Here is a 56,206-nt window from a genome sequence, read left to right as displayed (position 1 = left end):
GTTCGATCCAGCTTTACCCAAAATGAAGGTACGAGCGTAAAGGAGGAAGCGGTCATGGAGCAAGGCGTGGTCGTTCGCGGCATCGCGTTTGACAAAAATGTAGCTAGAATCAGCATTATCGGCGTTGAGGATATTCCTGGCGTGCTTGCTGGTGTATTCGGAGCGTTGGCGGGCAACGGCATCGACGTTGACATTATCGTTCAAAGCGGCGTGCAGGACGGCAAAGCAGACTTCTCCTTCACGGTATCGCGTGACGACAAGGACAAAGCGATTAACGTAATCGAGAGCATTCGCTCCTCTTTCCCTTATCGCGAAGCAAGCTCCGAGGAAGATTTAGTCAAAGTGTCGATCGTTGGCGCAGGCATGGTCAGCAATCCAGGCGTAGCTGCGAAAATGTTCGCGGCGATCTCTTCTCTCGGCGTAAGCATCAAAATGGTAAGCACGTCCGAAATCAAATGCTCCTGCGTTATTTCAGCAGAGCCGCTGAACGAAGTTGTACGTGCGCTTCATACCGCATACGACCTCGACACGGCAGAGCAAGTATTCGTAGGCGGACCGCAGGACCGTCGCTAATCGCAATCATAAGTTAAGCAAGCCCGCGTCGGTATCAGCCGAGCGGGCTTTTTTTCATTATTCGGAAATCATGCAGCTACCCGCCCATAAGCTTAAACAGCTTGTACAATATAGCTGTAATACCGGCAGCCATAAGCGGCCCGACAGGGATGCCGCGCATGAAGACGATGCCGACGATGGAGCCTAGCACAAGCCCGACAATGATCTGAGGGTCGACCTTCAACAGTTCGAGCCCTTTGCCGTTAATATAAGTGGCGGCAGCGCCGCCAAGCAGGGCGAGCCAGCCTGGCCAGGAGCTTAGCGCCGCTAACAATTCTTTCGACTGGATCCGTCCCGATGCGAAAGGGACGAGTACGCTGAAGGTTAGAAATAATAAGCCAATCTCCAAACCTCGCCTTTCAATCGCAGGTAGAAAACGTTCCAAATGAACGAGCTTAACTGCGAGTAGCAGGCAAGCGGCGGTGGCGATGATCGGAGATCGGCCAACTAAACCAATTATAATCAAGCCTACTAATATAATTTCACCGACCATCCCCAACGACTCCTCGAACAATGATATGTCCAGCAAACCACCTGATAAGCGGCCTTTGAACAGTTCATTATATGGACAAGCGGTCGTCAATATGTCACTCTAGCTTCTCGTCAACAAATCCCCGTTCAGCCTTGGAACGGTCTGATAGACGTCGACAGCCGCACAGGCTTCGACATCTTTTTTGAAGCCAAGCTTGCATAACCGTTTACCCGACATGCCACTCAACAAGGTTTCGACAATGTGGTTTGCCCGATTGCGATAAAGCGCGAGCATAGCGATTCCGAAGTCGTCCGTCTCTACTGGCCCTCCGCCAAGCTCTTGCAGCTTGTTCAGTACAAGTCCGGCGCATAAACCATCCTCGATAGCGAATTCATCATGGCTGCCCGCGCATAACAGCACGACATCTCGGCGCAGGTCAAGCGCTGCTTTGGCGCTTGCTTCGGCATTCAGCAACGAGGCGGTAAGTACATAATCCGCTCTCATCGATTTGTGAATGGCCCTCGTTCCGTTTGTCGTCGTTAAGATGACGCGTTTGCCAGCTACATTTTGCTCGGAATATTCATCAGGCGAGTTGCCTAGATCAAATCCTGCTATTTTACGGCAAAATCGTTCACCTCCTAGCAGGTCGCCCGGTTTCTGGAGCGCGCGCGCCTCCATAACCGTTTCCGCAGGGAGGACACAGGAAGCGCCAGCCTCTATTGCGGAAATGATCGTGCTCGTAGCACGCAGAACATCGATTATAATTGCCGTTTTATGATGGAACTTGGCCGAACTGGCCTCATTAACGCTTGAAATGACTTGCACTTGCATCGTCTCGTCTCCGCCTCTCCTTCGGCTATTGTTATAGACCTCGCAGTCATAGCCAAAGCATCAAATCATATAAAAGAACGTATCCGACTGTCCGAACTCGAAGGTGTCGGAGCGCAAGCCCCGCCTCATAGCCTCCAGCGCCAGTACGTCTGAAGGCGCAATGTTCCCGAGATGCACGTCAGCGCCGAAATAGCGAAGCAAATGAACCTGCTGCTGCTTCTGCGGCGCTTCCCACATGAGCCGCTTATGCTCCGCAACCCGGCTAATGACTTCTTCCAGCATGCTGTCCCTGCATTTGCCGGATTCATCGAATAAGCCGACATCTACGCCGGATTCTCTAGCTTCAACGGTTACAAGCATAGCTCCTGCATCCCAGTCACATTCCGCGGTGAAGGCTAGCTCCTCGGGATCGATTAATGAGCCCGCTGCCTTTTTGCCATATTCCGTAATGACGTGGAGTCCTCTGGAAATGCCTTCTTTAATAAGGCCGGTTCTTCGTTTGCGGTCCAGCTCGATCGTGCCGTCTGACACTTCAATGCCGTTGAAGCCCATCTGACATACCGTATCCATGAAAGAACCGATTTCTTGCTGAGCAACTGCAGCCTCCAGAAGCGTGCCTCCAGGCATAACGATAAGTCCTTGCTCTCTAGCCAGCGTGAGCTTCTGCTGAAGCAGCTCGGGCGTATAGAGAACGGAAGTGCCGAATGCTAGCTTAACGATGTCGACATGCGGACCGGCTAGCTGCACGAAATCAGCGAACTGATGGAAGCCCATCCCTTTGTCGATCACCATCGTTTGTCCGAATCGGTTCATTCGGCTAGCAGCCCGTTTGCCGCTAGGATCTTGCAATAGTCGATTCCAGCCCGTGGCTGATGCAATAGTCATGACGATCGTCTCCTTGCCCGCGCTTTGCTTGGGACAGTATTGTAATCCAATGGTTTACTATATGCGTCATTTGTTAGGCATGTGCCCTGCATGAAATAGAGACAAGCAAGCATAAGCATAGGTAATAGCATCTTATTGGAAAGGAGGCTGATTTCACGTGTTGAACAAAATCGTATTGTCGATGGCGTCGCTTCGGTTAATGTCCGGTACGATCGAGATTTGCGCCGCCCTGCTCATGTTGAAGCTGAACCAAATCGACAAGGCGCTAATCATCAATTCATCGCTCGCTTTTGTCGGGCCCGTCATCCTGCTCGCCACGACGACAATCGGACTAATCGGTATGGCAGACAAGCTCTCGCCGGCGAAGTTCACCTGGGTTGCGATTGGTATCATCTGCCTAATGATCGGTATTTTGAAAAAATAATAGATTCTAGCAATTGCGTGGGCGAGTCATATTTTCGCCCTATCTGCATACAATTGGAACTACGAGAGGACAAACATCCAGGAGTGATGAGCATGCTGTCGCGAGTCATACATTTGCTGCCGCTTGAATTAAAGTCGTTGCTAGAGCGTCTTCCCGCTCAGGTTAAAGAGCAGCTAGAGGAAATACGAATCCGGGAGGGACGTCCGCTCGAAGTTGGTTTTCGCGGTCAATCCCGCTTTGTTGCAAACGACGGATCGCTCCGGCAATCGACTACGGACGATACGTATAAGTCGAGCAGCGATCTATGCCGTAAGCTGCTTGAGAGAATTACGAACTATTCCWTGTATGCAATGGAAGAAGAGCTGCGAAGAGGTTTTATTACCGTTACGGGCGGCCATCGAATTGGACTTGCTGGCAGAACGATTTTGGACGGCGGGACGGTAAGAGGAATTCGGGATATCGGGGCATTCAACATCCGAATCGCAAGAGAAGTACTCGGAGCTTCGACACACTTGCTGCCTAAGTTGCTGGATAAGTCGCGCAAGACGCTGCTATCGACGCTCATCCTAGCACCGCCGCAGCAAGGCAAGACAACGCTCATCCGCGATATTGCGAGATCGGTCAGCTACGGTTATTGGCAGCAAAGCGATCTGGAGGGCTGGCAAGGGCGCAAGGTTGGCATCGTTGATGAACGTTCAGAGATTGCTGCATGCATGAGGGGCATTCCGACGTTCGACATTGGGCCTCGCACCGACGTCATGGATGCTTGCCCGAAAGCAGAGGGAATGATGATGCTTCTTCGCTCGATGTCTCCTGAGGTTATCATCGCCGATGAGATTGGTCGTCCGGAGGATGGCGAAGCGATTCGGGAGGCGAGTCATGCGGGTGTTAGTGTCGTAGCGACCGCGCACGCGTACGATTTGCAGGATGCGCGGGGAAGGCCGGTGCTTCAGAAGCTCCTTGACGAAGGGACCTTCGCTAACGTCGTTGAACTGAAGCGAACGGCAGATGGAATTATGCATCGCGTTGTAGCTTCGGGCGGCAAGCGGTATGACACCTTTGACCCGGTCGTTGCTTCATCTCGGCGCGAGGCAAGCACTAGCAGCCGGTTCAGAGCTGGTGAGCCGTGATTAAGCTGCTTGGAGCAGTTCTCATCCTGATCGCGGGCACGATGATCGGTTTCCAGCAGGCCGCTAGATTTGCGGATCGGCCGAAGCAGCTTAGGCAGCTCGCTCATGCGCTGCAACGGTTGGAGACGGAGATAGGCTACGGACATACGCCGCTTCCTGAGGCGCTCGAACGAACGGCGGAAGCCTCGCCCGCACCGTTGTCCGAGCTGTTCCGCAGTGCAGCGGGCGGGGTGTGGCAAGGCGATGAGAAATCATTCCGCGAAAGCTGGGAGCAAGCCGTTAACGAGCAATGGCCATACACCTCGATGCGTTCAGGCGAGCAAGCCGTTATGCTGCGTCTTGGCTCAACGCTGGGTATAAGCGACAAAGAGGATCAGATGAAGCATTTGCGGCTAGCTTTATTGCAATTGAAATCGGAAGAGGATGCAGCCAGAGACGATCAAGGTCGCTATGAGAAAATGTGGAAAAGCCTTGGCGTATTGATCGCAGCGCTGATCGTCATATTGATGGTGTAATGGGGTGCCGTACGGATGAACATGGATGTGAGCGCGATTTTCCAAATTGCCGGCATCGGGATCGTCATTGCAATGATCCATTCGGTTCTGAAGCAAATGGGAAAGGAAGATATGGCGCAATGGGTAACGCTCATCGGGTTTGTTGTCGTCTTACTGATGGTTGTAAGACTGTTGAACGACCTTTTTCAAGAAATTAAGACGATATTTCTGTTCCAGTAGACGTCTGCAGCTAGACGCATTCGAGTAGGTGAACGAAGTGGAAATCATTCAAGTCGTCGGCCTCGGCCTGATGTCAACCGTCCTCATTCTTGTCGTACGGGAGCAGAAGCCGATGTTCGCCTTCCTGCTTACGGCATTTACGGGATTGTTCATCTTCCTGTATCTGATCGGCAAGATCGACATCGTCATCACGGTGCTTGAGGATCTGGCCAATCGGTCGGGCATTCCGTCCATTTACCTGAAGACGATTTTGAAAATAATCGGGATTGCCTATATCGCCGAGTTCGGAGCGCAGATTGTGAGAGATGCAGGGCAGGAAAGCATCGCGTCAAAAATAGAATTCGCCGGCAAGGTGTTCATCCTTGTCATGGCCGTACCGATCATAAGCGTCATCGTCGAGACAGTGATCGGCTTACTGCCGGCAGGGAGCTGATGCCTATGCTGACTATATCCAGCACCTTAGATCGGGCCAAGCTGCTGCTCGCCGTGATGGCGGCCGTACTGCTATTCTCATTCGTGCCTTCGGTGTCGGGAGAAGCCGGCATCTATGCAGAAGAGCCTGCTGCAGCCGGGACGAGCCAGTCGGAGCAGTTGACGAACGAACTGGCCGCTGATCAGATCGGCGGGCTCGATACAGACGCGGTAGAGAGCTATTGGAATAAGCTCCGCAGCGAATATGGCGGTTACTTTCCCGAACAGCGTGTGCCGAGCTTCATGGAAATGATTATGCCTGGCGGCGGAGGGCTTAAGCTAACCGATGTGCTGAAGGGCATCATGAAGTACTTCTTGCATGAAGTGCTCTATAATGGGCGGCTGCTCGTCACGATTGTGCTTTTGACGGTGTTCAGCATGGTTCTCGAAACGTTGCAGAACGCTTTCGAACGAAATGCCGTCAGTAAGGTCGCTTACTCCATTACGTACATGGTCATGATTATTATTGCGGTCAACAGCTTTCACGTCGCAATCGGCTATGCAAGGGAAGCGATCGAGAGCATGATTCAATTCATGCTTGCGATGGTGCCGCTGCTCTTGACGCTGCTGGCTTCGATGGGCAATGTCGTGTCGGTGTCGGTGCTTCATCCGCTTATTATTTTCATGATACACGCAGTCGGCACGCTGATCTATACGGTCGTATTTCCGCTGCTGTTCTTCTCGGCCGTGCTCCATATTACGAGCGCCTTAACCGACAAGTTCAAGGTGACGCAGCTCGCGAACTTGCTTCGCAACGTAAGCGTTGGCGTACTTGGAGCGATGCTCACCATCTTCCTTGGCGTCATATCCGTACAGGGCGCAACCGGGGCGGTGACGGACGGTGTTACGCTCAGGACTGCCAAATTCGTAGCCGGCAACTTTGTTCCCGTCGTTGGTCCAATGTTCTCGGGTGCTGCAGATACCGTCATATCGGCTTCAATGCTGGCGAAGAATGCAATCGGATTAGCCGGGGTTATTATCCTGTTATTCATCAGCTCATTCCCAGCGATCAAAATAATGACGCTTGCGCTCATCTACAATTTGGCAGGAGCGATCATGCAGCCGCTTGGCGATTCGCCCATCGTAACCTGCCTGCAGACGATTGGGAAAACGATGATATATGTGTTCGCAGCGCTTGCGGCCGTGAGTCTGATGTTTTTCCTGGCGGTGACGATTATCCTGACAGCCGGCAACGCCGCAATGATGGTCAGATAGGAGGGAGCGAGTAGGCGATGGTTGCTTGGCTTAGCGATTGGCTTAGAGACATCATAGCGGTCATCCTAATCGCCGTTTTCGTTGAACTGCTGTTGCCAAACAAAGCGATGCTGCGGTATGTGCGGCTCGTTGTCGGACTTTTTATTTTGCTGACGATTATGTCTCCGATTATGAAGTTGCTGCAGACCGATATGAACTCGATGCTGGACGAAGGGCTCTCTGCTTGGACGCAATCAGCAGCCGAACAAAGCTTGAAGATGCAGGGGATGAACGAGATTAATCAGAATGCGCAGAAGCTTACCGAGAAACGTGATCAAGAAGCTGCCAAGCTGACCGAAATCACGTTGGAAAAAACGATTAAAAGTGAACTGGTGAAGCAGTTGAATGCCCCCGTATCAGAAGTTGACGCGGAACTGAGTTGGGTCTCGGATGCAGGTGTTCGGACGCCTCGTCTGGACAAAGTAACAGTTTCCTTAGAGGCTGCAACAAAAGAGAAAGACGCCGCGAAGGCAGGAGATGAGGATTCGAACTCTGTCAAGGAGGTGCAGGCGATTGCGATAGACATCCATATAGAGAACGAAATTGGAGCTGACGGGGAGAAGGACGATCACTCGGCACCGGCCTCGGATTCTTCGGAGGACGAAGGCTGGAAATCGGCTGCTCCCGCTGAGGAGCAAGCGATACGAGGCTTGATGGCGGAAGGCTGGGGAATAGCGGCTAAAGCTATTGTCGTAAGACAACAAGTTAATGAGCAATAATATTGACCCCTTGGACATAGAAGCGAATGAGGAGGAACAGCGCGGTGGCCAAATGGCTGGAAGGCATAGAATCGGCGGTCGGCGGCGGCCCAAGCGGCCCGAAGCGAGTGAAGACGCTGCGAATATTGCTTATCGTCGGCGGAATTGGAGCGGCGCTGATGATCTTGAATTCATTTCTGACGTTTAACAGGGTCGATCCGCAAACGCCGGATGAGAATCCGCCGCCTCAAGAAGAAGCAGCTTGGAGCAACGGAGCCTCGTCGTTCGATTCCAAATTTGGCGCTATCGAGCAGCCGCTTGAGATGCGGCTCAAAGATATTTTGGAGAAAATCGTCGGGGTGGGTACGGTTAATGTGCTCGTAACGGTCGATGCAACCGAAGAGATTGTCGTCGAACAAAACGAGCAGGAATCGCAGCAAATCCAAGATGAGAACGATAAGAACGGCGGACGAAGACATATTACTTCCATCAATAAGGAAGGGCAAGTCGTTCTCTACGAGGTATCCGGCGACCAGAAGCCGATTATTACGAAGACGATTAACCCGCGCATTCGCGGCATTCTCATCGTAGCTGAGGGTGCGGAGAATGAGACGGTGAGGAAGCTCATCATTCATGCCGTAGAAAAAGGCGTGAGCGTGTCCGTTAACCGCATATCTGTAGTGCCTAGCAAGCGTTAAAAAATTGATCAGTTGGGGAGGGTGTTCTCATGAACACAAAAAGACAAACGGTGTGGCTCGTTTCGATGTTAAGCTTAATGGTGGTATTGTCGGCGTATTATTTATTCACACAGGACGTTGAATCGCCTGATCTCGTAACGGACAACACGCAAACGGAGCAAGGCGGCAAAAACGCAACTGAGGTATCGACTGACGGAAACGAACTGGTCATTGACGATGTGCAGCAGCCTTCAGATGACTCGCTGTTAACGGATGCGGAGAAGGCAGCTCTTGAGCAAGTGGAGGCGCAAGGCTATACGGACGGCGGTATCTTCAGTGAGCTGACTGCCAAACAAGATCAACAGAAGGTAGAGGAGACAGACAAGGCGCTTGCCGCAGTAGGCAACGTGCTCACGAACCCGGACGAAGGTCAAGAAGCTGCGGGCCAGCTGGAGAGCGTGGAGGCGAAATACGCGAAGATTTCCGAGCTGCAGGAAGAACTGCAGAAACAATACGAAATGGTCGTCATCGATGAGGAGAACGATAAGTATAACGTTGTCGTATCGAGCGAGAAGCTGGAGCGCAGCGAAGCGGCTGCCATCATGGAGCTTGTCATGACGAAGCTGGAACTGAAGGCCGACCAAATCTCGGTACAATACGAGCCGCAGGCATAACTGCATAAGCGCTTGAAATGATGTTAGCCCCGCGCTTCGTACGGCCAATGTGCCGTCGGAGAACGGGGCTTTTCTCGTTTGCAGGATCGCAAGGTGAAGGCTTGTCAGAAAAAATGATTCGTGTTCAGGACGGTTTATGATATAATGTTTAACGTTATGTGAACATTGGGAACGTGTGGCAACAATAAGCCGTAGTGGCTGGCGAAATCTCGCTGCTTGCTACCCGCAAACTTAAGGAGTGAATCTATTCATGTTCAAATTGAGCGAGATTAAAGAATTGATCAAACTGGTTGATCAAACTTCCGTTCATGAGCTGGAAATTGAAAACGAAGGGGCGCGCCTGCTTATCCGCAAGCCTGGCAAAACAGAAGTGGTGAATGTGCAAGCGGCTCCAAGCACGTATACATATGCGCAATTGCCGCCTCAAGGCATTCAGCAGTCTGCTGTTCAAGCCGCAGCTCCGGCAGCTGTTCCAGCACAGGAAGCAGCGCCTAGCAAACCGCAAACAGACAACCTGCACAAAATCGTGTCGCCAATGGTTGGTACGTTCTACAGCTCCCCGTCACCGGATGCAGCCGCATTCGTGAGCGTTGGAGACCGCGTACAGGATAAGAGCATCGTCTGCATCATCGAAGCAATGAAGCTTATGAATGAGCTTGAAGCCGAAGTGAAGGGCGAGATCGTAGAAGTACTCGTAACGAACGGTCAGCTTGTCGAGTACGGACAACCGCTGTTCCTCGTTAAACCGGAGTAAGCTGTAATACCTAATAGGGAAACTGTTGTTGAAAGGGGTTCCTTTGTGAAATTCCAAAAAATATTAATTGCAAATCGCGGTGAAATCGCCGTTCGAATCATTCGGGCTTGCAGAGAGCTCGGAATAAGCACGGTTGCCGTCTATTCGGAAGCGGATCGCGATTCGCTTCACGTTCGTTTGGCTGACGAAGCTTATTGCATCGGGCCGACAGCGTCGAAGGACAGCTACTTGAACCTAACGAATATTATGAGCGTGGCAACCATTACGGAATGTGATGCGATTCACCCGGGTTACGGCTTCTTGGCTGAAAACGCCGACTTCGCCGAAATCTGCGAATCATGCAACATAACGTTCATCGGACCTTCTCCGCAGGCTATTAGCAAGATGGGCGATAAAGCGGTTGCCAAGCTAACAATGAAAACTGCTGATGTGCCGATTATTCCTGGCTCGGACGGCTTGATCGAGAACATGGATGAAGCGATTACGATCGCGCGTGAAATCGGTTATCCGGTAATCATCAAAGCGACGGCCGGCGGCGGAGGCAAAGGCATCCGTATTGCGGACAACGAGGAATCGCTTATCCAGCAAATTACGACTGCCCAGCAAGAAGCACAGAAAGCGTTCGGCAATGCCGGCGTATATTTAGAAAAATATTTGACGGGTATGAAGCACGTTGAGATTCAGATTATGGCGGATAAGCACGGCAATGCCGTTCACTTGTTCGAGCGTGATTGCTCCGTGCAGCGCAGACGTCAGAAGCTCGTAGAAGAAGCGCCTTGCTCGGTGCTCTCGGAAGGCTTGCGCGAGAGAATGGGGATGGCCGCTGTCCGTGCCGCGCTCGCCGTTAATTATTCCGGTGCAGGCACGCTCGAGTTCCTGCTTGGTCCAGACGGCAACTTCTACTTCATGGAGATGAACACACGTATTCAGGTTGAGCATCCCGTGACGGAAATGATCACGAACGTTGATCTTATTAAGGAAATGATCTCGGTTGCAGAGGGCAATCCGCTCAGCTTTAGCCAAGAGGATCTGCATATTAACGGCTGGTCGATCGAGTGCCGTATCAATGCGGAAGATTCCGAGCGGAACTTCATGCCGTCGCCGGGCAACATCCCGTTTTATCTGCCTCCAGGCGGAGCGGGCGTTCGGATTGACAGCGCCGTATATCCTGGCTATACGATTTCGCCGCATTATGATTCTATGATTGCGAAGCTGATCGTATGGGGATCGACGCGTGAAGAAGCGATTGCGAGAATGAAACGGGCATTATCCGAGTTTGCCATTGAAGGCATTCGCACGACGATTCCGTTCCATCTGAAGCTGCTGAATCATCCGAAGTTTGTCAAAGGCGATTTTGATATCAAGTTCCTTGAAGAGCATGATATTAATTCCCCAGAGGCCTAAACTTTTCTAAAAATATAAGACTTTATAAGTTTTATACTTATACTAAGCTTATATTTTTCCGGAATGAAACGCGTCTGCCTCCAGAGGACGGTGCTAACCGTTTCACCTTACTTGTGAACAAGTCGTTACGTTTGTCATAAAACGTAGCGAATGTTATAGTATAGAAATAAGATGCGGTCAAATGCTCGGCTTTACCGGGTACGCGCAACTTTAGGGAGGTGTACAACCATCATGAGTATTATTGCTGCTGAATATGAGAAAACGGATATTGGCACGATTCAAATTGCACCAGAGGTTATTGAGGTTGTTGCAGGACTTGCGACGATTGAGGTTGAAGGCGTTGCGGGAATGAGCGGTGGACTGGCAGGCGGTATCGCCGAATTGCTTGGCCGCAAAAACTTGTCCAAAGGTGTAAAGGTTGAAGTAGGCCAGCGCGAGGCAGCTGTTGATGTGTCCATTATTGTTGAATACGGCAATCGTATTCCAGAGATCGCTTCGGAGATTCAACGTAATGTGAAGCGTTCGATCGAGATGATGACAGGACTGCACGTCGTTGAAGTGAACGTACATATTCACGATGTACATTTCAAACAGGCGGAAAAACCGGTAGAAGAAGATCAGCAACAACGCGTAAAATAGTTATTTTTTTAATTGAATTCCGTACAACCCCCTCGTGTATGGGCATGCCGCTCGGCGCAAGGGGGTTTTCATTCGGTTTGGCGGGAGGAGTCGGTGCGCATGGTCAAAGTCATGGACAAGCTGTTTCTATTTCTGTACAGCATCGTGGTTGGATTAATTTCCGTCATCCTGCTGTGCGTTGGATTCGGCGCTGTAACAAGAGATTCAATGAACGATTTCATTTCCGATCTATACCGTTACGATTCGCTTCAGATTACAACGGCAGTACTCGGAATCGTTTTATTCGTATTAAGCTTGCGATTTTTTGTCGTATCGGTTAAACGAGGCTCTGCGCTACCTCCATCTATTGATCAACGTACGGAGTTTGGCGATATTCGCATCTCGCTCGAAACGATTGAGAATCTGTCGCTTAAGGCTGCATCGCGTCATCGCGGGGTGAAGGATTTGCGCTCCCGCATACGTGCGACTGATGCAGGTCTTGACATTGTCCTAAGAGCAGTCGTCGATGGGGAAAGCTCGATTCCGACATTAACGGAAGACATACAACGTTCCGTTAAGGAGCATATTGAAGAAATAGCCGGTATCCCGGTTATGAATGTGGCTGTATATGTCGCTAATGTCATTCAATCCGGCACGTTCAAGAGTCGCGTGGAATAGAGGTGGGCTTCCAAGTGGTATGGAAACAATTGTGGGCAGCCTATTGGAAACGGATAATCGGCGCGGCAACAGGATTGTTATTGGGCATTATATATTTAATAAGCGGCTTCTGGGATATGCTCGTTGTCGGGTTTCTCGTATCGATCGGATATTGGATTGGCAAGCACAAAGAATCAAGCGATGGACCTTTATTGCCTTGGCAAAAGCTTTGGGATTCGCTACTTGACAGATTCCGGCCGTACAGATGATCCTGTGGTCTCCTCCTTACTCCGCAAACCGGACCAATGCTCGTTTACGGGCAGGGAGGAGATCATAGGTTTTTTCGATTCTAGATAGTCATGTTAGAAATTAAATCGGCATTTAAGCTGCCGCGGAGGTCATATGAAACGAAGATTAGCAAGAGAATTAGCAGTGTCCAGCCTATATCAACTGGAAATGAATGAAGTAACAGCCTCAGAGGCTATTGACATGCTGATGGACGAGCTGCGTCAAGAAAATGAGATCGGCGCAAATCCGTCTGAAGTGGGAAGCACCGATGAATTCGTCCGCGAGCTTGTATTTGGCGTCGTTGAACGGAAGCAGGCAATCGACGGCATGCTGCAGCAATTTTTGACGGGATGGCAAGTGGACAGGCTGTCGCGTGTTGACCGTCAGGTGCTGCGCGTAGCCTGCTACGAAATGGTATTCCGCGATGATGTGCCTCCTAAAGCGGCTATCAACGAAGCAATTGAACTGGCGAAGCACTTCGGTACGGAAGAATCGGGCAAGTTCGTCAATGGCGTGCTCGGCAAGCTTCTATCGGAACTGGACGAGCTTAAGTCTTAATTGCCTGACAAAAGATTGACGAATGATTGAGTACTCTAATGACATTTGAAGGGGACGAATGCAATGAGCGCACATATTATTGAAGGCAAAAAAATATCGGATCTTATCCGTTCGGAAATGGTCGTAGAAGCGGCTGCCCTTAAGGAAAAAGGTATCGTTCCTGGGTTAGCTGTTGTTTTGGTTGGAGAAGATCCAGCTTCGAAAGTATATGTCGGTTCGAAGGAGAAAGCTTGTCAGCAGCTTGGGTTTTATTCCGAGGTTCATCGCCTGCCGGCAGATACGAGCGAAGCTGATCTGCTTGCGTTAATCGACAAGCTGAACAATCAGGAGACGATTAACGGCATTCTCGTGCAGCTTCCGCTGCCGAAGCATATTAATGAGAAAGCTGTAATTGATTCGATTCGCGTCGATAAAGACGTTGACGGCTTCCATCCCGAGAGCGTAGGCAATCTCGTAATCGGCGATGATAGCCTGCTTCCATGTACGCCTGCTGGCGTTATCGAGCTAATTAAGCGCAGCAGCGTCGATATTGCGGGCAAGCATGCCGTTGTCATCGGTCGAAGCAATATCGTAGGCAAGCCGGTAGCGATGCTTCTTCTTCGCGAGAATGCAACCGTAACGGTATGCCATTCAAAGACGGCTAACATGGAAGAGCTGGCGAAGCAAGCGGACATTTTGGTTGTGGCCATCGGCAAAGCGAAGGCAATCGACAGCAAGTTTGTTAAACCGGGCGCCATTGTTATTGATGTCGGCATTAACCGCTTGTCTGACGGCAAGCTAGCTGGCGATGTTGATTATGATGATTGCTTGGAGACTGCGGGATACATAACGCCGGTTCCCGGCGGAGTTGGCCCTATGACGATTACGATGCTCATGCAAAATACGATTACTTCAGCTAAGCGAGCTAATGGAATCGGGGAGTGACCAGAACAGTGGCGAATCAGCCTCGTGTCTACTCTGTCAAAGAATTAAATCGTTATATCCGGATGAAAATGGATTCAGATACGCTGTTAAGCGATGTATGGCTTAGAGGCGAAATATCGAATTTCACGCATCATTCCAGCGGTCATATGTACTTCACGCTTAAGGATAGCGACAGCAGACTTAAGTCTGTCATGTTCGCTTCGCATAATCAGCGTCTGCCGTTCATTCCTCGCGAAGGCTCGAAGGTGTTAGCACGAGGCAATGTATCCGTCTACGAGCGGGACGGCAACTATCAATTCTATGTCACTGCGATGCAGCCAGACGGCATTGGCAGCCTATATCTCGCTTATGAGCAGTTGAAAGCGAAGCTGGAAGGGGAAGGCTTGTTTGCGGAATCGCGCAAACGGGCACTTCCTTTCCTGCCGCGTGCGATAGGCGTCATTACATCGCCTACCKGGGCTGCTGTACGCGATATTATCACAACGCTGGAACGAAGGTTTCCTTCTATTCCGGTATACATATACCCCGTTCTTGTTCAAGGAACGCAGGCAGCGCCTTCAATTGTGAAAGCGATAGAAGCAATGAATCGTTTCGGCGAGACGGACGTATTAATTATTGGCCGCGGCGGCGGGTCGTTAGAGGAGCTGTGGGCGTTCAATGAAGAGAGCGTTGCCCGCAGCATAGCCTCTTCTCGAATCCCCGTCATAAGTGCAGTCGGACATGAGACGGATTTCACGATAGCCGATTTTGTTGCCGACCTGCGAGCTGCGACGCCTACTGCAGCGGCTGAACTGGCTGTGCCTCATGTGGCAGAGCTGAAGCAGCAGTTACTTCGGAAGCAGCAGCGTATGGAACAAGCGTTGCGTTACGCTTTGCAGGATCGAAGAGAGAGATTGGCGCGAGCGCGGCGTTCTCCTTTTTTTGTTCATCCTAAGAAATATATGTTGGATCAAGCACAGCGGCTGGATCGTCTGCGGGAACGGCTTGAATCTCGAATGAAGCGCATAGCGGATCGAGGTTATACGCGTCTTGCGAGGCAACAGACAGCGCTTGCAGCACACCATCCTGGCGAACGGGTTGCATTCGCAGCTAAGCAGCTGCAGAGCACCTCCAAAGGGTTGGAACAAGCGATGGCGGCTTATGTGAAAGACAACAAGATGCAGCTATATAATATGATGAAGCAATTGGATGCTTTAAGTCCCCTCAAAGTGATGTCGAGAGGCTATAGCCTCGTTTATGACGAGCATGAACGGAAGCTGATCAAATCGATAAGCGAAGTGGAGACAGGGGCCTTGATTAAAGTAAAGCTAGCTGACGGTCAGTTGGACTGTGAGGTTAGGTCAACGGAAGGAGAACGAAGCGGTGAAAGCAGCGATAAACGAGGAAATTAGCTTCGAACAGGCGATGGAACGGCTGGAATCAATCGTAGCTAAGCTTGAGAATGGCGATGTTCCGTTAGAAGCGGCTATTGAGCTGTTTCAAGAAGGGATGAAGCTGTCGCAGCTATGCGGCGGCAAGCTTGAACAGGTCGAAAGCAAGATCGAACTGCTAATGGAGTCGGAGCAGGGCTTTCAGAAAAAATCGTTTGCGCCTTCAAACGACGATAAAGGAGAATAAGCTTGAGTCAGAGAGACGGAATTATAGCCTATTTGGCACAATGCGCTTCTGAGACAGAAGCAGCCCTTACGCATTCGCTTCCCGCGCAGTGGGATGTGCCGCAGAAGCTTCGCGATGCCATGCAATATTCGCTGGAAGCGGGCGGCAAACGCCTTCGTCCGGCACTCGTATTAGCTGCGGCGGAAGCTGCTGGCGGCGAGGGAACGAAGCGTGAGCAGACGATGCCCGTTGCAAGCGCGATCGAATTTATTCATACGTATTCGCTCATTCACGATGATCTGCCGGCGATGGATAATGATGACTTCCGCCGCGGCAAGCCGACGAACCACAAAGTGTTCGGAGAAGCGATGGCGATTCTTGCCGGCGACGCGCTTCTGACCCATGCTTTCTATTTGGTTACGCAAGCGGCGAATGAAGGCGGACTATCTGCCGATATTGCGCTTGCAATCGTTGGAGACTTGGCGAGACTTGCCGGCGCGCCAGGCATGGTCGGGGGTCAAGTAGCCGATATGCTCGGTGAGCAAGGGATTACGTCCATTAGTGAGCTTGAGTATATTCACCTTCATAAGACGAGCGATTTGATCGTATTCTGTGTTACGGCGGGCGGGCGTATCGGCGGTGCTACGCCGAAGCAGCTTGAGCTTCTATCGGTTTATGGCCGGAACATCGGATTGGCCTTCCAAATTCAAGACGATATTCTTGATTTGATTGGCGACGAGAAGAAGCTTGGCAAGAAAACGAACAGCGATGTAGCGCAGAACAAGGTAACCTATCCGTTTCTAATCGGAATGGAAGAGAGCAAGGCGCAAGTCGAGCGACTTACGCAAGCAGCGAAGTCAGCGATACTTGAAGCGGAGTTTGCTTCACCGGATCGATTGCTCGAAATAGCCGATTATCTTGTGCAGCGCGATCACTAATCGCGGTTCAAGTATTGATAGTATTGGGAAATACGTTTACTGTATGTTAAACTGTACAGTATACGCATCGAACGGGGCTCCCATTCGAGCTTGCTAGTATTCAGATGTAGACGTTCATGGGACAGTAAATCTGCTGTCCGCGAAAGCGAGGAAAGTAAATTGCTGCTTGACCATATTAACGGGCCTCAAGATTTGAAAGCTTTGTCAGTGTCGCAGCTTAATGAGCTGGCGAGCGATATACGGCAATTTCTTATTGAGAAGCTATCCGTTACGGGTGGTCATCTCGCTCCCAATTTGGGAGTCGTTGAACTGACCCTTGCCATGCATTATTTATTTAATAGTCCAGAAGATAAGTTTATTTATGATGTCGGACATCAATCCTATGTGCACAAAATATTGACCGGACGCAAAGATCAATTCGATACGCTGCGGAAGTACAAGGGCTTGTGCGGATTCGTAAAGCGCGCGGAGAGCGAGCACGACGTATGGGAAGCCGGTCATAGCAGCACGTCATTGTCAGCTGCAATGGGTATGGCGCTTGCCCGCGATCTGAAGGGCGAGAACAACCGCGTCGTTGCCGTTATCGGCGATGGTGCGTTAACGGGCGGCATGGCGCTAGAGGCGCTTAACCATATCGGACATGAGAAGAAAAAAATGATCGTTATTTTGAATGATAACGAGATGTCTATTGCACCGAACGTCGGAGCGCTTCATCACTACTTGGGCAAAATCCGCACGGATCGGCATTACCAGAAAGCTAAGGATGAGCTTCAACAGCTGCTTAACAAAATTCCTGCAATCGGCGGGAAACTGGCTAAGACAGCGGAGCGATTCAAGGACAGCTTGAAATATTTGCTCGTTAGCGGTATTTTGTTCGAGCAATTCGGATTAACCTATTTGGGTCCTGTCGACGGTCATGACATGGAACAGATGCTCGATATCCTGCGTCAAGCAGATAATATCCAAGGCCCTGTGCTTGTTCATGTGCTTACCGTGAAAGGCAAAGGCTACTCCCCTGCGGAAGCCGATTCGTTTAAGTGGCATGGTATTACGCCTTATAAGATTGAATCGGGTCAAGTCATGAAGGCAGTCGGACCTCCGGTCTATACGGATGTGTTCAGCGATATGATTATTGAGCTTGCCGAGAAGGATGAGCGAATTGTTGCCGTTACACCGGCTATGCCAGGCGGTTCGGGTCTATTGCGCTTTGCAAGTCAATTCCCGACACGAATGATTGACGTCGGTATTGCCGAGCAGCATGCCGCTACGATGTGCGCAGCAATAGCTATGGAAGGTCTAAAGCCGGTATATGCTGTCTATTCGACGTTTTTACAGCGGGCATACGATCAGGTCGTTCATGATATTTGCCGCCAAAATCTAAACGTTATTTTTGCGATTGACCGTGCCGGCTTCGTAGGCCCGGATGGGGAAACGCATCATGGCGTATACGACATTGCGTTCTTAAGGCATGTGCCTAATTTGGTGCTTATGATGCCTAAGGATGAGAATGAGCTTAGACGTATGCTTGTAACTGCAGTTGAGTATAATGAAGGGCCGATAGCCGTGCGCTATCCTCGCATTAATGGCGTAGGCGTACCGCTTGATCCTAATCCGCAACCACTTGAGATCGGCAAGTGGGAGACGGTTAGAGAAGGCGATTCAGGTGTCATTATCGCGCTGGGACCGATGATTCAAGTTGCTGAAGAAGCTGCTGAATTGTTGAAGCGCGAAGGCCATAACATACAGATTGTGAATGCTCGTTTCATTAAGCCTCTCGACGAGCAGATGTTATTGAATCTGGCTGCCGAAGGCAAGCAAATGATCGTGCTGGAAGAAGGCTCAGAGATGGGCGGACTAGGCAGTGCCGTGCTGGAATTTTATTCCCTGAGTGGCAAGTATGGCTTGCCAATCCGAATTATCGGTGTGCCTGACCGCTTTATCGAGCATGGTTCCATTAAGGAGCAGCGTGAAGAAGTTGGACTTACGGCTGAGCGCGTTGCTACGGAGTTCAAAGAAATGATGCCGCGCCGCATCAAGCGTGTAACAGGAAAGCATTAAGGAGAACGATGACAACGATAGCGAAAGAACGTATTGATGTCCTGCTCGTGGAGCGCGGTTTTTTTGAAAGCAGGGAGAAGGCCAAAGCAGCATTAATGGCCGGGCTCGTGCTCGTTAATGACGAGCCAATCGATAAGAGCGGCATGAAAGTGGCCCGCGATGCAGACATTAAGGTGAAAGGGGCTATTCACCCTTATGTAAGTCGCGGAGGTTTGAAGCTTGAGAAAGCGATCAAAGCGTTCGAAATTGAATTAAACGGCCGCGTTATGCTCGATATAGGTGCTTCTACCGGAGGGTTCACGGATTGCGCACTCCAGAATGGAGTATCCTACGTGTACGCGATTGATGTAGGTTACAATCAGCTAGATTGGTCGCTGCGGCAAGATGAGCGGGTAGGAGTTATGGAAAGAACCAACTTCCGATATATGCAACCGGCAGACTTGGTTGGACCACAGCCATCCTTTGCAACCGTAGATGTTTCCTTTATATCGCTTAAGCTTATATTACCAACGCTAGCGACGCTTCTGTCCCCTGGTGCTGGAATTGTCGCCTTAATTAAGCCTCAGTTCGAAGCAGGCAGGGAGAAAGTTGGCAAGTCCGGTGTTGTCCGCKAGTCCAACGTTCATAAGGAAGTCATTCATAACGTATTAAACATGGCAGCAGAACTCGGATATACGCTGCAGAACATTACGTTCTCACCGATTACGGGCGGCGAAGGAAATATCGAATTTCTTGCTTATTGGCTCTGGAGCGGCGAGGCTGGGGCTGTTGTGCCGGGGTCGCTTGACGTGGAGGGTCTTGTAGCGCAAGCGAATTCAACATTCTCCAGCGGCAAAAAATAAAAGCATTCAGGAAGGATGCCGAGCAGATCAGTTCTGCTGGGGCATCTTTTTTTCTTTACAATATGTTCTATGATTTGATAAACTAAAGACACCAAACAAGCGTTCGCTTTTATTTGAACGTATTTAAGGCTAAGACAGGAATATGGCCCTCTGATATCGAACCATTATGTTATGGTCGGTATTTATAGCAATGGAGGGCTGCTAATGTCGCAATACGGTGATTGGTTCATCATGCTCTTAGCAGGCAGCTTGCTGCTTATCTGGATGTTCCGAGCTTTCTATAGGTGGCTTCATGCCCCGTCAAGTGTAAGCAGACTCAAGCTCGGCAAGGGCGGAACGCTGTCTCCCAATGATGAGAATATTTTGTTGCTGGAGCGGTTCGGGTACGAGGTTGTGTCAGGCAAGCATTTGATTCCTATTGCCGTTGAATTKGACGGTCAAGAGCTCGGAAGCCGGTTATATATTGATTATGTTGCGGAAATGGACAACAAGACGTATATTGTGAAGTCGGCTCGTGAACGGATGCCGATGGATTGGACAGGCAGCGGCGTTCGTGATCGGCTGCTCGTCTATGCGCTCTTGCTGCCTCAATGCTCAGGCGTGTTGTTTGTGGACGCGAAGGAAAGAATAATACGCAAGATTCATTTTCATATTTAGCCCACTGGGCTTCGGAGGTTTTTATGAAAGGTATTCGCCAATTCAAGATAAAAGATTTAATTACGAACCAAGTTATTGAGACGCAGGACGAGCTCGTTGAAGCGCTGCGCCTATCGGGGCTGCATGTTACACAAGCTACGGTTTCTCGCGATATGAAGGAGCTTATGCTAATTAAGGTGCCTGCCGGCGAAGGAAAGTATAAGTATTCGCTGCCTCAAGAGCTGCAGCGCCAGAATCCGGTTCATAAGCTTAAGCGGGCTCTGCTCGATCATTTCGTACATATTGATTTTACGGACAATCTGGTTGTTATGAAATGTCTGCCGGGTACAGCGAATGCAATCGGCGCGCTTCTCGACAACATGGAGTGGCCGGAGGTAATGGGTACGATCTGCGGGGACGATACGATCTTAATTATATGTCGGACGAAGACGCAAAGCGGGGAGCTTGTTGAGCAGCTTCTCGCCTTATTGAACTAAGGAGGAATCAGCCATGCTGCGCGAGTTGTCTATTCGGAATTTAGCGGTTATTGAAGAGGTACACGTTACGTTTCATCATGGATTTCATGTGTTGACGGGCGAGACTGGAGCAGGGAAATCGATTCTAATTGATGCGCTCAGTCTGGTCGTCGGCGGACGGGGCTCCGCAGACATGGTTCGATACGGCTGTGACAAGGCCGAGATGGAGGCGATGTTCGACTTGTCTTCCAGCCATCCGGTATGGCGCGTATTAGAGAAGCAAGGTGTGAATGCCTCTTCGGAGGAGATGCTTGTCATCAGGCGCGAACTCACATCGCAAGGCAAGAGCAGCAGCAGAGTGAACGGCCAGCTAGTGACGATGACGATGCTGCGTGAGATCGGCGAGTGTCTTGTCAACATTCATGGACAGCATGAGCATCAATCACTCTTAAGAACCGAACAGCATTTGGAGTGGCTTGATATGTTCGCCGGCGACCTGCTAATTGAACGTAAGCTGCAATACCGCGAGGTATACACTCAGCTTCAGCAGGCAAGACACGCATTGAAGGATATCGAGAGCTCGGCCCGGCATAATGTGCAGATGCTTGATCTGTATCGATTCCAGATCGAGGAGATCACGAACGCGCAGTTGAAGATTGGCGAGGATGAGTTGTTGTCGGAGCAACGTCGTAAGCTGATGTATGCTGGCAAACGTATGGACGCGGTATCCGAAGCCTATACGCTTCTGTATGGCGGCAAGGGGCTTGATGCGGTAAGTAAGGCAGTTGCGAAGTTGATCGATATCCAGACGTATGATGCAGCCAAGCTTAGTCCGTTGCTTGAGCAATTGCAAGCGGCCTTTTATCAGGCGGAGGATGCGGCATTCCAACTAAGGGATTATCGAGACAGCATTGAATCCGATCCGGATCAGTTATCGCATATCGATGACCGTTTGGATTTAATTAACGGATTGAAGCGCAAATACGGGGAGAGCATCCCTGATATATTGTCGTATCTCGAGAAGACGACTGCCGAACGCGACAAGATCGAGAATAGAGATGAGCTTATCGAGAGCTTGCGCGCTCAAGAAGCGAAGCTGTATGCGCAAGCATTGGACAATGCCAAGGAGCTTTCGAAGCTGCGTGAGCATGCCTCCATGAAGCTGGCAGAAGCGATTGAGACGGAGCTTAAGCAGTTGCAGATGCCGAATGCCTTATTTCGCGTGAAGCTCGAGCCATGCAAGGACGAGTCGAAGGGAGAAAGCGTCATTCGACTGCATGCGAACGGCATGGATGAAGCAATGTTCATGCTTTCGACGAATCCGGGCGAACCGCTTAAGCCGCTTAGCAAGATCGCTTCAGGCGGAGAGATGTCTCGAATTATGCTTGCCTTGAAGACTATCTTCGCGGAAATCGATCAAGTGCCCGTTCTCATCTTTGACGAGGTGGATACAGGGGTTAGCGGCCGCGCTGCGCAATCGATTGCCGAGAAGCTGTCCCAGCTATCGGGGAAATGCCAAGTATTCTCGATTACTCATTTGCCTCAGGTTGCATGTATGGCAGATCATCATTATGAGATCCGCAAGCAAGTGATCGGCGAACGTACGTCTACTTCAGTATCTGCGTTGCTGGAGAGAGATCGCATTGATGAGCTTGCACGAATGCTGGGCGGAGTGGAAGTAACGGAAAAAACCMGGCATCATGCACAAGAAATGCTTGATTTGGCGCATCGTCAGAAAGGGGCGTAATGGAAGCCAATAAGGGAATGTTTTTGCGGACATAAAACAATCGGGGCAGGGTAACTTAAAGGTACGCCATTGGCGACTTACCTTTTCGTCATGCGATGGAATCACAGGGAGCGTGAAATCATTGAACTCCAATCAACGGAAGCGATGGTTTGGCCTACTTCTCGTTTTCTTCGTTTGCATGCTTGGGCTCTCTGCCCCGTTTCAGCGTTATGCCGCCGTTCCGAATGAGCTTCGGATGTTCGCAGGCCAGATGAAACGATTGCAATATGGAGTTCCGGTACATGCAGAAGTAACCGTCGACCCTCAGATGCTCCAGATTAACGGATCAACAAGCAAGTCCTTGTCAGTCAATCTTAATGAACCAATGTCGCTTCAACCGCATCAAAGCGGTCAAACGCAAGTGAAGATGAAATTATTTGGTAAAATTCCGTTCAAAACTGTTAAGGTTAATGTAGTGCCGGATTTGCGAGTCATACCTGGAGGCCAAACGATTGGCGTCAAGGTGAAGTCAGCTGGAATACTTGTTGTTGGACATCATCAGGTTGAAGGCAAGGATGGAATGAAGCAATCTCCTGGCGAAGCTGCGGGACTAAGATTAGGCGATTTGATAGTTAAGATCAATGGCTCACCGATCAATGAAGTACACAAGGTTGCCGAACTGACAGATCGTGCAGGGACGGATAACAAGCCGCTCAACGTCGTCTATAAGCGCGGTGGACAGTTAAGTCAAACATCCTTAAATCCGGCTTATGATGCCGAGGATAAGGTGTGGCGTCTTGGCCTGTACATCCGCGACTCAGCGGCAGGTGTAGGCACGTTGACGTTCTATGCCCCTGATCAGGGGGTATACGGGGCGCTCGGGCATGTCATAACCGATATGGATACCCAAACTCCGATTGAAGTAGGCGAAGGTCAAATCCTTCAGTCGAGCGTAACATCCATCAATAAGAGTCAGAATGGCGAGCCTGGTTCGAAGCTTGCTCATTTCGTAAAGGAAGGCAAAATATTAGGCAGCATTGAGCGAAATACGCCATTTGGCATTTTCGGCAAAATGAATGAAACGCCTACCCATAGCTACAGCGAAAGATCGGTGCCTGTAGCGTTTGCCGAAGATGTCAACGAAGGCCCAGCCCAAATATTGACGGTCCTGAATGGTCAGAAGGTAGAACGCTTCAATATCGAAATTACGCATGTATCCAAGCAATCTGGCCCGGCAACCAAAGGCATGGTCATTAAGATTACGGATAAGCGGCTGCTCAATAAGACTGGCGGTATTGTGCAAGGCATGTCAGGCAGTCCGATTATTCAGAACGGCAAGCTTGTTGGAGCAGTTACCCATGTATTCGTGAATGATCCTTCTTCCGGTTACGGCTGCTTTATTGAATGGATGCTGCAAGATGCGGGAGTGTTATTGCGTTCTAAGGACACAAGCTGGCTTGGAGAAGCCGCCTAATAGCACACCAAAGGTCTGCTGTGATCTAATGATGACAGCAGACCTTCTTCATTTCATAAAATACCGATATTTGTCGAACGATTACGAAATTGCTCGACGAATGTAATAAATTATTTATTATAACGAAATAAGGATAAAAAATAAAGAAAAATAATTTTCGACAGAAGGAATTCACCTCCATATGTCGAAAACTTTAAAGCAGACAACTTGGGAAGGTAATCATGAATATCATTTAAGGGAGGACCAGACCTTGCATAAGATCGAAATATTATTGGCAGATGACAACCGAGAATTTACTAACTTGTTATCGGAATACATATCCGAACAAAGTGATATGAGTGTGAGCGGAGTTGCTTATAACGGAGAAGAAGTATTGAGACATCTCGAAGAAACGAGAAAGATTCCCGATGTGCTCATACTGGATATTATTATGCCGCATTTGGACGGTCTTGGCGTACTAGAGCGTTTGAAAGAAATGAACCTGTCCCMAATGCCAAAAATAATTATGCTGACGGCTTTTGGACAAGAAAACATTACTCAAAAAGCGGTTCAGCTTGGTGCCTCGTATTATATTTTGAAGCCATTCGATATGGATGTGCTGGCTAACCGCATTCGTCAGCTTGTCGGTAATCCGACGTTCACAACGAACGGCAGCTATGCAACAAGCTCATCATCGATCAAATCGAATGTAGTTCCAATTGCCAAAGGCAAAAATCTCGATGCTAACATTACGAGCATCATTCATGAGATTGGCGTTCCTGCGCACATCAAAGGATATCAATACTTGCGTGAAGCGATTACGATGGTGTACAACAACATCGAGATCCTTGGCGCAATTAYGAAAACGCTGTATCCGGCAATCGCTGAAAAGTTTAAGACGACGCCATCCCGCGTCGAACGCGCAATTCGTCATGCGATCGAGGTTGCATGGACGCGCGGCAACATTGACAGCATCAGCCATCTGTTTGGCTACACCATTAATATCAGCAAGTCGAAGCCGACGAACTCGGAGTTCATCGCTATGGTTGCGGACAAGCTGCGAATCGAGCACAAGGTATCTTAATCGTAAGCAAAAGGTTTATCTTACAAGCACAGTTTCTCTATTGGTTCTTTGCAGCCAGTAGAGAAGCAGTGTTTTTTTATTTGCCGGAAAGAAAAAAGAAGACTTATACGAGCTAGGAATGACTTGTGCTTTCCTTGCGGAGCAGCGCTCGTCAATGCTTCGTCTAAGTCTTCTCATTCGTTTTCGCTTCAATGATTGATGGTTTAAGTAGTTGGAGATGAGGGCGATATGAATTTGTGACTGAGGATATTGGGTGGAGCAGCGTTTGAAGTAGGAGTGAACATGCGAATTCATTATTGGACATGTTCGAATTAGTAGATGACTCTGCGGTTTAAATACACATTGCTGCCGTATTTCTCAATAAGGGCCGTTGACTGCGCCTGAACAAAATTATGAATATCTTTGAGTCGCAGGTCGTTAGGCTGAATCGTTTCTTTTACTTTGCCGTCTACTGCTACATCGAATACAATTTTCATCATAAGGATCACCTCTTTCGCAAGTTATGTGACCAGTATAGAACTCAACTATTATATAAAGATAAAAAAAGATGATCGAAATTGTAAGATTTGCACCAATTCGTTAGAAGGGTGTAAACTTTTGCTGATAATCATTCATTAATTGTCTACAAAAAAAGCAGCAGGCTGCAGGAAAGATTACTCTTCCTGCAGCCTGCTGCGTCGTTCAAAGAAAATATCATTATTTGTTGGCAGACGGCTTAGGCGGGCGCGGACGCTTCGGTTTGAAGCGGGTTGCGACATAATTTCGCTTGCGATCTCGGAAAAAGGTCCAGCCGCCGATGAAGCCGACACCGATACCGAACATGACGAATCCAAGCAGGAAAGAAAGCCAGTGGAAGTCAGGTGTAATGGCATCGTTGCCGAATTGGGAGAAATAATCGAATAATTCGTTTTTCATACGAAGAAATCCGAAGCAGGCCAGCAAGCCTGGTATAACGAGCAAGACAATGGCAATAATGCGGGAAATTAATAATTTCATTGCGTAGAATCTCCTTGAAGATCATAATAAACAGTTGTTACTATCATACCTTTTTCGCAAGTTGCTGTCTAATTCATAATTGGGCGATGTAAAAGGTTTTGAAAACAGGTACAATAGAAGTGAATGGTTTGCGTTAGATTTCATGTGAGATAGACCGACAACGAATTTCAGGTTAGGACATGCATATATTATTTATAGGAGTAATGGAGGGAACGAAATGGCAATACAAGTGGATGTAGCCGTTTTAGGCGGTGGACCCGGAGGATATACTGCTGCGATTCGTGCCGCGCAATTAGGCAAATCCGTAGCAATCGTTGAGATGGATAAGCTTGGAGGCACCTGTCTTCATAAAGGATGTATCCCAAGCAAGTCGCTGCTGCGCAGCGCAGAGGTATATGCGACGCTTCTAGAGGCGGATAAATACGGTGTAGACGTAGCCGAAGGAGCAATAGGTCTTAACTTCGGCAATGTTCAGCTCCGCAAAGAGCAGACGGTGGAACAACTCCACAAAGGTCTTCGAAGCCTGATGAAAAAACATGGCATTCAGATCATTGAGGGAAAAGGACGCGTTATCGGTCCTTCGATATTTTCGCCTAGAAGCGGGTCGCTCGCAGTAGAGCTTCCTGACGGTGAGATGGAGTCGGTCGTCTCTACAAATCTGATTATTGCAACAGGCTCAAGGCCGCGTACCTTGCCGGGATTAGAGCCAGACGGCGAATACATACTAACAAGCGACGAAGCACTCGTTATGGACAAGCTGCCTAAGTCGATTATTATTGTCGGCGGAGGCGTGATCGGCGTCGAATGGGCGTCCATGCTGCAAGACTTCGGTGTGCAAGTAACGCTTGCGGAAGCGGGTGCGCGTCTAGTACCAGGCGAAGATGTTGATGTATCCGCAGAGTTGACCAAGATATTGCGTCGTCGCGGTGTACGAGTGCTTACCGGCATTCAATTAAATACCGATACGTATGAACAGAAGGACGGCGAGGTTTCGATCTCTGCCGCTACCGAGGATGGCAACGTATTGTTAACGGCTGAGAAGCTGCTCTTATCGGTTGGCAGGCAGCCGAATATCGAAGGTATAGGACTTGAGAATACGGATATTCAAACCAAAAACGGTGCGATTGCCGTGAATGCATTCGGACAAACAAGCGAGCCGCATATTTACGCAATCGGTGACGTAATCGGCGGCGTGCAGTTAGCGCATGCCGCAGCACATGAGGGGTTAATCGCGGCTGAACATATTAATGGCGGCAAACCCGAGGCGCTCGATCATCATCTCATTCCGAGATGCATCTACTCGCGTCCCGAGATCGCTTCGTACGGATATACGGAAGATCGGGCTCGGGCGCTGGGACATGAGATCAAGACGGGCAAAATTCCGTTCCAAGCGATAGGTAAAGCATTGGTTCTAGGAGAAGCGGAAGGATTCGTGAAGGTCATTGCCGATAATAAAACAAATGATATTCTCGGTGTTCACATGATTGGTCCTCATGCGACGGATCTGATTTCCGAAGCCTCGTTAGCGGGCTTGCTGAACGCGACACCTTGGGAAGTCGGACAGATGATCCACCCGCATCCGACATTAGCCGAAGCGCTTGGCGAAGCGATGTTAGCCGTTGATGGGCGGGCTATTGCGTATTAATCCAGCTTTGCATCAGAGAAGCTCATGCAATAACGGTTTTCTTTTTGATGGAAATACGGTTATAATAAATAATATCAAGTCTTAGGACCAGGTTTTAATAGTTGGTAAAGGGAGGAATACCCTCATGACCCAATTCGCTTCTACAGGGCAAAATGCACGTCATTTGGAGTTAGGGCTCAGCAATGAGCAAGCAATTGAAATGTATTCAACAATGCTGACTGCACGCAAGTTCGATGAACGAATGCTGCTGCTTCAGCGGGCAGGAAAAATCAATTTCCACGTCTCTGGTATCGGCCAAGAGGTTGCGCAAGTTGCTGCGGCTTATGCGCTGGACCGAGATAATGATTATTACTTGCCTTACTATCGTGATTATGGCTTCGTTCTAGCTGTTGGCATGACGCTAAGAGAGCTGTTATTGTCGGTATTCGCAAAGGCGGAGGATCCTAACAGCGGCGGTCGTCAGATGCCGGGGCATTTCGGGTCGAAGAAGCTGCGTATTGTGACAGGTTCCAGTCCGGTAACGACGCAGGTTCCCCATGCAGTAGGCATTGCGCTCGCGGCTAAGATGAAGAAGAAACCGTTTGTCAGCTTCGTTACCTTCGGAGAAGGTTCAAGCAATCAAGGCGATTTCCATGAAGGCTGCAACTTCGCAGGCGTACATAAGCTGCCTGTCATCCTCATGTGCGAGAATAACCAATATGCGATTTCCGTACCGCTTCACAAGCAGCTTGCAGGCAAGGTAGCGGATCGTGCCATCGGTTATGGCTTCAAAGGTTTGCAGGTGGATGGCAATGACGCGCTTGAGGTGTTCCGCGTCGTGAAGGAAGCGCGTGAACGCGCTGTTACAGGCGAAGGGCCGACTCTTATAGAAGCATTAATGTATCGCCTCTCCCCGCATTCGACGTCGGACAACGATCTGGCCTATCGGACGAAGGAAGAGGTTGACATGAACCGTGCAAAAGACGGCATTCCGAAATATAAGCAATATTTGATCGATAGCGGCATTTGGTCGGAGGAGCAAGACGAGGAGCTGCAGCTTCGTATACGCAAAGTGCTGGATGAAGCGACGGCTTACGGCGACAAAGCGCCATTCCCAACTCCTGAATCGACATTGCTTCACGTCTATGCTGGCGATGCAGAGCAAGGAGGGACTCCATAATGGCTGTTATTGAATATATCGATGCGATCAGGCTTGCCATGAAAGAAGAAATGGAGCGCGACGATGACGTATTCGTATTAGGCGAAGACGTTGGTCTTAAAGGCGGCGTCTTCACGACAACCAAAGGGCTTATGGAACAGTTCGGCGAGCTGCGGGCGCTCGATACTCCGCTGGCCGAGTCAGCCATTGCCGGAGTTGCAATCGGAGCTGCTATGTATGGCATGAAGCCGATTGCCGAGATGCAATACTCGGATTTCATGTTCCCTGCTACCAACCAAATCATAAGCGAGGCGGCCAAAATCCGTTATCGCTCAAATAATGACTGGAGCTGTCCGCTCGTGATACGCGCTCCGATCGGCGGAGGCATCTTCGGCGGATTATATCATTCACAATGTCCGGAGTCTGTATTTTTCGGAACGCCGGGACTTAAGATTGTAGCGCCATATCGCGCTTATGATGCGAAGGGCTTACTGAAAGCTGCCGTTCGCGACCCGGATCCGGTTCTGTTCTTCGAGCATAAGAAGTGTTATAAGCTTGTCACGGGTGAAGTGCCTGACACCGATTATATTGTACCTATCGGCAAAGCTAACGTATTACGCGAAGGCGATGATATTACGGTTATTTCCTACAGCATGCCGCTTCACTTCATCGAGCAGGCAGCAGCCGAACTTGCCGACGAAGGTATTAGCACTCATATACTCGATCTTCGAACGATCCAACCGCTTGATAAGGAAGCGGTGCTGGAGGCGGTTCGCAAGACCGGCAAGGTGCTGATCGTACATGAGGACAACAAAACAGGCGGCGTTGGCGCAGAAGTGTCGGCTATCATTGCGGAAGAGCTGCTATTCGAGCTAGACGCGCCGATCATGCGTCTATGCGGACCGGATGTGCCGGCTATGCCGATCAATCCGCCGGGTGAGAAGTTCTTCATGCTTAATAAGGATAAAGTGAAAGAAGCTATGCGTAACTTGGCGTTGTATTAATTGCATGGCACGCATGTGCTTGTCAGTTAGGGGATGAGAAGATTGAAAACGATGATCGAAGTCGTCGTGCCGCAGCTTGCGGAATCACTCGTATCGGCCACAATCGACAAATGGTTGAAGCAGCCTGGCGATTGGGTAGATGTTTATGAGCCGATCTGCGAGATTTTGACGGATAAAGTGAACGCCGAGCTGCCTTCCACAGTATCAGGCACGCTTATGAAAATATTAGTTGGGAACGGTGAGACCGTTCCTGTCGGGACGCCGATCGCTCTAATGGAGGTTGAAGGCGAAGCTGGTGATGCAGATGCTTCAGCTTCTAGCGGAGCATCGACGAACAATGCGGCAACCGTTAATGGCAGCGCTGCGTTGTCAGTGACGTCTGGAGCGCCTATCGTAGATGCTGACGCTCCGATGAGAGGCAGGCTCTCTCCGGCTGTGCAGCAGTTGGCTGCCGAGCACAACATCCGATTGTCTGATGTGCCGGGCACTGGTCTAGGCGGAAGAATTACACGCAAGGACGTGCTTGCCTACGTCGCATCTGGCGCTGCAGGTAAAGCAGGCGGGGGAGGGCACGCGACTCCGGTCTCTTCCGCAAGCATGGATCCGAAAGCCCAGGTTCGGTCGTCAGGTATTCATTTGTCCGAATCGCCAAGATTGCCGAAGATTGAGGTTGAGGGCTCGAATTCGCCAAGTCGCGGCGAGACCTTCATCGACGTCACGCCGATTCGCAGTACGATCGCACGGAATATGCGCCAAAGCGTTAGTGAGATTCCGCATGCATGGACTATGATCGAAGTAGACGTTACGAATCTTGTGCTGCTCCGCAACAAGCTGAAGGATGAGTTCATGAAGCGCGAAGGCGTGAACCTGACTTATCTTGCATTCCTGCTTAAAGCGGTCGTAAATGCGATCAAAGACTTCCCGATCATGAACTCCGTCTGGGCTGTGGACAAAATCATCGTGAAGCGCGATATTAACATCTCGCTTGCCGTCGGCACGGAAGATTCGGTTATGACCCCGGTCATTAAGAATGCCGATCATAAGAATGTCGCAGGACTTGCGAAGGAGATCGAAGAGCTCGCCCGCAAAACGCGCGAAGGGAAGCTAACGCTTTCTGATATGCAGGGCGGAACGTTCACGGTGAACAACACAGGTTCATTCGGCTCCATATTGTCATATCCGATTATTAACTATCCGCAGGCTGCAATTCTAACGTTCGAATCGATCGTGAAGCGCCCTGTCGTTATTAATGACATGATTGCGGTACGTTCCATGGCTAACCTGTGTTTGTCGCTTGATCATCGGATCTTGGACGGCGTTATTTGCGGACGTTTCCTGCAGCGGGTGAAAGACAATCTCGAAAGCTTCACATTAGATAGCAAATTGTATTAAGAAAAGGGGAATACCAACATGGCTGCTGCGGACAACGAAGAACGCTCAGAAAGGTTGGAAGCCCACTATATACCTATGCTGGACTACGCGGAAGCGTGGGAGCTTCAGAAAGCATACGTCAAACAAATCGACCGGGAGGAGCGTCAAGAGACGCTGCTCCTTCTTCAGCATCCACCGACCTATACGATTGGATCGGACCGCAATCCTGAGCACTTGCTTCTGAATGAATCAGAGCTCAAGGAGCGTGGTATTTCCTTATACGAGATCGACCGCGGCGGAGATATTACCTACCATGGTCCAGGACAGCTCGTCGGCTATCCGCTTCTTTATCTCGATGCGGTAGGATTGGATCTGCATGCGTATTTGCGTAGCTTGGAGCAGGCGATAATCGATTGGCTTGGCGTGTACGGTATAGAAGCGGGCAGAAAACCGGAATATACAGGGGTATGGGTTGGCGACGAGAAGATCGCCGCCATCGGAGTGAAGTTCAACAAAGCGCGCAATCGCCGCGGTTTCGTAACGAGTCACGGCTTTGCGCTTAATATCAAGGAAGGCATTGCGTTCGAAGGCTTCAACGGCATCGTCCCATGCGGCATTGGCGAGTACGGCGTCACATCGTTTAATGATCTGACCGGACGCGACCTGTCGGTGGAGGAAGCAGCTGCAGAGTTGCTGCCATTCTTCGCAAAGCAATTTAAGTTCGACGTGCCGGAATTAGTACAGCAAAGAGCCGAGTCCAGCGATTAACGTCGATAAAAGCATGGCGGATACAAGAATTATGGCGACGATACGAATGACTTTACGGTTGCCCATGCGCATGCAGCCCCTTTCTGGAATAATAGGTTTGAAATTGCGTATTGCCTGTCTCTGTCTCTATTGTATACGAATTTGATGAATGGAGGAAACGTAAATGATTGCAAAAGATCGATTAGTGAGTGAATTTATGGAGCTGGTGCAGATCGATAGCGAGACGAAGCACGAGCAGGAGATAAGCAAAGTGTTAAAGCAGAAGTTTACATCATTAGGCTTGTCCATTGATGAAGACGACGCTGCTGCGAAGACTGGCCATGGTGCGAACAATCTGTTTGCCAAGCTTGCGGCAACGGATGGGTTAACGGACGCTCCGCCCATATTTTTCACTTGTCATATGGATACGGTAACGCCTGGCAATGGCATTAAGCCTCAATTGGACGATGACGGCTATATCCGCAGTGACGGGACTACGATACTCGGATGCGATGACAAGGCGGGAATTGCTGCGTTATTCGAAGCCATACGCGTGTTGCAGGAACAGTCGATTCCCCACGGTCCGATCCAATTCGTTATTACGGTCGGCGAAGAATCGGGACTTCTAGGCGCTCGCGCGCTTGATGCATCGAAGCTGGACGCGAAATACGGTTACGCGCTTGATTCGAATGGAAAGGTTGGCGATATTGCCGTAGCTGCTCCTACTCAAGCGAAGGTGAGTATTAAGATGTACGGTAAATCGGCCCATGCCGGCGTTAATCCCGAAGACGGCATTAGCGCGATTCAAGTTGCAGCCAAAGCAATTGCTAGAATGCCGCTCGGCCGTATCGATAACGAAACGACGGCGAATATCGGCAGGTTCGAAGGGGGAGGCGCAACAAATATTGTCTGCGACTACGTGAAGATTGATGCCGAGGCGCGCAGCATCGTACAGCATAAGCTGGATGCGCAGATCGAAGCGATGCGCAAGGCAGTGGAAAGCGCCGCAACTGAGTATGGCGCACGAGGCGAACTCGTAAGTGAAATTATCTACCCCGCTTATCAATACGATGATGAGGATCCTGTCGTTCAACTAGCGAAGCAAGCGATTGTCGCAATCGGCTGCACGCCTCGCACTTTCCACTCGGGAGGAGGCAGCGACGCGAACATTTTCAATGGATTAGGTGTTCCGACTGTCAATCTTGCTGTGGGTTACGAGCATATTCATACGACGAAGGAACAAATTAAAGCGGATGATCTTGTCAAAGTTACCGAGCTGGTCGTCGAAATTATGAAACAAGCTGCTGTTAGCAGATAATCGATACGATGAAGTAGCCCTCCTGAAGGTTATCAGCTTAAGCAGCTGTTACCGCAGGAGGGCTTATTGTTTTATTTAGTAATTAGCAGAGCGATTATTGATCTGAAACTACCTTCAGATCGATAGGAGGGCGACGATTGGCCGTTCCTCCAGTGAAGTCGGACAGCAGCTTGTAATTGGCATCCGCCCCTGCGGCAGCGCTGAGCTTGCGCAGCTGGTGACGAATTTCCCAAGCCTTGCCGACTAAACGAAGCTGATTCGAAGCGACATATTGTTTCATGGATATCGCACCTCTCGTAATTTGATATAATGATAGGTATGCGACAGATGGACAACCTATGCCATCTAGTGAATAACCCGTAGAAGGAGCTGCTGTACATATGGATAAGAAACAATCAAGCGAGCTTTGGCGCGAGGAGACGATTAGTACGGAATCCATTTTTCAAGGGAAAATGATTTCGCTGCAAGTGGATACGGTAGCATTGCCCGAGGGACGAACAGCTACAAGAGAAATTGTGAAGCATCCTGGTGCTGCCGCTGTTATGGCGTTGCTGGACGGCAAGCTGCTTGTCGTAGATCAGTTCAGAAAACCGCTTGAAAAATTTCAAATCGAAATTCCTGCAGGCAAGCTGGATCCGGGAGAAGATCCATTGACCGCGGCAGCAAGAGAGCTGGAGGAGGAAACAGGATATAGAGCAAAGGAGCTTAAGCTGCTGAGCGCCTTCTATACGTCTCCAGGCTTTGCGGATGAGAAGTTGTATATTTACTTCGCTGAACAGGTGGAGGAAGGCGTTCAAAGCCCGGACGAGGATGAGGATTTGAATGTCGAGGCTATCACGATGGAGCAAGCTGATGCCTACATAGCCGAGGGACGCATAAGCGATGCCAAAACGATACTTGCCATATACGCATGGAAGCTATATCAATTAACTGGACGCATCTAGAGCTCGTCATACCATCGGAAGATCACTCATAAACTAAAAATGGACACGCTTATCTGCTAATGTGCGGTATAGTTTGAGTTTGGTGGTGAATGTAACCGATGGTGAAGAACAATTTGTCGCTGTATGTGTTCGTGGCGGTACTGTTTGTTGTAGGGGCTATATTCGGGGCGCTTATGGTTAATGCGCTGACATTCGAGCAGCAGCAGGATTTGGCTCAAGATGTAGATCAATACGTGAGATTGATGGGAGCGGGAATCGGTGTCGACGAAACGGATTCGTTCTGGGAGAGGTTCTTTTTCCATGGCAAATGGATGCTTCTGCTCTGGCTGCTAGGCATAACCGTTGTCGGGATACCTGGTGTGCTTGCGCTCAATTTTTTGAAAGGTGCGTTAGTCGGCTTCTCGATCGGCACGCTTATTAACCAGTATGCTTGGAAAGGGGTTTGGTTCTCGCTCGTATCGATTGCGCCGCAAAATATTATTGCGATACCGGCGATGATCGTTACAAGTGTCGCCGCTCTGACGTTCTCCATTTATGTGGTGAAAAACAGGCTGCTCCAGCAAAAAGGGACGCTGGCTCCTGAACTTGCCGGCTTCACTTCTACAACGCTGCTTATGGTCATCGTCTTAGCGGGAGCGTCGCTCTTCGAAGCATACGTTTCGCCGACAATTATCGGATGGGCTTCTCCTTTGCTATCGTCTTAAGCTGCCATCATACGACAGCAAAATGTTTGACTTTATTGCATGTTAGCCCCTATAATGAAAGGAAAGTTTCCTGATATAGGCGCAGACATGTGGTAGGGGGGAAATCATGGAAGCCCGGATTGAGAAAATCAAACAACAGTTGCAGTCCCAGGGCTACAAATTAACCCCGCAACGGGAAGCAACCGTCCGCGTATTGCTTGAGAATGAAGATGATCATTTAAGCGCGGAAGATGTGTTTATGCTCGTAAAGGATAAAGCACCGGAAATCGGATTAGCAACCGTTTATCGGACGCTCGAGCTTCTAAGTGAGATGCATGTCGTCGAGAAGTTGAACTTTGGCGACGGCGTTGCTAGATACGATCTTCGGACCGATAGCAGCAAGCATCATCACCATCACCTCATTTGTGTGCAGTGCGGATCAATGGATGAAATTAAAGAAGACTGGCTTTTGCCTCTCGAAGAGAAGCTGGAAGCGGAATACGGTTTTTTTGTCATTGATCATCGTCTTGACTTTCAAGGCGTGTGCCACCGCTGCAAAGCAAAAAACGACAACCCAACTCAATCATAAACGGCTTGGCTGCCCAGCATAACTGGACGGCAAAGCCGTTTTGGCATTTCTATGGAGCACCTATCTTTTCTTTATGACATTGACGGAAGAATTGGTATCGAAGATTTGATCCAATTGCATTAAACCAGAGCCTTGTGCAAGGACACTGTAATTGTCCAGTTTGATCGCTTTCCTGCGCAATTGAGTAGATGCGGCTGCCGGACTTAGAGAAGTTCTGCGGCTAAGCAATAAGGCAGCGCCTCCCGCGACATGGGGGGAAGACATGCTTGTGCCCGACAACTTCTTGTAGGAGTTGCCCGGCCATGTCGATAATATTTGCTGCCCCGGCGCAGTAATGGCAATGCTTGGTCCTCTGCTGCTGAAGCTTGCTATCTGATTGGCTTTCGTTGAAGCGGCAACCGCGATTACTTCCTCATAAGCAGCAGGTTCATCAATTTGTTTGCTTGATTCTCCCGAATTTCCCGCAGACGCTACGATTACGATGCCTTGCCTCGCTGCTCTCCGTACCGCGTCATGCAGAACGCCGCTGCTCTCCGAACCCGTAATACCGAGACTCATGTTAATCACATTCATTTGCCTGCTGATACACCAATCAATACCCTCGACAATGTCCGAGACGTATCCTTCTCCGTTCGCGTCCAGCGCTTTGACCGCATATAATTCAACCTCCGGAGCAACGCCAATGATATTGTCATTAGTTCCTAACGCGGCTATAATGCCGGCAACATGGGTCCCATGACCGTTATCGTCACTATACGAGCCGCCGTTAATCGTATTAACCCCGCCGGCAATCCGGAGATCCGGATGATTCGCAATGCCGGTATCAATGACAGCGACCTTCATCGGGCTGCCTTTTGAGGTAGCCCATGCTTGGGGCGCTTTTACGCGACTTATGTTCCAGGTTATTAAGGAAGCTTTTGCTGTCGGCTTTGTTGTTGTCATCATTAGTGGAAGCGAACGTTTGAAAGACCTGTACTTGTTAGGCTTGGATGGAGCTTTGTACGGAACTTTGAAAGGCGCCTTGTAAGGAACAGCAGCATGTATTTTGATTTTAAGATCCTTCTCGACTTTCCTAACTTCCGGATGGCTGGATATGGAAGACGGCGAAGCTCCTTTCAGGACATGGAAGCCAATCAATAAGCTTCTTGATACAGCCTTAAATGGAGTAATGCCGCTCTCTTTCATCATTTTCAGGCAGCGATTATATGATTTTCTTGACCGTAAAGTAATAATTTGTCGCGCCGTTCGTTTCGAAGGCTTGATGGCGGCACAGCGTCTGATCATGGATTCCAGCTTTGGCAATGAAATTGAGCCTCCCTAGTCAGCTTTAAGCTAGTTCAGTGTATGGGGAACGAGCGGTTTACGTATGGGTGACTGTCGATAGGGCACATATTTTTAGGCTTTGCTGGAAAACGTATCGCGTATGGACGATCAAGTTGGCTTGTTCGTTCATACATCATAATAAGAGCGTTTTAGATGGTCTCGGGAGGGGTAATCATGTTAATCGGCGTGCCGAAGGAGATTAAGCAGAGTGAATATCGGGTTGCGTTGACACCGGCTGGCGTTACGATGTTGAAGGCGGCTGGCCACGAGGTGCTGATTGAGGAAGGTGCTGGCAGCGGCAGCGGTTTCGAGGATAGCGACTATATGCGTGAGGGTGCGAATATAGCTTCAACTGCTGCTGAGGTTTGGGGTAAAGCTGATATGATTATGAAGGTAAAGGAGCCGCTTGCAGAGGAGTTCGGCTATTTCCGTGAAGGGCTGCTCTTATTTACTTATTTGCACTTGGCCGCTGCGGCGGATTTGACTAAAGCGCTAGTCGAGCGCGGAGTAACGGCAATTGCTTATGAGACGATCCAACTTCCAAACGGCAGTCTGCCGCTTCTAACGCCGATGAGTGAGGTTGCGGGTCGTATGTCCGTGCAGGTAGGAGCGCAGTTTCTGGAAGCGTTCAATGGCGGACGCGGCGTACTTCTTGGTGGGGTTCCGGGAGTGCCCCCTGCGGAGGTCGTTATTATCGGGGGCGGAATTGTGGGCACTAATGCTGCGAAGATTGCGCTGGGGATGGGAGCGAATGTCGTTATATTGGAGAAGAGTGCAGATCGCATGCGTTACTTGGACGATGTATTCGGCGGTCGGCTCCGAACGTTGATGTCAAGCCCGCTTAATATCGCGGAAGCAGTGAACCATGCCGATCTGCTTATCGGTGCTGTTCTTATTCCCGGGGCGAAAGCCCCGCAATTAGTAACGGATCAGATGGTCCAAATGATGCGGAAGGGTTCAGTTATCGTCGATGTAGCCGTAGATCAAGGCGGATCCATTGAGACCGTCGATCGTCCGACAAYGCATAAAGATCCGATTTATATGAAGCATGGCGTCGTTCATTATGCAGTTGCGAATATACCGGGAGCCGTGCCGCGCACTTCGACCTTCGCGCTGACGAACGCCACGATCTCTTATGCGCTTGATTTGGCCAATAAAGGACTGGACGCGATTCGCCGAAGCGTACCGCTGCAGAAGGGCGTCAATACGCATGCGGGCAATGTAACGTATGAGCCGGTTGCGGCAGCGACCGGCATGCCTTATACCGCACTGGACAAATGGCTGAACAGCGTTGCTTATGAAAACCTGGAGTCGTAAACGAATAATCACATCAGCCTCCTCATAAGGTGTAGCGAGCGGACAACCGTGAAGCACTTGAAGCGGAGGCTGATGATGATGGTTTTATCGATAAGGAAGTGGGCAAGCAAGCTGTTCTTTATTGTCGTTTTTACTGCGGCATTATTAGTAGTCACRGGAGGCTATCGATTTTTGGTCGATGCGATATCTCCTGTTCATCCCTATAGGGAACCGAAGGGAGAGGCGCTGAAGGTATTTTTGACCGATCCGGAGTCGCCCGAGGGCGGTCATTTGGCGGACAGATTACGTTGGTTTTATTGGTATGGCGAATAAGGCGAACCGTGCATGGCATTGTGCACGCTGCACAGAAATATAGCGGAAGCAGGATTTGCCGTTGCGAATGTGGAATAATTGTAGGTGAGAAGCAGCATGGAAAGGAATTGGAATGAAGGCTTATCTGAACACGTACTTGGAGCACCTGGAAGTCGAACGTAGATTGTCCTCTAATACTCTCTCGTCCTATGAGAGAGATTTGCTTGCGTTCGCCGCTTATGCCGAGGAACAGGGTATTGGCGAGCCGTCTCAGTTGCAGAGGCATCACTTTGCACGTTATATGCTCCATCTTAAGGAGCAGGGAAGGAAGGCGGCAACGATTACGAGACATATCGTATCGTTGAAAGCTTTTTTTCATTATTTGACCAAGGAAGGCGTCATTATTCATAATCCTTCGATCTATCTGGAGGCGCCAAAGCAAGAAAAGAAGGCTCCGAAATTATTGTCCGAATCGATGACAGCCGTGTTGCTCGATTCGCCTCAGTCGGATAAGCCTGCCGGGAAGCGGGACAAAGCGATGCTGGAGCTTCTTTATGCGACTGGCATTCGCGTTTCTGAACTCGTTGCCCTTGATGCCGAGCACTTGCATATGCAGCTTTCAGCCGTTCGATGTATAGATGCTGGAGGGAAGGAACGTATTGTCCCTTTTGGGCGCATGGCAGCAGAAGCGTTGATCGCTTACTTGGGGGACGGCAGGAAGTCGCTTATGAGACATAACGAGAATGAGTCTGCATTATTTCTGAACCATTTGGGCACGAGAATGACGAGGCAGGGCTTCTGGAAAACGATCAAGAAATATGCGAAGGAAGCGGGCATATCAGACGATATTACGCCTCATACGCTTCGCCATTCCGTCGCTGCGCATCTGCTCGAGCATGGCGCGGACATACGTTCCGTGCAAGAGCTGCTGGGCCATGCCGATCTGGCGACAACGCTTAAATATGTGAAGCAGCCAACAACGCGAATCAAGGACGTCTATAAGAGCGCGCACCCAAGAGCGTAGACTACATAGGAGGACAACATCGATGAGATTTGATCGTATTGCAGTGATTGTATTAGATAGCGTCGGAATCGGCGAGCTCCCGGATGCGCCAGCCTTCGGAGATTCCGGCGCACATACCCTAGGGCATATCGTGGAGCAATCGCCGGAATTACAGTTGCCCAATATGCGCAGATGGGGCCTCGATCGAATTGCGCCGATCGGTGCGTGGTCGGAGTCGAAAGAACCTCCTGCTGCCTATTACGGCAAAATGGCGGAAGTTTCCGTAGGCAAAGATACGATGACAGGGCATTGGGAGTTAATGGGGCTTAAGATTGAGGTCCCGTTTCAGACGTTTCCTGAAGGATTCCCGCCCGAGCTGATCGAGAGCTTCGAGCAGCGCACCGGCCGCAAGGTTATCGGCAACAAGCCGGCAAGCGGCACTGAAATCTTGGACGAGCTAGGCGAGGAGCAGATGAGAAGCGGCTCTTGGATCGTCTATACATCGGCAGACAGCGTGTTTCAGATTGCCGCTCATGAAGAAGTGATTCCGCTGGAGGAGCTGTACCGGGCATGCGAGATCGCAAGAGAGCTGACGATGGACGAGCGACATTCCGTTGGCCGAGTGATTGCAAGGCCGTACATCGGGAAGCCGGGAGCGTTCGCGCGCACGCCGAACCGGCATGACTATGCGGTCAAGCCTCCTCACGCAACGGTATTGGACACGCTTAAGGCTGGCGGTTACGACACGATTGCAATCGGCAAAATCAACGATATTTTCGACGGGGAAGGCATTACGGCCACATCGCCAACAAAAAGCAATGCAGACGGCATTGCGAAGACGATTGAACAGCTCGGCAAGCCGTTCAAAGGCTTGTTATTCACGAATTTGGTTGATTTCGATTCGTTATACGGACACCGTCGTGATCCGCTTGGTTATGGGAAGGCGCTTGAGGAATTCGATCTTGCCGTTCCTGAGCTCGTAAAGCAGCTAGGCGAGCGCGATTTACTAATTGTAACTGCCGATCATGGCAATGATCCTGTTCATGCGGGAACCGATCACACGCGCGAATACGTACCGATTATGCTGTATAGTCCGTCATTCGCTAAGACGGCAAGGTTAGAGACTAGAACAACCTTCTCCGATCTTGGCGCGACGATCGCCGATAATTTCGGTGTTGAAGCACCGCCTAACGGAGAGAGTTTCTTGCATCTGCTGTAAAGAAAATAAGCGGCTAATTCTATCTATACGAAATAAAAGCATATACAAACCAATAGAATGGGGAGAACAGACGATGAACGCATTGACGTCGGCGCACATTAAAGAAGCAGCGGAATTTATTGAAAGCAGAACGACACTTAAGCCGGAAATCGGTCTTATCATGGGATCAGGATTAGGTGTGCTTGGCGATCATTTGGAAAACCCGGTGACGATTGATTATCACGATATTCCCCATTTTCCGATCTCGACGGTTGAAGGACATGCAGGCGAGCTGTTGATTGGAACGCTGTCAGGCAGAACGGTTCTCCTTATGCGCGGCCGCTTCCATATGTATGAGGGTTACGGTCCGGAGTTAACGGCATTCCCGGTTCGAGTCATGAAGGCGCTTGGTGTCAAATCATTGCTCGTAACGAATGCTGCCGGCGGCGTGAACTTGGCTTACGATCCAGGCAATCTCATGCTGATCTCCGATCATATTAATTTAACGGGCAAAAACCCGCTCATCGGTCCAAACGACAATGAGCTAGGCGTTCGTTTTCCAGATATGTCTGAAGCGTACAGCAAACGGCTGCGCGCAATCGCGAGAGACATTGCGGCAGAGCAAGGGATGACGTTGCGTGAAGGCGTATATGCCGGCTTGCTTGGTCCTACGTACGAAACGCCTGCCGAAATTCGTATGCTGCGCATCATTGGTGCAGATGCTGTCGGAATGTCGACAGTTGCCGAGGTGATAGCTGCCCGCCATTCTGGCATCGAAACAGTCGGTATTTCCTGTATCAGTAACATGGCTGCCGGAATATTGGACCAGCCGTTGTCGCACGAGGAAGTTATGGAAACGACGGAACGTGTGAAGAACCAGTTTTTGGGACTTGTAACAGCGCTTATCGGGAAAATGTAATAAATACGAAATAAAAATGTAACACAACTGTCACATTTACATCGACTTAATATGACAGTGTTCGCTCGCTTAATCGTCGTATAATGTCCATGAACATTGAATGATGGAGTGAGAACGAGATGGATAAGAATAGGCAATTACTCTTACAAATGGAGCAATTGCGGAGCAAAATGGTGGAAACTGCGCTATTAAGGCAATCCTTCCTGCACCGTGAAGTCATAACGCTCAGTCAGCGGTTGGACGAAATGATCATTCGTGTGCAGAGGGAGCAAGCCGCGCTTTCGAGAGCGAATTAATGCGCAGAGAACGAGGAGGCAATTATGCGCGCAGTAGATATTATCCATAAGAAGCGGGACGGCGGAGAGCTTACCGCTTCTGAACTAACTTATTTGATTGACGGCTATTGCCGAGGGGATGTTCCAGATTATCAAATGTCCGCTTGGGCGATGGCTGTTTTCTTTAGAGGAATGACGCCGCGCGAGACGGCTTCTCTTACGCTGGCGATGGCGAATTCGGGCGATCAGGTTGATCTCGGCCCTATTAGCGGCGTGAAGGTTGACAAGCATAGTACAGGAGGCGTCGGCGATAAGACGACCTTAATAATTGCGCCGCTTGTCGCTTCAGTTGGCATTCCGGTCGCGAAGATGTCCGGCAAAGGTCTTGGGCATACTGGCGGTACGATCGATAAGCTGGAGTCAATCGATGGATTCCGTACGGAGCTTTCGCGCGAGAGGTTCATGACACAAGTCAATGATATCGGACTGTCGGTCATTGGGCAGAGCGGCAACTTGGCTCCTGCCGATAAGAAGCTGTATGCGCTGAGAGACGTTACAGGCACTGTCGAATCCATTCCGCTCATTGCCAGCTCGGTTATGAGCAAGAAGATTGCGGCGGGCGCCGATGCGATCGTGCTGGACGTGAAGACAGGCAGCGGGGCATTCATGAAAACTTTAGAGCATTCGGAGCAGCTCGCGCAAGCGATGGTGGAGATCGGGACGGAGGTTGGCCGTCATACGGCAGCTATTATAAGCGATATGGACCAGCCTCTCGGATACGCGATTGGCAATGCGCTAGAAGTAGCGGAGTCGATCGAAACGTTGAAAGGCCGCGGACCAGCCGACTTGACTGAGCTATGTCTGACATTAGGCGCTCATATGGTCGTTCTTGGCGGTAAGGCGGGCGATGTCGAATCGGCCAAGGAGATGCTTCGCGCTCAGTTGCATAATGGAGCTGCGTTAGCCAAGTTTAAGCAGTTCGTAGCTGCGCAGGGCGGGGACGAAACCATAGCTGACGATCTCTCGCGCCTGCCTAGTGCTCCGCATCGTGTCGAAGTGAAAGCCGGAGCTGCCGGTTATATCAGCGCGATTGAAGCCGAACAGCTGGGTCTTGCGGCAATGCTGCTTGGCGCCGGCAGAGCGACGAAGGAAGCGGAGATCGATTATGCGGTTGGATTGACGCTTCGTCTGAAGGTCGGCGATCCTGTGCAAGCTGGAGATACGCTTGCGGTTCTTCATGTTCGCGAGAATAATGATGCTGCGAACGAAGTTGCGGCTAGAGTCCGAGATGCTTATTCGATTACGGATAAGCAGCCTGAACAACGTAAATTATTGTTATCGGTCGTAACGTCTACAGGAGTCGAGCGTTATGTATAATTAATCAATTAAGCTGGAGCTGTATCGGAAGGTCGAGAAGACTTTCAGGTGCAGCTCTATTTTTTATGGGGCAAACGACGGATAGATTGGAATAATTTGCAAAGATTAGGTCAACAATGTAGAGGAAAATATAGCCGAAAATGGCCGCAATCGCTGTCAACTATTTAGGAGGAATAAGCGTTGAAAAACAAAGCTAGTAAATTGCTCATATTCGTTCTTGTCATTTCGCTCGCGTTGCCGGGGGCTGTATTTGCCGAGGAGCCGGCTCCTGCGCCTGAGCAGGTTGCCGCATCTGAATCCGCTGGGCAAGCTCCGCAGGTAGATCTAGCGCCATCAGCACGCTCGGCGATTATGATGGATGCGGAGAGCGGCACTGTTATTTTCGAGAAAAATAGTCACGACAAGCTTCCGCCGGCCAGTATTACGAAGATTATGACGATGCTGCTCATTATGGAGGCGCTTGATAGCGGGAAAATTAAGTTAACCGACAAAGTGCAAACGAGCGAATATGCGGCTTCTATGGGCGGATCGCAAATTTTCCTCGAGCCTGGCGAAGAAATGTCGGTTGAAGAGATGATTAAAGGCATCGCTCTTGCCTCAGGCAACGATGCATCGGTAGCGATGGCTGAGAAGCTGGCAGGAACCGAGCAGCAATTCGTCGCCATGATGAATGAGAGAGCGCAGCAGCTCGGACTCAAGGATACGATGTTCGCTAATCCGAATGGTCTTCCGGTGGCGAATCACTATTCGTCTGCGCATGATATAGCGATCATGTCGATGGAGCTCCTTAAGCATTCCGAGGTTACGAAGTATACAGGACTCTATCAAGATTACTTGCGCAAGTCGTCAGAGAAGCCTTTCTGGCTAGTCAACACGAATAAGCTTGTCCGCTTCTATAGCGGAGCTGACGGGCTAAAGACCGGCTTTACGAGCGAAGCGAAATATTGCCTGTCGGCAACGGCTAAGCGCGATAATTTGCGAATCATTGCAGTTGTAATGGGTGAACCAACTACGAAAACAAGAAATGCCGAAGTATCGCAAATGTTCGATTACGGCTTCGCGCAATATATGAATCACAATCTCGTCAAAGAGGGCGACAGCATCGGGAATGTACGTATCGAGAAAGGCGCTCAGAAGGAGCTGCCGCTTGTCGCAACCCACCCTTACAGCGTTTTGCTGAAGAAAGGCGCAGCCACGAACGATATTCGCTCCGAGCTGATCGTGAACGGACCGCTTAAAGCCCCGATTCAGAAAGGCCAGTCGATTGGCAAGCTTGTTGTGTATCAGGGCGATCAGGTGCTTAAGGAGTTCCCGATCCAGTCGCCGGAGGATGTTGGCAAGGCAGGCTTCTGGAAAATGTTCAGACGTTCGTTCAACGGGTTGTTCGGTTAGCGAACGGACTAGCGTTCAAATATAGGAAAGTATAAGTTTCACACTTAATAGTTATGCGGTTTTTGTCAGCTCATAGCGGTATGCTTCTAGTTTTGTCGGCATGCAGGAGAAGGCCGCCTTCTTGGAGAATTGCTTGTTCTATCTCGAAATGAAGGAGATGAGCAGCTTAATGAGTCTGCAAGCAGAGTTGGAGCATTACCGAAATATGCTGATCGTACGTCTTCGAGGCGAGCTTGACCATCATACGGCTGACGTCGTGAGATTTAAGATGGAGGAAGCGATTGCCCGCGGGACGACGGATCACGTTATTCTGAGCTTGAAGGAGCTGCAATTCATGGACAGCTCTGGTCTTGGCGTCATCTTAGGCAGGTACAAGCAAGTGAAGAGCCGAGGCGGCAAGATGGTCGTATGCGACGTCAACCCGAATGTGCAGCGGCTGTTCGAGTTGTCGGGCATATTCAAAATAATAACGATGCACGACAATGAACGTACCGCCATTACGAGTTTGGAGGTGGTGTCATGACCGGAACAAATGAAATGACGCTTTCCTTTAGTGCGAAGTCGGAGAATGAAGCTTTCGCGCGGATCGCGGTTGCAGCATTCGTATCACAGCTCGACCCGACACTCGATGAACTGAACGATTTGAAGACAGCTGTCTCTGAAGCGGTAACCAATGCGATTATTCACGGATATGAGAGCGATCCGTCCTGTCAGGTAACGATCGAGGCAACGATCGAAGGCGACTCCGTATCGATTACCGTAACGGATAACGGCCGTGGAATAGAAGATTTGGAGCTGGCAAGACAGCCGTTGTATACATCCAAGCCGGAGCTTGAGCGCTCAGGTATGGGATTCACTATTATGGAAAACTTTATGGATCGCTTCGAGGTTGCAAGTACGGCAGGCGGCGGAACCCGCGTTGCGATGCTGAAGCGAATCGAATCGAAAAAAGCGCTCTACAACTAGGGCATAGGGGTTGAACCTCATGGAAGCTGATTTGAAACATACGGCCCAGCCATACTTGGATGATGCAGAGGTTAAACGGCTCATCGCATTAAGCCAGTCGGGCGATACAGTTGCAAGAGATACGCTGGTTAACTGCAATATAAGGCTTGTGTGGTCGGTTGTGCAGCGGTTTATTAATCGGGGATATGAACCTGAGGATCTGTTCCAGATCGGCTGCATCGGCTTGCTGAAGTCGGTAGATAAGTTCGATTTGTCCTATGATGTTAAGTTCTCTACTTATGCGGTGCCGATGATTATCGGCGAGATTCAGCGGTTTCTGCGGGATGACGGAACGCTCAAGGTGAGCAGATCGCTTAAGGAAACAGCGAACAAAGTACGGAAGATGAAGGATGAGCTGTCTAAGACGCTTGGCCGTCTGCCAACGATCAGTGAAGTGGCGGAACGGCTCGGCATCACGCCAGAGGAGGTTGTGTTCGCCCAAGAGGCGAATAAGCCTCCCACCTCGATACATGAAACGGTGTTCGAGAATGACGGCGACCCGATTACGCTTATGGATCAGATCGCTGACGAATCACAGGAGCGATGGTTCGATAAGCTGGCGCTCGTCGAGGCGATTGAAGGACTTAGCGAGCGTGAGCGGCTCATCGTATACTTGCGCTATTACCGTGACAAGACGCAATCCGAGGTCGCGAGCCGGCTAGGCATATCGCAAGTGCAAGTATCGCGCCTGGAGAAAAAAATATTACAGTCCATTCGAGACCAGATCGCCCAATAGGGCGGACTGGTCTTTTTCCGTTTATTACCTGTTTAAGCATGAGTATCCGAAACAGCCTTTTCTCATACTATATTTGAAACATAAACCATGGAATTAACAGAAGGGAAGATGACAGATGGAAGCTAATAAGCCTTCGCTCCTCTATCTGCGTCTCAAGAAACGAATTTATATGCGCCCGGAGCAGCATGTCACGCTAGGTCAAGCGGCTCGGCTGCTGGCGGCGGACGCAGAGACGGAACAGTCGCTTAAGCAGCTCATCCTGTATGAGCATAAGAAGGCGGACGGCAATCGGGTCGTCATCGACCTTCTCCAGATCGTCAAGGCAATCCGAGAAGCAGCCCCCGGGTTGTCGGTGGAAGCCTATGGCGATCCTCAGGTGCTCGTGATGATCGCCGAGAAACCGGTGAAGCCGCGAATCTTCGTGCTCATCCTCTCTTGGCTGCTGCTCTTCTTCGGTGCAGGACTTGCCATTATGAATTTCCACACGGATGTCAGCATGAAGGAGGTACATACTCGCATTGTCGAGCTGATCAGCGGCAAGCAAATCGAGCATCCGCTTTGGTTCCAAATTCCGTACTCGCTCGGTATTGGGCTGGGGATGGTTCTCTTCTTCAACCATTTATTCCGCAAGAGGTTCAATGAGGAACCGAATCCGCTGGAAGTCGAGCTCTATATGTATCAGGAAAATGTGAACGCCTACGTCATTGCCGATGAGATGCGCAAGAAGTCAGATTATGATCAGACGCGGGGCGGAAGCGATGGCTGATGTCCTGGCGAATGTGTTTATCGCGCTGCTGGGGCTGGCTGGCGGGCTGGCGGTCGGCAGCGGACTCGTCGCTTTGTTGATCGTCATTGATCTCATTCCTCGTCTTGCGCAGCTTGCGAACGCATATCGACTGTCTATTCTGTTCGAGACTGCGGTTATTAGCGGTTCGATGTACTGGACGTTCGCAGACTTCATGGATTGGGAGCTTGGCTGGCATCCGCTGCTCTTGCAAAGCGGCGCCGGCTTATTCGACGGGCTGTTCGTCGGCATGCTCGCCGCGGCATTGACAGAGGTGATGAATGTTCTGCCCATTCTAGCCAAAAGAATGAACTTATCGGACTATATGGTCGCTCTCGTCATGGCTATGGTGCTTGGCAAGACCTTAGGCTCATTGTTCGATTGGCTTATATTTCAGTGGTAATTCTAACATAATCTTGAAGAGGTGAGGAAGCATGTCGGATACGCGTTCCGAACATCCAGGAAGCGAGCAAGAGGGAGTAGGCGTGGAGCAGCATATTGCGTCAATGCCCGATGAGCAGAAGCAAGAGGAGTCACATCAGGCAGGCGAATCTGAAGAGCAATCCGTTAATTCGCAAATGGGCAATCGAATCCATGAGGTTTCAGCGGGTTCGGATGATAAGAAGAAGGAAAATCCCATACCGCATAAGCTGAATGATATTCTGTCGCGTCTTGAGAATGAGATTGGTTACAAAACAAGCTTCGACGTCGTCGTGCGCGAGATGACGTTCGGTGAACGCAAAACGGCGATTCTGTTCATGAATGGACTCGTTAAGGACACGCTGTTGACTGAAGTGCTGAAGAGACTGACCTATTTGCATCCCGATGACTTGTCCGGCGATGCACTCTACGCCTTTCTGAATTTGTATGTGCCTGCCGCGCAGGTCGTCAAGCAGAAGGATTGGAACGAGATGTTAACCTGTGTGATGTCGGGCGCAACTGCGCTGTTCATCGATGATGAGCCTGCGGCGTTAATTATCGATGCGAAGAGCTTCCCGTCACGCGGCCCGGAGGAGCCGTCGCTGGAGAAGGTAGTTCGTGGATCGAGAGACGGTTTTGTCGAAACACTCATGACGAATGTATCGCTCGTTCGCAGAAGATTGCGAGACCCTCAATTGCGATATGAGATTTTACAGCTTGGCGAGCGGACGAAAACGGATGTGTGTATTGCCTATATTGCCGATTTGGCCGATCCGAAGCTCGTGAAGTCGATCAAAGATAAGTTTTCGATGGTGAAGCTGGACGGTCTGCCGCTGGCGGACAAGCAGTTGGAGGAGGCAACCGTGAAGCGCGGCTGGAATCCGTTCCCGCTCGTTCGTTACTCGGAGCGGCCTGATACGGTATCGGTTCACTTATTGGAAGGTGCTGTCGCCGTCTTCGTCGACACATCGCCAAGCGTGATGACGCTGCCTACGACTTACTTCGACCTTATGCAGCATGCGGAGGAAAATCGTCAGACACCGTTTATCGGTACCTACTTGCGGTGGGTTCGTTTCATCGGAATCATCGCCTCGTTGTTCCTGTTGCCGATGTGGCTGCTGTTCGTTATGCACCCTGAAATGAAGCCAGCTGCGCTAGAATTTATCGGTCCGAACAAAACAGGCCAGCTTCCGCTCATCGTCCAGTTCTTGTTGGCAGAGATCGGCGTCGATCTCATGCGAATGGCATCTGTCCATACGCCGACCTCGCTTGCAACAGCTATGTCATTAGTCGCGGCTATTCTCATCGGCGACATTGCGGTACAGACCGGCTTATTCGTCAACGAGGTTATCCTCTATATGGCGGTTGCTGCCATCGGCATGTTCGCGACGCCGAGCTATGAGCTTGGACTTGCCAATCGGATTGTAAGGCTGGTGTTGATCATAGCGGTTGCCGCATTCAGCGTACCGGGCTTCGTCATTGCGACTACGGCGATTATTGTTATGCTGACGCTGGAGCGTTCGTTCAATCGCCCATACATGTGGCCGTTTATACCATTTGATCTGAAGGCGCTATGGAGCATCATCGTTCGCCAGCCTGTACTCTATAACCGGACGCGCCCGAATCTATTGCACCCGCAACAAATAGACAGAATGCCAAAGACGAAGTAGGTTCACAAAGAATGCAAATGAAATGTGAAATTATCCATTTCGGCGGCGGTTAGTTTGCGATATACTGTTGCTATAGATGCAAATTAACCGTCTATCTGCGTGCAGATAGAGAAAGTCGAGGGGAAACTATGTACTTGCATGGAACTAGCAATATTAACACGAATGGTCATCTAGAAATTGGCGGTTGCGACGTAACCGATCTTGCTAATAAATTCGGCACACCGCTTTATATCGTGGACGAAGCACTCGTTCGTCAACGCGCTAAGGAATATGTTGAAGCGTTCAAAGCTTCCGGCTTGAAGTTTCAAGTCGCTTATGCGAGCAAAGCGTTCAGTGTAATGGCGATGTGCGCTATCGCTGAACAAGAAGGATTGTCGCTTGACGTTGTATCTGACGGCGAGCTGTATACGGCTCTGCAAGCAGGCTTCCCGGTGGAGCGCATTCACTTCCACGGCAACAACAAGACGCATGAAGAGATCAACATGGCGCTTGACGCTGGCATCGGTTGCTTCGTTGTCGACAACTTTATCGAATTGCACACTCTGAACGCACTGGCTGCGGACAAAGGCAAAACCGTAAACATTTTGCTTCGCATTACGCCGGGCGTTGAAGCACATACGCATGACTACATCTCGACAGGTCAACAAGATTCGAAGTTCGGTTTCGACCTTGGCAACGGCGCTGCGAAGCAAGCGATTGAGCAAGCGATCGCATTGCCGAACCTTGAGGTGCTGGGCGTTCATTCCCACATCGGTTCGCAGATCTTCGAAGTTGAAGGCTTCCGCATGGCGGTAGACAAAGTAGCAGACTTTGCTGTAGCGATTCGTTCCGAGCTTGGCCTTACGTTCAAAGTTATCAACCTTGGCGGCGGCTTCGGCATCCGCTACGTGGAAGGCGATACACCGCTTCCGATCAGCGAATACGTAGGCGCGATTACAGGCGCTATCAAAGCTAAGTTCACCGAAGCGGAATTCCCGCTGCCTGAGATCTGGGTTGAGCCGGGTCGCAGTATGGTTGGCGATGCAGGCACTACGCTTTATACGGTAGGCACGAGCAAGCATATTCCTGGCGTTCGCAAATATATCGCTGTAGACGGCGGTATGACGGACAACCCTCGCCCGGCGCTGTACCAATCGCAATACGAAGCGATCTTGGCGAACCGCGCTAACGATGCGAAAGAAGAGATGGTTTCGATTGCAGGCAAATGCTGCGAGAGCGGCGACATGCTGATTTGGGATCTAGAGCTTCCAAGGGCAGAGAGCGGCGATCTGCTTGCTGTATTCTGCACAGGCGCATATAACTATGCAATGGCAAGCAACTACAACCGTATCCGTCGTCCGGCAGTCGTATTCGTGAAAGACGGCGAGGCTGACCTTGCCGTTAAGCGCGAATCTCTCGAAAATATTGTATGCAATGACGTGATTCCGGCAAGACTGCAAAAATCAGCGCTTGCGAAATAAGCTTGAAATTGGTAACGTTATAGTATTCTGTTGAAAAAGAGAGGTAGATGCAGCAATGGCTAAACAAGCAAAAATCACACTAGCAAGCGGCGGAGAAGTCCACTTGGATTTGTTCGACCAAGATGCTCCCAATACAGTAGCAAACTTCGAGAAGCTTGCAAACGACGGGTTCTATAACGGTCTTACATTCCACCGCGTAATACCTGGCTTCGTCGCACAAGGCGGATGCCCTAACGGTACTGGCGCAGGCGGCCCAGGCTACACTATCAACTGTGAAATCAACCCGAACAAGCATGAGCGCGGTACGCTCGCTATGGCCCATGCCGGCCGTAACACAGGCGGCAGCCAGTTCTATATCTGCTACCAGCCGCAGCCGCATCTTGACGGCGGTCACACGGTATTCGGCAAAGTAACGAAAGGCATGGAGTTTGTTGACGCGCTTAAAGGCGGAGACAAAATGGAGAAGGTCGAAGTAACGGCTTCTTAATAATCGCTTGTTAGAAGTTCCGCCGTATTTCTCATTGAATGAGAGGTACGGCGGTTTTATTTCCAAGCAAATTAGACGGATATCTTGCTTTTTTATTAAGCTAGTGGTAATATTTCTTCAGTGTATAAAGGACTTCACTATTCACTAATCATAAATTATTTTATGCAGCTTTCCTTCGGGGCAGGGTGAAATTCCCAACCGGCGGTGATCGAGCGGCGAAGGCAGGAGCGGACAACCGCAGGCCTGTCGCAGCTCGTTAGTCCGTGACCCGGTTCGGATCGAATGGTTAACGCGATAACGCATTAGCATTCGATACGAAGCGGTGGACCTGGTGTGAATCCGGGACCGACAGTATAGTCTGGATGGGAGAAGGAGATGCTTGCGACAGCTACGTCATTCATGCTTATTAGTTTGTGCTATCTTTCACAAGCTAAATAGGTTTGTTTTATTAGCGTTAGTAATGACCGTGAACCGCTGCAAAAGCGGTTTATTTCGAACGGGATTTCTGCAAGCTTATTACATTCCATCGTTAATCGACGGTGATTGTAATTCGCATGTTTGTATCTTCTGGCTCGTGAGACGGTATTTGTCGCAATGGCTATCTTCATTCATCTATCATCACCCCCGGGGCGTTAAGTATGCCGATGGGGGTGTTTTTGCGTTCATGGACGTATTGAATGATGAATATTATATGCAGCTCGCGCTTACAATGGCGGCCAAAGCATCAGGTCAGACGGGTATTAATCCGGTTGTCGGCTGTGTCGTCGTCAAGGAAGGACGTATTATCGGTATCGGCACGCATCTGAAGCGGGGTACGGGCCATGCGGAAGTACACGCTCTCCAAATGGCTGGCGAAGAAGCGGAAGGCGCTACGGTTTACGTAACGCTGGAGCCATGCAGCCACTTCGGCAAGACGCCGCCATGCTGCGAACGTATTATCGATGCGAAGGCGGCAAGAGTCGTTGTTGCAAGCGGAGATCCGAACCCGCAGGTTGCAGGCAGAGGCATCTCTCGGCTTCGCGAAGCGGGAATTGAAGTAACGGTAGGTTTGCTTGAGGCTGAATCACAGCTTATGAATGAGAAGTTTAATAAATACATTACATCGAAGCTGCCGTTCGTCACTCTTAAGACGGCGAGCACGCTGGATGGCAAGATCGCCTCGAAGACGGGCGATAGCCGTTGGGTAACGGGAGCTGTTGCACGCGAGCAGGTACATACGCTCCGCCATCAGCATGAAGCGATCATGGTCGGTATCGGAACGGTATTGGCTGACGATCCTTCATTGACGACACGTGCTTCCGTACCTGCGATTCACCCAACCCGCATTATCGTCGATTCTTCCCTGCGTCTTCCGCTTGAAGCGAAGGTTGTTACGGATCGATCGGTGCGAACGATCGTCCTGACTACGGAGCAAGCGGATGCTGACAAGCGACAAGGGCTAGCGGCTGCAGGCGTCGAGGTCGTTGCTTGCGGCGAAGGCAGTAAAGTTGACCTTCGCGAGGCGATGAAGAAGCTCGGCGAGCTGGAGATTGGTTCGATCCTGCTGGAGGGCGGCGGTGCACTGAACGGCGCAATGCTGGAAGCGGGTCTCATCGATAAAATTATTTTGTATTATGCGGCTAAGATTATTGGCGGAGCTGCTTCGCCTGGAACGTTCACGTTCGACGGCTTCGAGAAAATGTCGGATGCGATTGAACTGGAGCGCGTATCCGTAGAGATGGCGGGAGAGGACATCTGTGTATCCGGCTATCCTGTATATCCAAGTTCATTGGGTTAACGAACGCTCAGCTCAGGTGGAATAGAGGGGAGGGCTACGATGTTCACTGGACTCATAGAAGAGGTAGGCAAGCTGAAAGGTGTTAAGAAGCAAGGCGAAGCGATGCGGTTATCCATCGGTGCTGCACGCGTTCTAGAAGGTGTACGGATTGGAGACAGCATTTCGGTTAACGGCGTTTGCTTGACCGTTACCGATTACGACGGCGGCTCTTTCGCTGCCGATGTTATGCCTGAGACATTCAGACGCTCTACGCTGCATGCGCTGCGTTCCGGAGAGGCTGTAAACCTAGAGCGAGCGATGCAAGCCGGCGCGCGCTTCGGCGGTCATATTGTGCAAGGTCATATTGATGGCACTGGCCAAATCATAGGGCGTGAAACAGATGCGAATGCGGTCGTATTTCGTATTAAGCTGGATGATCCGTCATCGCTGCGATACGTGATTCCGAAAGGCTCGATAACGATTGACGGCATTAGCTTAACGGTCGTAGACACATCGGCCCAGACATTCGCGGTATCGATCATTCCGCATACGCTTGGCGAAACGGCACTGCTGAACAAGAAGCCGGGAGAATCGGTTAATATCGAATGTGATGTCATTGGCAAATACGTCGATCACCTGCTGCACTTTAAGCAGCCGGAGAGCGAGGCGCCGAAGTCAAAGCTATCGACGGCTTTTCTTATGGAGAACGGTTTTCTGTAAAAGATGAATTATACAAAATAAGATTGTTCTTATAGATTGGATACCACCGGGGAGGGAAGCAGGATGACAAACAGTAATGCAAATTCGAATACGTTCGATACAATAGAAGCAGCACTGGAAGATTTGAAGCTGGGCAAAGCAATCATCGTTGTTGATGACGAGGATCGTGAGAATGAAGGCGACTTAATCGCCTTGGCCGATATGGCAACGCCGGAAGTCATTAACTTCATGATTACGGAAGCTCGCGGCTTGGTGTGCGTTCCGATTACGCCGGAGAGGGCTGAGGAGCTAGAGCTGCCGCCGATGGTAACGCATAACACTGATTACCACGGAACGGCTTTCACGGTGTCTGTCGACCACGCTTCGACGACGACGGGCATCTCGGCATATGAACGCTCGCTCTCTGTCAGAGCGCTCATCGATCCGACAGCGAAGGCGGCGGACTTCCGCCGTCCCGGACATATTTTCCCGCTCATCGCGAAGCCAGGCGGCGTCCTCCGCAGAGCCGGTCATACCGAGGCAGCCATTGATTTGGCGGTTCTGTGCGGCTCGAAGCCTGCCGGCGTCATCTGCGAAGTCATCAATGAAGACGGTACGATGGCTCGGCTGCCGGACTTGAAGATCTTCAAAGAGAAACATGGGCTTAAGCTCATTACGATTCAAGAGCTTATTCGATATCGGAATGAGAAGGAGAAGCTTGTTGAGCGAATCGTTGACGTGCAAATGCCTACCGACTTCGGTATCTTCCGCGCTATCGCCTATACGAACATCATGGATAGCAAGGAGCATGTTGCGCTTGTGAAAGGCGAGCTCGATACAACTCAGCCCATTCTGGTGCGGGTGCATTCCGAGTGCTTGACCGGCGACGTGTTCCACTCCCACCGCTGCGATTGCGGACCTCAGCTTGATGCGGCGCTTCGTCAGATCGACGAGGCCGGAAGCGGCGTACTGCTCTATATGCGCCAAGAGGGCAGGGGCATCGGCCTCATTAATAAGCTGAAGGCTTATGCGCTTCAAGAAGAAGGGCTCGATACGGTCGATGCGAATATAAAGCTTGGCTTTCCTGCCGATTTGCGAGATTATGGTATAGGCGCGCAAATATTGAAGGATCTTGGCATCTCCAAGCTGAAGCTGCTGACGAACAATCCGCGTAAGATCAAAGGGCTCGAAGGCTACGGCATCGAGGTCGTCGAACGCGTTCCCATTCAGATGGAAGCTAATCAAAGCAACAGCAAATATTTGCGAACGAAGAAAACGAAGCTAGGCCATATGCTCAAGTTCGAAGAGCAGGAGCCGCAGCAGTCGTAATAGCAGTTAGCAGCCAAAAAAATATAATAACTACTCAGGATGAGAGGAAGATGGTAAAATGGCACGTATATATGAAGGACATTTAGTATCGGAAGGTTTAAAATATGGGGTTGTTGTCGGACGGTTCAACGAATTTATTTCCAGCAAATTGCTTGGCGRCGCGCTTGATGCATTCAAACGCCACGGCGCAGCGGAAGACGATGTTGAAATCGCATGGGTGCCTGGCGCATTCGAGATTCCGCTGATCGCTCAGAAGATGGCTGAAAGCGGCAAGTATGATGCGGTAATTACGCTTGGTGCCGTTATCCGCGGATCAACGCCTCACTTTGACTTTGTATGCAATGAAGCAGCCAAAGGCGTTGCGGCAATCGCGCTCAAAACAGGCGTGCCAACGATCTTCGGCGTGCTGACGGTCGATTCGATCGAGCAAGCGATTGAGCGTGCAGGCACGAAAGCCGGCAACAAAGGTTATGAAGCGGCTGCCAGCGCGATCGAAATGGCTAATTTGACGAAACAGCTGCAGGGATAATACCCCGAGAGCTGAACGCGGGAGGAAATACGAGTGTCGGTGCTTTACAAGCTGGATTCTTTTGAAGGGCCTCTTGACCTGTTGCTCCATTTGATCGACAAAGCAGAGATTGATATCCATGAAGTGTCGATCAGCGAGATTACGGATCAATATATGGAGTATCTGCATGCGATGAAGGAACTGGAGCTTGAGGTTACGAGCGAGTTTCTGGTCATGGCTGCAACCCTTCTGGCGATAAAAAGCAAGCAACTGCTGCCTAAGCCTCCGGTGTTCGAGGAGGAATATGACGAGTGGCAGGATGACGGCCTTGATCCTCGTGATGAGCTCATTCAGAAGCTCGTTGAATATCGTAAGTTTAAGCAAATAGCCGAGCAGCTGCGGGAGAAGGAATTCGAACGCAGCCTCGTCTATTCTCGTGAGCCGGATGACTTGACCCCTTATATGAAAGAAGAGAAGGTCAATCCCGTCGAAGGCTTGCATGTGTCCGATCTTGTTGCCGCCTTCCAGAAAGCGCTGCGCAGGGCAGCAAGAAGGAACGTCATCTCAACGATCCAGCGCGATGAAATATCGGTTAAGGATCGGATTCGAGATATTGTCGAGGTGCTGAAGCAATACGAAACGGTCCGATTCTCGAAGCTTATACGCGAGAATATGGACAAGCACGAAGTAGTTGTCACCTTTCTAGCGATACTGGAGCTAATGAAGATGAAGCATATTCGCTGCTTCCAGCATCAGCTGTTCGACGACATCGTCATACATTGGAGAGGAGAATCTTCGCAAGATGGATTATCCGAAATTGAAGTCGATTATTGAGGGCCTTCTGTTCATGGCCGGAGATGAAGGCTTAACGAAGAAGCAGCTCGCCGACATTTTGGAGATCGACTCGGATTTGTCTTCCGATCTGGTCTACGACTTGCAGCGGGATTT

General features: G+C 50.2%; 67 protein-coding genes, 1 pseudogene and 1 riboswitch (2 of these 69 cut by a window edge). Of the genes and pseudogenes, 60 read left to right on the top strand and 8 right to left on the bottom strand.

Annotated features, from left to right (window positions below; genetic code table 11):
- On the top strand, positions 1–573 hold the end of the coding sequence (locus AC1DF0_RS14840) for an aspartate kinase (protein WP_337101670.1). 681 nt of this gene lie to the left of the window's left edge; the window shows 573 of its 1,254 coding nt (coding positions 682–1,254); its start codon lies off the left edge, out of view; the stop codon is at positions 571–573.
- A 76-nt stretch (positions 574–649) separates the two neighbouring features.
- Here AC1DF0_RS14840 and AC1DF0_RS14835 read toward each other — a convergent pair whose 3' ends face one another.
- The 3 genes from AC1DF0_RS14835 to comA all read right to left on the bottom strand — a co-directional run bounded on the left by AC1DF0_RS14835 (position 650) and on the right by comA (position 2,800).
- Positions 650–1,105, bottom strand: a complete 456-nt coding sequence (locus AC1DF0_RS14835; RefSeq protein ID WP_337101671.1) for a DUF441 domain-containing protein — start codon at positions 1,103–1,105, stop codon at positions 650–652.
- 99 nt (positions 1,106–1,204) lie between these two features.
- A complete protein-coding gene (locus tag AC1DF0_RS14830; protein ID WP_442052216.1) occupies positions 1,205–1,915 on the bottom strand; it encodes a 2-phosphosulfolactate phosphatase in 711 nt (236 codons plus the stop codon).
- A gap of 60 nt (positions 1,916–1,975) precedes the next feature.
- The gene (comA, locus tag AC1DF0_RS14825; protein ID WP_475821489.1) at positions 1,976–2,800 is read right to left on the bottom strand and encodes a phosphosulfolactate synthase; all 825 of its coding nucleotides are present in this window, start codon (positions 2,798–2,800) and stop codon (positions 1,976–1,978) included.
- Positions 2,801–2,957: 157 nt separating this feature from the next.
- Between comA and AC1DF0_RS14820 the strand changes: the two genes are divergently transcribed.
- The 26 genes from AC1DF0_RS14820 to spo0A all read left to right on the top strand — a co-directional run bounded on the left by AC1DF0_RS14820 (position 2,958) and on the right by spo0A (position 24,874).
- Positions 2,958–3,224: a YqhV family protein gene (locus AC1DF0_RS14820; protein ID WP_337101674.1), complete on the top strand. Its 267-nt coding sequence runs from the start codon at positions 2,958–2,960 to the stop codon at positions 3,222–3,224.
- A gap of 92 nt (positions 3,225–3,316) precedes the next feature.
- Positions 3,317–4,354: a stage III sporulation protein AA gene (spoIIIAA, locus tag AC1DF0_RS14815; protein ID WP_477574472.1), complete on the top strand. Its 1,038-nt coding sequence runs from the start codon at positions 3,317–3,319 to the stop codon at positions 4,352–4,354.
- Positions 4,351–4,869: a stage III sporulation protein SpoIIIAB gene (spoIIIAB, locus tag AC1DF0_RS14810; protein WP_442052219.1), complete on the top strand. Its 519-nt coding sequence runs from the start codon at positions 4,351–4,353 to the stop codon at positions 4,867–4,869. The genes spoIIIAA and spoIIIAB overlap by 4 nt, the downstream gene beginning before the upstream one ends.
- Before the next feature lie 15 nt (positions 4,870–4,884).
- Positions 4,885–5,088, top strand: coding sequence for a stage III sporulation protein AC (spoIIIAC, locus tag AC1DF0_RS14805; RefSeq protein WP_337101677.1), 204 nt, complete (start codon positions 4,885–4,887; stop codon positions 5,086–5,088).
- A gap of 37 nt (positions 5,089–5,125) precedes the next feature.
- Positions 5,126–5,521, top strand: coding sequence for a stage III sporulation protein AD (gene spoIIIAD / locus AC1DF0_RS14800; RefSeq protein WP_442052239.1), 396 nt, complete (start codon positions 5,126–5,128; stop codon positions 5,519–5,521).
- A 5-nt stretch (positions 5,522–5,526) separates the two neighbouring features.
- Positions 5,527–6,774, top strand: a complete 1,248-nt coding sequence (gene spoIIIAE / locus AC1DF0_RS14795; RefSeq protein WP_442052220.1) for a stage III sporulation protein AE — start codon at positions 5,527–5,529, stop codon at positions 6,772–6,774.
- Between the two features lie 17 nt (positions 6,775–6,791).
- Positions 6,792–7,532 (top strand): stage III sporulation protein AF, encoded by a 741-nt coding sequence (spoIIIAF, locus tag AC1DF0_RS14790; protein ID WP_477574471.1) that lies wholly within the window; start codon positions 6,792–6,794, stop codon positions 7,530–7,532.
- Between the two features lie 44 nt (positions 7,533–7,576).
- A complete protein-coding gene (gene spoIIIAG, locus AC1DF0_RS14785) occupies positions 7,577–8,209 on the top strand; it encodes a stage III sporulation protein AG (protein ID WP_477574470.1) in 633 nt (210 codons plus the stop codon).
- A 29-nt stretch (positions 8,210–8,238) separates the two neighbouring features.
- A complete protein-coding gene (locus AC1DF0_RS14780) occupies positions 8,239–8,862 on the top strand; it encodes a SpoIIIAH-like family protein (protein WP_442052223.1) in 624 nt (207 codons plus the stop codon).
- Between the two features lie 250 nt (positions 8,863–9,112).
- Positions 9,113–9,616, top strand: a complete 504-nt coding sequence (gene accB, locus AC1DF0_RS14775) for an acetyl-CoA carboxylase biotin carboxyl carrier protein (RefSeq protein ID WP_442052224.1) — start codon at positions 9,113–9,115, stop codon at positions 9,614–9,616.
- Between the two features lie 45 nt (positions 9,617–9,661).
- Positions 9,662–11,020 carry an acetyl-CoA carboxylase biotin carboxylase subunit gene (accC, locus tag AC1DF0_RS14770; RefSeq protein ID WP_442052225.1) on the top strand — a complete coding sequence of 453 codons (1,359 nt, stop codon included), beginning with the start codon at positions 9,662–9,664 and terminating at the stop codon, positions 11,018–11,020.
- Between the two features lie 231 nt (positions 11,021–11,251).
- On the top strand, positions 11,252–11,659 hold the full coding sequence (locus AC1DF0_RS14765; RefSeq protein WP_337101684.1) for an Asp23/Gls24 family envelope stress response protein: 408 nt from the start codon (positions 11,252–11,254) through the stop codon (positions 11,657–11,659).
- 99 nt (positions 11,660–11,758) lie between these two features.
- The gene (gene amaP / locus AC1DF0_RS14760; protein WP_442052226.1) at positions 11,759–12,316 is read left to right on the top strand and encodes an alkaline shock response membrane anchor protein AmaP; all 558 of its coding nucleotides are present in this window, start codon (positions 11,759–11,761) and stop codon (positions 12,314–12,316) included.
- A gap of 14 nt (positions 12,317–12,330) precedes the next feature.
- Positions 12,331–12,564 (top strand): DUF2273 domain-containing protein, encoded by a 234-nt coding sequence (locus tag AC1DF0_RS14755; protein ID WP_337101686.1) that lies wholly within the window; start codon positions 12,331–12,333, stop codon positions 12,562–12,564.
- Positions 12,565–12,697: 133 nt separating this feature from the next.
- Positions 12,698–13,141, top strand: a complete 444-nt coding sequence (gene nusB, locus AC1DF0_RS14750) for a transcription antitermination factor NusB (protein ID WP_442052227.1) — start codon at positions 12,698–12,700, stop codon at positions 13,139–13,141.
- Between the two features lie 63 nt (positions 13,142–13,204).
- The gene (folD, locus tag AC1DF0_RS14745; protein WP_477574469.1) at positions 13,205–14,065 is read left to right on the top strand and encodes a bifunctional methylenetetrahydrofolate dehydrogenase/methenyltetrahydrofolate cyclohydrolase FolD; all 861 of its coding nucleotides are present in this window, start codon (positions 13,205–13,207) and stop codon (positions 14,063–14,065) included.
- 8 nt (positions 14,066–14,073) lie between these two features.
- On the top strand, positions 14,074–15,456 hold the full coding sequence (gene xseA / locus AC1DF0_RS14740) for an exodeoxyribonuclease VII large subunit (protein ID WP_477574468.1): 1,383 nt from the start codon (positions 14,074–14,076) through the stop codon (positions 15,454–15,456).
- Entirely contained in the window at positions 15,428–15,682 is a 255-nt protein-coding gene (gene xseB, locus AC1DF0_RS14735) for an exodeoxyribonuclease VII small subunit (protein ID WP_477574467.1), read from the top strand. Before xseA ends, xseB begins: the two co-directional genes overlap by 29 nt.
- A 2-nt stretch (positions 15,683–15,684) precedes the next feature.
- A complete protein-coding gene (locus tag AC1DF0_RS14730; RefSeq protein ID WP_477574466.1) occupies positions 15,685–16,599 on the top strand; it encodes a polyprenyl synthetase family protein in 915 nt (304 codons plus the stop codon).
- 159 nt (positions 16,600–16,758) lie between these two features.
- The gene (gene dxs, locus AC1DF0_RS14725; protein WP_477574465.1) at positions 16,759–18,657 is read left to right on the top strand and encodes a 1-deoxy-D-xylulose-5-phosphate synthase; all 1,899 of its coding nucleotides are present in this window, start codon (positions 16,759–16,761) and stop codon (positions 18,655–18,657) included.
- Between the two features lie 8 nt (positions 18,658–18,665).
- The gene (locus AC1DF0_RS14720) at positions 18,666–19,499 is read left to right on the top strand and encodes a TlyA family RNA methyltransferase (protein ID WP_477574464.1); all 834 of its coding nucleotides are present in this window, start codon (positions 18,666–18,668) and stop codon (positions 19,497–19,499) included.
- 204 nt (positions 19,500–19,703) lie between these two features.
- Positions 19,704–20,156 carry a hypothetical protein gene (locus AC1DF0_RS14715; RefSeq protein WP_477574463.1) on the top strand — a complete coding sequence of 151 codons (453 nt, stop codon included), beginning with the start codon at positions 19,704–19,706 and terminating at the stop codon, positions 20,154–20,156.
- Positions 20,157–20,179: 23 nt separating this feature from the next.
- A complete protein-coding gene (ahrC, locus tag AC1DF0_RS14710) occupies positions 20,180–20,632 on the top strand; it encodes a transcriptional regulator AhrC/ArgR (protein ID WP_442052235.1) in 453 nt (150 codons plus the stop codon).
- A gap of 13 nt (positions 20,633–20,645) precedes the next feature.
- Positions 20,646–22,358, top strand: a complete 1,713-nt coding sequence (recN, locus tag AC1DF0_RS14705) for a DNA repair protein RecN (RefSeq protein ID WP_477574462.1) — start codon at positions 20,646–20,648, stop codon at positions 22,356–22,358.
- 121 nt (positions 22,359–22,479) lie between these two features.
- A complete protein-coding gene (gene spoIVB / locus AC1DF0_RS14700; RefSeq protein WP_442052237.1) occupies positions 22,480–23,811 on the top strand; it encodes a SpoIVB peptidase in 1,332 nt (443 codons plus the stop codon).
- Between the two features lie 250 nt (positions 23,812–24,061).
- The gene (gene spo0A, locus AC1DF0_RS14695; protein WP_477574461.1) at positions 24,062–24,874 is read left to right on the top strand and encodes a sporulation transcription factor Spo0A; all 813 of its coding nucleotides are present in this window, start codon (positions 24,062–24,064) and stop codon (positions 24,872–24,874) included.
- A gap of 311 nt (positions 24,875–25,185) precedes the next feature.
- Here the strand turns inward: spo0A and AC1DF0_RS14690 are convergent, their stop codons facing one another.
- Together AC1DF0_RS14690 and AC1DF0_RS14685 are read right to left on the bottom strand one after the other, a co-directional pair.
- Positions 25,186–25,353: a mechanosensitive ion channel protein MscL gene (locus tag AC1DF0_RS14690; protein WP_442050460.1), complete on the bottom strand. Its 168-nt coding sequence runs from the start codon at positions 25,351–25,353 to the stop codon at positions 25,186–25,188.
- A 217-nt stretch (positions 25,354–25,570) separates the two neighbouring features.
- Positions 25,571–25,870 carry a DUF2627 family protein gene (locus AC1DF0_RS14685; protein ID WP_337101700.1) on the bottom strand — a complete coding sequence of 100 codons (300 nt, stop codon included), beginning with the start codon at positions 25,868–25,870 and terminating at the stop codon, positions 25,571–25,573.
- A gap of 217 nt (positions 25,871–26,087) precedes the next feature.
- On the opposite strand from AC1DF0_RS14685, the gene lpdA reads away from it, so the two are divergent.
- The 5 genes from lpdA (at position 26,088) to lipB (ending at position 31,796) form a co-directional block, all read left to right on the top strand.
- A complete protein-coding gene (gene lpdA / locus AC1DF0_RS14680) occupies positions 26,088–27,515 on the top strand; it encodes a dihydrolipoyl dehydrogenase (protein WP_442050459.1) in 1,428 nt (475 codons plus the stop codon).
- A 124-nt stretch (positions 27,516–27,639) separates the two neighbouring features.
- Complete coding sequence (locus AC1DF0_RS14675) at positions 27,640–28,674, top strand: thiamine pyrophosphate-dependent dehydrogenase E1 component subunit alpha (protein ID WP_337101702.1); 1,035 nt, start codon at positions 27,640–27,642, stop codon at positions 28,672–28,674.
- Positions 28,674–29,657 carry an alpha-ketoacid dehydrogenase subunit beta gene (locus AC1DF0_RS14670; RefSeq protein ID WP_337101703.1) on the top strand — a complete coding sequence of 328 codons (984 nt, stop codon included), beginning with the start codon at positions 28,674–28,676 and terminating at the stop codon, positions 29,655–29,657. The genes AC1DF0_RS14675 and AC1DF0_RS14670 overlap by 1 nt, the downstream gene beginning before the upstream one ends.
- A 33-nt stretch (positions 29,658–29,690) precedes the next feature.
- A complete protein-coding gene (locus tag AC1DF0_RS14665) occupies positions 29,691–31,049 on the top strand; it encodes a dihydrolipoamide acetyltransferase family protein (RefSeq protein WP_477574460.1) in 1,359 nt (452 codons plus the stop codon).
- Positions 31,050–31,067: 18 nt separating this feature from the next.
- Entirely contained in the window at positions 31,068–31,796 is a 729-nt protein-coding gene (lipB, locus tag AC1DF0_RS14660) for a lipoyl(octanoyl) transferase LipB (protein ID WP_442050457.1), read from the top strand.
- Here the strand turns inward: lipB and prli42 are convergent.
- Complete coding sequence (gene prli42, locus AC1DF0_RS14655; RefSeq protein WP_442050456.1) at positions 31,764–31,862, bottom strand: stressosome-associated protein Prli42; 99 nt, start codon at positions 31,860–31,862, stop codon at positions 31,764–31,766. The two genes, lipB and prli42, sit on opposite strands and share 33 nt — an antisense overlap.
- Positions 31,863–31,959: 97 nt before the next feature.
- Here prli42 and AC1DF0_RS14650 point away from each other — a divergent pair, with 97 nt between their 5' ends.
- Positions 31,960–33,093, top strand: a complete 1,134-nt coding sequence (locus AC1DF0_RS14650) for a M20/M25/M40 family metallo-hydrolase (RefSeq protein WP_477574459.1) — start codon at positions 31,960–31,962, stop codon at positions 33,091–33,093.
- Between the two features lie 199 nt (positions 33,094–33,292).
- Here the strand turns inward: AC1DF0_RS14650 and mciZ are convergent.
- A pseudogene (mciZ, locus tag AC1DF0_RS14645) lies at positions 33,293–33,373 on the bottom strand (Z-ring formation inhibitor MciZ); the annotation flags it as partial.
- Between the two features lie 100 nt (positions 33,374–33,473).
- Between mciZ and AC1DF0_RS14640 the strand changes: the two are divergent.
- The 3 genes from AC1DF0_RS14640 (at position 33,474) to fur (ending at position 35,309) form a co-directional block, all read left to right on the top strand.
- Positions 33,474–34,037, top strand: coding sequence for an NUDIX hydrolase (locus AC1DF0_RS14640; RefSeq protein WP_442050454.1), 564 nt, complete (start codon positions 33,474–33,476; stop codon positions 34,035–34,037).
- A 98-nt stretch (positions 34,038–34,135) separates the two neighbouring features.
- Entirely contained in the window at positions 34,136–34,741 is a 606-nt protein-coding gene (gene spoIIM / locus AC1DF0_RS14635; protein WP_442050453.1) for a stage II sporulation protein M, read from the top strand.
- A 106-nt stretch (positions 34,742–34,847) separates the two neighbouring features.
- On the top strand, positions 34,848–35,309 hold the full coding sequence (gene fur / locus AC1DF0_RS14630) for a ferric iron uptake transcriptional regulator (protein ID WP_442050452.1): 462 nt from the start codon (positions 34,848–34,850) through the stop codon (positions 35,307–35,309).
- Positions 35,310–35,369: 60 nt separating this feature from the next.
- Here fur and AC1DF0_RS14625 read toward each other — a convergent pair whose 3' ends face one another.
- The gene (locus AC1DF0_RS14625; protein ID WP_442050451.1) at positions 35,370–36,152 is read right to left on the bottom strand and encodes a S8 family peptidase; all 783 of its coding nucleotides are present in this window, start codon (positions 36,150–36,152) and stop codon (positions 35,370–35,372) included.
- On the opposite strand from AC1DF0_RS14625, the gene AC1DF0_RS14620 reads away from it, so the two are divergent.
- The 24 genes from AC1DF0_RS14620 to scpB form a co-directional block, all read left to right on the top strand.
- Positions 36,124–36,336 (top strand): hypothetical protein, encoded by a 213-nt coding sequence (locus AC1DF0_RS14620; protein WP_475821511.1) that lies wholly within the window; start codon positions 36,124–36,126, stop codon positions 36,334–36,336. The two genes, AC1DF0_RS14625 and AC1DF0_RS14620, sit on opposite strands and share 29 nt — an antisense overlap.
- Before the next feature lie 66 nt (positions 36,337–36,402).
- Positions 36,403–36,630, top strand: a complete 228-nt coding sequence (locus AC1DF0_RS14615; protein ID WP_442050449.1) for a hypothetical protein — start codon at positions 36,403–36,405, stop codon at positions 36,628–36,630.
- 176 nt (positions 36,631–36,806) lie between these two features.
- Entirely contained in the window at positions 36,807–37,949 is a 1,143-nt protein-coding gene (gene ald, locus AC1DF0_RS14610; protein WP_477574458.1) for an alanine dehydrogenase, read from the top strand.
- 48 nt (positions 37,950–37,997) lie between these two features.
- Positions 37,998–38,261 carry a DUF4227 family protein gene (locus AC1DF0_RS14605; protein WP_477574457.1) on the top strand — a complete coding sequence of 88 codons (264 nt, stop codon included), beginning with the start codon at positions 37,998–38,000 and terminating at the stop codon, positions 38,259–38,261.
- A gap of 112 nt (positions 38,262–38,373) precedes the next feature.
- Positions 38,374–39,264 (top strand): site-specific tyrosine recombinase XerD, encoded by an 891-nt coding sequence (gene xerD / locus AC1DF0_RS14600; RefSeq protein WP_442050446.1) that lies wholly within the window; start codon positions 38,374–38,376, stop codon positions 39,262–39,264.
- A gap of 22 nt (positions 39,265–39,286) precedes the next feature.
- Positions 39,287–40,462 carry a phosphopentomutase gene (gene deoB / locus AC1DF0_RS14595; protein ID WP_442050445.1) on the top strand — a complete coding sequence of 392 codons (1,176 nt, stop codon included), beginning with the start codon at positions 39,287–39,289 and terminating at the stop codon, positions 40,460–40,462.
- A gap of 73 nt (positions 40,463–40,535) precedes the next feature.
- Positions 40,536–41,360: a purine-nucleoside phosphorylase gene (locus AC1DF0_RS14590; RefSeq protein WP_442050444.1), complete on the top strand. Its 825-nt coding sequence runs from the start codon at positions 40,536–40,538 to the stop codon at positions 41,358–41,360.
- Positions 41,361–41,479: 119 nt separating this feature from the next.
- Positions 41,480–41,656: a Spo0E family sporulation regulatory protein-aspartic acid phosphatase gene (locus tag AC1DF0_RS14585; protein WP_475821518.1), complete on the top strand. Its 177-nt coding sequence runs from the start codon at positions 41,480–41,482 to the stop codon at positions 41,654–41,656.
- A 24-nt stretch (positions 41,657–41,680) separates the two neighbouring features.
- Positions 41,681–43,012 (top strand): pyrimidine-nucleoside phosphorylase, encoded by a 1,332-nt coding sequence (locus AC1DF0_RS14580; protein ID WP_442050442.1) that lies wholly within the window; start codon positions 41,681–41,683, stop codon positions 43,010–43,012.
- Between the two features lie 180 nt (positions 43,013–43,192).
- Positions 43,193–44,404: a D-alanyl-D-alanine carboxypeptidase family protein gene (locus AC1DF0_RS14575; RefSeq protein WP_442050441.1), complete on the top strand. Its 1,212-nt coding sequence runs from the start codon at positions 43,193–43,195 to the stop codon at positions 44,402–44,404.
- A gap of 169 nt (positions 44,405–44,573) precedes the next feature.
- The gene (spoIIAA, locus tag AC1DF0_RS14570) at positions 44,574–44,927 is read left to right on the top strand and encodes an anti-sigma F factor antagonist (protein ID WP_442050464.1); all 354 of its coding nucleotides are present in this window, start codon (positions 44,574–44,576) and stop codon (positions 44,925–44,927) included.
- Positions 44,924–45,370 carry an anti-sigma F factor gene (spoIIAB, locus tag AC1DF0_RS14565; RefSeq protein ID WP_442050440.1) on the top strand — a complete coding sequence of 149 codons (447 nt, stop codon included), beginning with the start codon at positions 44,924–44,926 and terminating at the stop codon, positions 45,368–45,370. Before spoIIAA ends, spoIIAB begins: the two co-directional genes overlap by 4 nt.
- A 19-nt stretch (positions 45,371–45,389) precedes the next feature.
- On the top strand, positions 45,390–46,145 hold the full coding sequence (gene sigF, locus AC1DF0_RS14560) for an RNA polymerase sporulation sigma factor SigF (RefSeq protein ID WP_337101724.1): 756 nt from the start codon (positions 45,390–45,392) through the stop codon (positions 46,143–46,145).
- 115 nt (positions 46,146–46,260) lie between these two features.
- Positions 46,261–46,911: a stage V sporulation protein AA gene (locus tag AC1DF0_RS14555; protein WP_442050439.1), complete on the top strand. Its 651-nt coding sequence runs from the start codon at positions 46,261–46,263 to the stop codon at positions 46,909–46,911.
- Complete coding sequence (locus AC1DF0_RS14550) at positions 46,904–47,332, top strand: stage V sporulation protein AB (protein WP_337101726.1); 429 nt, start codon at positions 46,904–46,906, stop codon at positions 47,330–47,332. Before AC1DF0_RS14555 ends, AC1DF0_RS14550 begins: the two co-directional genes overlap by 8 nt.
- Positions 47,333–47,363: 31 nt before the next feature.
- A complete protein-coding gene (locus AC1DF0_RS14545) occupies positions 47,364–49,019 on the top strand; it encodes a spore germination protein (protein ID WP_442050438.1) in 1,656 nt (551 codons plus the stop codon).
- 128 nt (positions 49,020–49,147) lie between these two features.
- The gene (gene lysA, locus AC1DF0_RS14540; RefSeq protein ID WP_477574456.1) at positions 49,148–50,479 is read left to right on the top strand and encodes a diaminopimelate decarboxylase; all 1,332 of its coding nucleotides are present in this window, start codon (positions 49,148–49,150) and stop codon (positions 50,477–50,479) included.
- Between the two features lie 55 nt (positions 50,480–50,534).
- Positions 50,535–50,966, top strand: a complete 432-nt coding sequence (locus tag AC1DF0_RS14535; protein ID WP_442050436.1) for a peptidylprolyl isomerase — start codon at positions 50,535–50,537, stop codon at positions 50,964–50,966.
- 167 nt (positions 50,967–51,133) lie between these two features.
- Positions 51,134–51,344: riboswitch (FMN riboswitch) on the top strand.
- Positions 51,345–51,630: 286 nt separating this feature from the next.
- Positions 51,631–52,743 carry a bifunctional diaminohydroxyphosphoribosylaminopyrimidine deaminase/5-amino-6-(5-phosphoribosylamino)uracil reductase RibD gene (gene ribD, locus AC1DF0_RS14530; protein WP_477574455.1) on the top strand — a complete coding sequence of 371 codons (1,113 nt, stop codon included), beginning with the start codon at positions 51,631–51,633 and terminating at the stop codon, positions 52,741–52,743.
- A gap of 39 nt (positions 52,744–52,782) precedes the next feature.
- Positions 52,783–53,442: a riboflavin synthase gene (gene ribE / locus AC1DF0_RS14525; protein ID WP_442050434.1), complete on the top strand. Its 660-nt coding sequence runs from the start codon at positions 52,783–52,785 to the stop codon at positions 53,440–53,442.
- 63 nt (positions 53,443–53,505) lie between these two features.
- Positions 53,506–54,750, top strand: a complete 1,245-nt coding sequence (locus AC1DF0_RS14520; RefSeq protein ID WP_477574454.1) for a bifunctional 3,4-dihydroxy-2-butanone-4-phosphate synthase/GTP cyclohydrolase II — start codon at positions 53,506–53,508, stop codon at positions 54,748–54,750.
- Between the two features lie 58 nt (positions 54,751–54,808).
- Positions 54,809–55,279: a 6,7-dimethyl-8-ribityllumazine synthase gene (ribH, locus tag AC1DF0_RS14515; protein WP_477574453.1), complete on the top strand. Its 471-nt coding sequence runs from the start codon at positions 54,809–54,811 to the stop codon at positions 55,277–55,279.
- 33 nt (positions 55,280–55,312) lie between these two features.
- A complete protein-coding gene (locus tag AC1DF0_RS14510) occupies positions 55,313–56,092 on the top strand; it encodes a segregation and condensation protein A (protein WP_337101735.1) in 780 nt (259 codons plus the stop codon).
- Positions 56,061–56,206, top strand: the start of a protein-coding gene (gene scpB / locus AC1DF0_RS14505) for an SMC-Scp complex subunit ScpB (protein WP_442050432.1). Its footprint extends 457 nt past the window's final position; the window shows 146 of its 603 coding nt (coding positions 1–146); its start codon is at positions 56,061–56,063; its stop codon lies beyond the right edge, outside the window. The genes AC1DF0_RS14510 and scpB overlap by 32 nt, the downstream gene beginning before the upstream one ends.

The organism is Paenibacillus sp. 05T425, assembly GCF_056396205.1.
Note: the sequence above shows the minus strand (reverse complement) of the source record. Positions and strands in the feature narration are given on the sequence as shown.

Excerpts from the sequence above, each read along its gene's own strand:
- AC1DF0_RS14835 (WP_337101671.1), bottom strand. The coding sequence starts at position 1,105 with ATGGTCGGTGAAATTATATTAGTAGGCTTGATTATAATTGGTTTAGTT.
- AC1DF0_RS14830 (WP_442052216.1), bottom strand. The coding sequence starts at position 1,915 with ATGCAAGTGCAAGTCATTTCAAGCGTTAATGAGGCCAGTTCGGCCAAG.
- comA (WP_475821489.1), bottom strand. The coding sequence starts at position 2,800 with ATGACTATTGCATCAGCCACGGGCTGGAATCGACTATTGCAAGATCCT.
- spoIIIAC (WP_337101677.1), top strand. The coding sequence starts at position 4,885 with ATGAACATGGATGTGAGCGCGATTTTCCAAATTGCCGGCATCGGGATC.
- spoIIIAE (WP_442052220.1), top strand. The coding sequence starts at position 5,527 with ATGCTGACTATATCCAGCACCTTAGATCGGGCCAAGCTGCTGCTCGCC.
- spoIIIAF (WP_477574471.1), top strand. The coding sequence starts at position 6,792 with ATGGTTGCTTGGCTTAGCGATTGGCTTAGAGACATCATAGCGGTCATC.
- AC1DF0_RS14780 (WP_442052223.1), top strand. The coding sequence starts at position 8,239 with ATGAACACAAAAAGACAAACGGTGTGGCTCGTTTCGATGTTAAGCTTA.
- accB (WP_442052224.1), top strand. The coding sequence starts at position 9,113 with ATGTTCAAATTGAGCGAGATTAAAGAATTGATCAAACTGGTTGATCAA.
- AC1DF0_RS14765 (WP_337101684.1), top strand. The coding sequence starts at position 11,252 with ATGAGTATTATTGCTGCTGAATATGAGAAAACGGATATTGGCACGATT.
- amaP (WP_442052226.1), top strand. The coding sequence starts at position 11,759 with ATGGTCAAAGTCATGGACAAGCTGTTTCTATTTCTGTACAGCATCGTG.
- nusB (WP_442052227.1), top strand. The coding sequence starts at position 12,698 with ATGAAACGAAGATTAGCAAGAGAATTAGCAGTGTCCAGCCTATATCAA.
- folD (WP_477574469.1), top strand. The coding sequence starts at position 13,205 with ATGAGCGCACATATTATTGAAGGCAAAAAAATATCGGATCTTATCCGT.
- ahrC (WP_442052235.1), top strand. The coding sequence starts at position 20,180 with ATGAAAGGTATTCGCCAATTCAAGATAAAAGATTTAATTACGAACCAA.
- AC1DF0_RS14690 (WP_442050460.1), bottom strand. The coding sequence starts at position 25,353 with ATGATGAAAATTGTATTCGATGTAGCAGTAGACGGCAAAGTAAAAGAA.
- AC1DF0_RS14685 (WP_337101700.1), bottom strand. The coding sequence starts at position 25,870 with ATGAAATTATTAATTTCCCGCATTATTGCCATTGTCTTGCTCGTTATA.
- lpdA (WP_442050459.1), top strand. The coding sequence starts at position 26,088 with ATGGCAATACAAGTGGATGTAGCCGTTTTAGGCGGTGGACCCGGAGGA.
- AC1DF0_RS14675 (WP_337101702.1), top strand. The coding sequence starts at position 27,640 with ATGACCCAATTCGCTTCTACAGGGCAAAATGCACGTCATTTGGAGTTA.
- AC1DF0_RS14670 (WP_337101703.1), top strand. The coding sequence starts at position 28,674 with ATGGCTGTTATTGAATATATCGATGCGATCAGGCTTGCCATGAAAGAA.
- AC1DF0_RS14665 (WP_477574460.1), top strand. The coding sequence starts at position 29,691 with ATGAGAAGATTGAAAACGATGATCGAAGTCGTCGTGCCGCAGCTTGCG.
- lipB (WP_442050457.1), top strand. The coding sequence starts at position 31,068 with ATGGCTGCTGCGGACAACGAAGAACGCTCAGAAAGGTTGGAAGCCCAC.
- prli42 (WP_442050456.1), bottom strand. The coding sequence starts at position 31,862 with ATGGGCAACCGTAAAGTCATTCGTATCGTCGCCATAATTCTTGTATCC.
- AC1DF0_RS14650 (WP_477574459.1), top strand. The coding sequence starts at position 31,960 with ATGATTGCAAAAGATCGATTAGTGAGTGAATTTATGGAGCTGGTGCAG.
- AC1DF0_RS14640 (WP_442050454.1), top strand. The coding sequence starts at position 33,474 with ATGGATAAGAAACAATCAAGCGAGCTTTGGCGCGAGGAGACGATTAGT.
- spoIIM (WP_442050453.1), top strand. The coding sequence starts at position 34,136 with ATGGTGAAGAACAATTTGTCGCTGTATGTGTTCGTGGCGGTACTGTTT.
- fur (WP_442050452.1), top strand. The coding sequence starts at position 34,848 with ATGGAAGCCCGGATTGAGAAAATCAAACAACAGTTGCAGTCCCAGGGC.
- AC1DF0_RS14620 (WP_475821511.1), top strand. The coding sequence starts at position 36,124 with ATGCCGGTATCAATGACAGCGACCTTCATCGGGCTGCCTTTTGAGGTA.
- AC1DF0_RS14625 (WP_442050451.1), bottom strand. The coding sequence starts at position 36,152 with ATGAAGGTCGCTGTCATTGATACCGGCATTGCGAATCATCCGGATCTC.
- AC1DF0_RS14615 (WP_442050449.1), top strand. The coding sequence starts at position 36,403 with ATGGAAGACGGCGAAGCTCCTTTCAGGACATGGAAGCCAATCAATAAG.
- xerD (WP_442050446.1), top strand. The coding sequence starts at position 38,374 with ATGAAGGCTTATCTGAACACGTACTTGGAGCACCTGGAAGTCGAACGT.
- deoB (WP_442050445.1), top strand. The coding sequence starts at position 39,287 with ATGAGATTTGATCGTATTGCAGTGATTGTATTAGATAGCGTCGGAATC.
- AC1DF0_RS14590 (WP_442050444.1), top strand. The coding sequence starts at position 40,536 with ATGAACGCATTGACGTCGGCGCACATTAAAGAAGCAGCGGAATTTATT.
- AC1DF0_RS14585 (WP_475821518.1), top strand. The coding sequence starts at position 41,480 with ATGGATAAGAATAGGCAATTACTCTTACAAATGGAGCAATTGCGGAGC.
- AC1DF0_RS14580 (WP_442050442.1), top strand. The coding sequence starts at position 41,681 with ATGCGCGCAGTAGATATTATCCATAAGAAGCGGGACGGCGGAGAGCTT.
- spoIIAA (WP_442050464.1), top strand. The coding sequence starts at position 44,574 with ATGAGTCTGCAAGCAGAGTTGGAGCATTACCGAAATATGCTGATCGTA.
- spoIIAB (WP_442050440.1), top strand. The coding sequence starts at position 44,924 with ATGACCGGAACAAATGAAATGACGCTTTCCTTTAGTGCGAAGTCGGAG.
- sigF (WP_337101724.1), top strand. The coding sequence starts at position 45,390 with ATGGAAGCTGATTTGAAACATACGGCCCAGCCATACTTGGATGATGCA.
- AC1DF0_RS14555 (WP_442050439.1), top strand. The coding sequence starts at position 46,261 with ATGGAAGCTAATAAGCCTTCGCTCCTCTATCTGCGTCTCAAGAAACGA.
- AC1DF0_RS14550 (WP_337101726.1), top strand. The coding sequence starts at position 46,904 with ATGGCTGATGTCCTGGCGAATGTGTTTATCGCGCTGCTGGGGCTGGCT.
- AC1DF0_RS14545 (WP_442050438.1), top strand. The coding sequence starts at position 47,364 with ATGTCGGATACGCGTTCCGAACATCCAGGAAGCGAGCAAGAGGGAGTA.
- lysA (WP_477574456.1), top strand. The coding sequence starts at position 49,148 with ATGTACTTGCATGGAACTAGCAATATTAACACGAATGGTCATCTAGAA.
- AC1DF0_RS14535 (WP_442050436.1), top strand. The coding sequence starts at position 50,535 with ATGGCTAAACAAGCAAAAATCACACTAGCAAGCGGCGGAGAAGTCCAC.
- ribD (WP_477574455.1), top strand. The coding sequence starts at position 51,631 with ATGGACGTATTGAATGATGAATATTATATGCAGCTCGCGCTTACAATG.
- ribE (WP_442050434.1), top strand. The coding sequence starts at position 52,783 with ATGTTCACTGGACTCATAGAAGAGGTAGGCAAGCTGAAAGGTGTTAAG.
- AC1DF0_RS14520 (WP_477574454.1), top strand. The coding sequence starts at position 53,506 with ATGACAAACAGTAATGCAAATTCGAATACGTTCGATACAATAGAAGCA.